This is a genomic window from Rhizobium sp. RU20A, from assembly GCF_900155885.1.
Taxonomy (GTDB): domain Bacteria; phylum Pseudomonadota; class Alphaproteobacteria; order Rhizobiales; family Rhizobiaceae; genus RU20A.
In genome coordinates, this window is record NZ_FTMB01000014.1 from 1 (window position 1) to 56,323 (window position 56,323).

The 56,323-nt window shown below is 63.6% G+C and carries 53 protein-coding genes (1 of these 53 cut by a window edge); 38 read left to right on the forward strand and 15 right to left on the reverse strand.

All coding sequences use genetic code 11. From position 1 onward, the window contains the following. Window positions 1-149 precede the first annotated feature (149 nt). Window positions 150-1,214 (reverse strand): LacI family DNA-binding transcriptional regulator, encoded by a 1,065-nt coding sequence (locus F3H41_RS20160; RefSeq protein ID WP_149740507.1) that lies wholly within the window; start codon window positions 1,212-1,214, stop codon window positions 150-152. A gap of 239 nt (window positions 1,215-1,453) precedes the next feature. On the opposite strand from F3H41_RS20160, the gene F3H41_RS20165 reads away from it, so the two are divergent. The 7 genes from F3H41_RS20165 to F3H41_RS20195 all read left to right on the forward strand — a co-directional run bounded on the left by F3H41_RS20165 (window position 1,454) and on the right by F3H41_RS20195 (window position 8,574). Then, window positions 1,454-2,434, forward strand: a complete 981-nt coding sequence (locus F3H41_RS20165; RefSeq protein ID WP_149740508.1) for a substrate-binding domain-containing protein — start codon at window positions 1,454-1,456, stop codon at window positions 2,432-2,434. Window positions 2,435-2,552: 118 nt separating this feature from the next. Continuing rightward, window positions 2,553-4,043, forward strand: coding sequence for a sugar ABC transporter ATP-binding protein (locus F3H41_RS20170; RefSeq protein WP_149740510.1), 1,491 nt, complete (start codon window positions 2,553-2,555; stop codon window positions 4,041-4,043). After that, a complete protein-coding gene (locus F3H41_RS20175) occupies window positions 4,036-5,049 on the forward strand; it encodes an ABC transporter permease (RefSeq protein ID WP_149740511.1) in 1,014 nt (337 codons plus the stop codon). The genes F3H41_RS20170 and F3H41_RS20175 overlap by 8 nt, the downstream gene beginning before the upstream one ends. Further along, the gene (locus tag F3H41_RS20180; protein WP_149740512.1) at window positions 5,049-6,044 is read left to right on the forward strand and encodes an ABC transporter permease; all 996 of its coding nucleotides are present in this window, start codon (window positions 5,049-5,051) and stop codon (window positions 6,042-6,044) included. Before F3H41_RS20175 ends, F3H41_RS20180 begins: the two co-directional genes overlap by 1 nt. Window position 6,045: 1 nt before the next feature. Beyond that, entirely contained in the window at window positions 6,046-6,894 is an 849-nt protein-coding gene (locus F3H41_RS20185) for a sugar phosphate isomerase/epimerase (protein ID WP_149740513.1), read from the forward strand. A 49-nt stretch (window positions 6,895-6,943) separates the two neighbouring features. Further along, the gene (locus F3H41_RS20190; RefSeq protein WP_149740515.1) at window positions 6,944-7,606 is read left to right on the forward strand and encodes a nucleoside/nucleotide kinase family protein; all 663 of its coding nucleotides are present in this window, start codon (window positions 6,944-6,946) and stop codon (window positions 7,604-7,606) included. 98 nt (window positions 7,607-7,704) lie between these two features. Beyond that, a complete protein-coding gene (locus tag F3H41_RS20195; protein ID WP_149740516.1) occupies window positions 7,705-8,574 on the forward strand; it encodes a sugar phosphate isomerase/epimerase family protein in 870 nt (289 codons plus the stop codon). 387 nt (window positions 8,575-8,961) lie between these two features. Here the strand turns inward: F3H41_RS20195 and F3H41_RS20200 are convergent, their stop codons facing one another. After that, window positions 8,962-10,272, reverse strand: coding sequence for an MFS transporter (locus F3H41_RS20200; RefSeq protein WP_244616298.1), 1,311 nt, complete (start codon window positions 10,270-10,272; stop codon window positions 8,962-8,964). Window positions 10,273-10,494: 222 nt separating this feature from the next. Here F3H41_RS20200 and cyoA point away from each other — a divergent pair, with 222 nt between their 5' ends. From cyoA to greA, 6 genes are all read left to right on the forward strand, one after another. After that, window positions 10,495-11,712: a ubiquinol oxidase subunit II gene (gene cyoA, locus F3H41_RS20205; RefSeq protein ID WP_149740519.1), complete on the forward strand. Its 1,218-nt coding sequence runs from the start codon at window positions 10,495-10,497 to the stop codon at window positions 11,710-11,712. A gap of 12 nt (window positions 11,713-11,724) precedes the next feature. Further along, complete coding sequence (cyoB, locus tag F3H41_RS20210; RefSeq protein ID WP_149740521.1) at window positions 11,725-13,728, forward strand: cytochrome o ubiquinol oxidase subunit I; 2,004 nt, start codon at window positions 11,725-11,727, stop codon at window positions 13,726-13,728. A 5-nt stretch (window positions 13,729-13,733) separates the two neighbouring features. Beyond that, window positions 13,734-14,357: a cytochrome o ubiquinol oxidase subunit III gene (gene cyoC / locus F3H41_RS20215; protein WP_149740523.1), complete on the forward strand. Its 624-nt coding sequence runs from the start codon at window positions 13,734-13,736 to the stop codon at window positions 14,355-14,357. After that, the gene (gene cyoD, locus F3H41_RS20220; RefSeq protein ID WP_149740525.1) at window positions 14,357-14,752 is read left to right on the forward strand and encodes a cytochrome o ubiquinol oxidase subunit IV; all 396 of its coding nucleotides are present in this window, start codon (window positions 14,357-14,359) and stop codon (window positions 14,750-14,752) included. The genes cyoC and cyoD overlap by 1 nt, the downstream gene beginning before the upstream one ends. Further along, on the forward strand, window positions 14,752-15,465 hold the full coding sequence (locus F3H41_RS20225; protein ID WP_149740527.1) for an SURF1 family protein: 714 nt from the start codon (window positions 14,752-14,754) through the stop codon (window positions 15,463-15,465). Before cyoD ends, F3H41_RS20225 begins: the two co-directional genes overlap by 1 nt. A gap of 90 nt (window positions 15,466-15,555) precedes the next feature. Then, a complete protein-coding gene (gene greA / locus F3H41_RS20230) occupies window positions 15,556-16,038 on the forward strand; it encodes a transcription elongation factor GreA (RefSeq protein WP_149740528.1) in 483 nt (160 codons plus the stop codon). Between the two features lie 122 nt (window positions 16,039-16,160). Here greA and F3H41_RS20235 read toward each other — a convergent pair whose 3' ends face one another. The 3 genes from F3H41_RS20235 to F3H41_RS20245 form a co-directional block, all read right to left on the reverse strand. Continuing rightward, window positions 16,161-17,009 (reverse strand): carbohydrate ABC transporter permease, encoded by an 849-nt coding sequence (locus F3H41_RS20235; protein ID WP_149740530.1) that lies wholly within the window; start codon window positions 17,007-17,009, stop codon window positions 16,161-16,163. Between the two features lie 4 nt (window positions 17,010-17,013). Beyond that, a complete protein-coding gene (locus F3H41_RS20240; protein ID WP_149740610.1) occupies window positions 17,014-17,952 on the reverse strand; it encodes a sugar ABC transporter permease in 939 nt (312 codons plus the stop codon). Window positions 17,953-18,081: 129 nt separating this feature from the next. Next, window positions 18,082-19,329, reverse strand: coding sequence for a sugar ABC transporter substrate-binding protein (locus F3H41_RS20245; protein ID WP_149740531.1), 1,248 nt, complete (start codon window positions 19,327-19,329; stop codon window positions 18,082-18,084). 552 nt (window positions 19,330-19,881) lie between these two features. On the opposite strand from F3H41_RS20245, the gene F3H41_RS20250 reads away from it, so the two are divergent. Continuing rightward, window positions 19,882-20,913 carry a LacI family DNA-binding transcriptional regulator gene (locus F3H41_RS20250; protein WP_149740532.1) on the forward strand — a complete coding sequence of 344 codons (1,032 nt, stop codon included), beginning with the start codon at window positions 19,882-19,884 and terminating at the stop codon, window positions 20,911-20,913. Window positions 20,914-20,923: 10 nt separating this feature from the next. On the opposite strand, the gene F3H41_RS20255 is transcribed toward F3H41_RS20250, so the two are convergent. After that, complete coding sequence (locus F3H41_RS20255; RefSeq protein ID WP_149740533.1) at window positions 20,924-21,871, reverse strand: alpha/beta hydrolase; 948 nt, start codon at window positions 21,869-21,871, stop codon at window positions 20,924-20,926. After that, a complete protein-coding gene (locus F3H41_RS20260; RefSeq protein ID WP_149740535.1) occupies window positions 21,868-23,016 on the reverse strand; it encodes a Gfo/Idh/MocA family oxidoreductase in 1,149 nt (382 codons plus the stop codon). The genes F3H41_RS20255 and F3H41_RS20260 overlap by 4 nt, the downstream gene beginning before the upstream one ends. Before the next feature lie 224 nt (window positions 23,017-23,240). Here F3H41_RS20260 and F3H41_RS20265 point away from each other — a divergent pair, with 224 nt between their 5' ends. After that, on the forward strand, window positions 23,241-24,059 hold the full coding sequence (locus F3H41_RS20265) for a sugar phosphate isomerase/epimerase (RefSeq protein WP_149740536.1): 819 nt from the start codon (window positions 23,241-23,243) through the stop codon (window positions 24,057-24,059). A gap of 19 nt (window positions 24,060-24,078) precedes the next feature. Here F3H41_RS20265 and F3H41_RS20270 read toward each other — a convergent pair whose 3' ends face one another. Further along, window positions 24,079-24,840: a DeoR/GlpR family DNA-binding transcription regulator gene (locus tag F3H41_RS20270; protein ID WP_149740538.1), complete on the reverse strand. Its 762-nt coding sequence runs from the start codon at window positions 24,838-24,840 to the stop codon at window positions 24,079-24,081. Between the two features lie 218 nt (window positions 24,841-25,058). Between F3H41_RS20270 and F3H41_RS20275 the strand changes: the two genes are divergently transcribed. The 9 genes from F3H41_RS20275 (at window position 25,059) to F3H41_RS20315 (ending at window position 33,120) form a co-directional block, all read left to right on the forward strand. Further along, window positions 25,059-25,859 (forward strand): class I fructose-bisphosphate aldolase, encoded by an 801-nt coding sequence (locus F3H41_RS20275; protein WP_149740539.1) that lies wholly within the window; start codon window positions 25,059-25,061, stop codon window positions 25,857-25,859. A 7-nt stretch (window positions 25,860-25,866) separates the two neighbouring features. Further along, on the forward strand, window positions 25,867-26,802 hold the full coding sequence (locus F3H41_RS20280) for a PfkB family carbohydrate kinase (RefSeq protein ID WP_149740541.1): 936 nt from the start codon (window positions 25,867-25,869) through the stop codon (window positions 26,800-26,802). A gap of 291 nt (window positions 26,803-27,093) precedes the next feature. After that, window positions 27,094-28,239, forward strand: a complete 1,146-nt coding sequence (gene ugpC / locus F3H41_RS20285) for a sn-glycerol-3-phosphate ABC transporter ATP-binding protein UgpC (RefSeq protein ID WP_149740542.1) — start codon at window positions 27,094-27,096, stop codon at window positions 28,237-28,239. 37 nt (window positions 28,240-28,276) lie between these two features. Next, on the forward strand, window positions 28,277-29,353 hold the full coding sequence (locus F3H41_RS20290; protein ID WP_149740544.1) for a Gfo/Idh/MocA family oxidoreductase: 1,077 nt from the start codon (window positions 28,277-28,279) through the stop codon (window positions 29,351-29,353). Beyond that, window positions 29,353-30,186, forward strand: a complete 834-nt coding sequence (locus F3H41_RS20295) for a sugar phosphate isomerase/epimerase family protein (RefSeq protein ID WP_149740545.1) — start codon at window positions 29,353-29,355, stop codon at window positions 30,184-30,186. The genes F3H41_RS20290 and F3H41_RS20295 overlap by 1 nt, the downstream gene beginning before the upstream one ends. After that, on the forward strand, window positions 30,183-30,989 hold the full coding sequence (locus F3H41_RS20300) for an alpha/beta hydrolase (RefSeq protein ID WP_149740546.1): 807 nt from the start codon (window positions 30,183-30,185) through the stop codon (window positions 30,987-30,989). The genes F3H41_RS20295 and F3H41_RS20300 overlap by 4 nt, the downstream gene beginning before the upstream one ends. A 3-nt stretch (window positions 30,990-30,992) precedes the next feature. Next, complete coding sequence (locus F3H41_RS20305) at window positions 30,993-31,694, forward strand: ribulose-phosphate 3-epimerase (RefSeq protein WP_149740548.1); 702 nt, start codon at window positions 30,993-30,995, stop codon at window positions 31,692-31,694. Window positions 31,695-31,707: 13 nt separating this feature from the next. Next, window positions 31,708-32,652, forward strand: a complete 945-nt coding sequence (locus tag F3H41_RS20310) for an ROK family protein (RefSeq protein WP_149740550.1) — start codon at window positions 31,708-31,710, stop codon at window positions 32,650-32,652. A gap of 45 nt (window positions 32,653-32,697) precedes the next feature. Then, window positions 32,698-33,120 (forward strand): heme-binding protein, encoded by a 423-nt coding sequence (locus tag F3H41_RS20315; RefSeq protein ID WP_149740551.1) that lies wholly within the window; start codon window positions 32,698-32,700, stop codon window positions 33,118-33,120. Window positions 33,121-33,129: 9 nt separating this feature from the next. Here the strand turns inward: F3H41_RS20315 and F3H41_RS20320 are convergent, their stop codons facing one another. The 3 genes from F3H41_RS20320 to F3H41_RS20330 all read right to left on the reverse strand — a co-directional run bounded on the left by F3H41_RS20320 (window position 33,130) and on the right by F3H41_RS20330 (window position 35,280). Next, window positions 33,130-34,131: a 4-hydroxyproline epimerase gene (locus F3H41_RS20320; RefSeq protein WP_149740552.1), complete on the reverse strand. Its 1,002-nt coding sequence runs from the start codon at window positions 34,129-34,131 to the stop codon at window positions 33,130-33,132. A 73-nt stretch (window positions 34,132-34,204) separates the two neighbouring features. Next, the gene (locus tag F3H41_RS20325) at window positions 34,205-34,885 is read right to left on the reverse strand and encodes a permease (protein WP_149740553.1); all 681 of its coding nucleotides are present in this window, start codon (window positions 34,883-34,885) and stop codon (window positions 34,205-34,207) included. Between the two features lie 143 nt (window positions 34,886-35,028). Then, a complete protein-coding gene (locus F3H41_RS20330; RefSeq protein ID WP_149740555.1) occupies window positions 35,029-35,280 on the reverse strand; it encodes a hypothetical protein in 252 nt (83 codons plus the stop codon). Window positions 35,281-35,528: 248 nt separating this feature from the next. Here F3H41_RS20330 and glgX point away from each other — a divergent pair, with 248 nt between their 5' ends. Together glgX and F3H41_RS20340 are read left to right on the forward strand one after the other, a co-directional pair. Then, on the forward strand, window positions 35,529-37,622 hold the full coding sequence (glgX, locus tag F3H41_RS20335; RefSeq protein ID WP_149740556.1) for a glycogen debranching protein GlgX: 2,094 nt from the start codon (window positions 35,529-35,531) through the stop codon (window positions 37,620-37,622). 38 nt (window positions 37,623-37,660) lie between these two features. Then, on the forward strand, window positions 37,661-38,671 hold the full coding sequence (locus F3H41_RS20340; protein WP_149740557.1) for a DNA topoisomerase IB: 1,011 nt from the start codon (window positions 37,661-37,663) through the stop codon (window positions 38,669-38,671). A 22-nt stretch (window positions 38,672-38,693) separates the two neighbouring features. On the opposite strand, the gene F3H41_RS20345 is transcribed toward F3H41_RS20340, so the two are convergent. After that, window positions 38,694-39,473, reverse strand: a complete 780-nt coding sequence (locus F3H41_RS20345) for an SDR family NAD(P)-dependent oxidoreductase (protein WP_149740559.1) — start codon at window positions 39,471-39,473, stop codon at window positions 38,694-38,696. Window positions 39,474-39,803: 330 nt separating this feature from the next. On the opposite strand from F3H41_RS20345, the gene F3H41_RS20350 reads away from it, so the two are divergent. Then, the gene (locus F3H41_RS20350) at window positions 39,804-40,049 is read left to right on the forward strand and encodes a DUF2934 domain-containing protein (protein ID WP_149740560.1); all 246 of its coding nucleotides are present in this window, start codon (window positions 39,804-39,806) and stop codon (window positions 40,047-40,049) included. A gap of 87 nt (window positions 40,050-40,136) precedes the next feature. Here the strand turns inward: F3H41_RS20350 and glgA are convergent, their stop codons facing one another. The 3 genes from glgA to F3H41_RS20365 all read right to left on the reverse strand — a co-directional run bounded on the left by glgA (window position 40,137) and on the right by F3H41_RS20365 (window position 44,262). After that, a complete protein-coding gene (gene glgA, locus F3H41_RS20355; RefSeq protein WP_149740562.1) occupies window positions 40,137-41,624 on the reverse strand; it encodes a glycogen synthase GlgA in 1,488 nt (495 codons plus the stop codon). Window positions 41,625-41,713: 89 nt separating this feature from the next. Continuing rightward, window positions 41,714-43,204 carry an FGGY-family carbohydrate kinase gene (locus F3H41_RS20360; RefSeq protein WP_149740563.1) on the reverse strand — a complete coding sequence of 497 codons (1,491 nt, stop codon included), beginning with the start codon at window positions 43,202-43,204 and terminating at the stop codon, window positions 41,714-41,716. A 71-nt stretch (window positions 43,205-43,275) separates the two neighbouring features. Then, window positions 43,276-44,262, reverse strand: coding sequence for a sugar-binding transcriptional regulator (locus F3H41_RS20365; RefSeq protein WP_149740564.1), 987 nt, complete (start codon window positions 44,260-44,262; stop codon window positions 43,276-43,278). A 115-nt stretch (window positions 44,263-44,377) separates the two neighbouring features. Between F3H41_RS20365 and F3H41_RS20370 the strand changes: the two genes are divergently transcribed. The 11 genes from F3H41_RS20370 to F3H41_RS20420 form a co-directional block, all read left to right on the forward strand. Next, window positions 44,378-45,733, forward strand: a complete 1,356-nt coding sequence (locus tag F3H41_RS20370; RefSeq protein ID WP_149740566.1) for a sn-glycerol-1-phosphate dehydrogenase — start codon at window positions 44,378-44,380, stop codon at window positions 45,731-45,733. A gap of 4 nt (window positions 45,734-45,737) precedes the next feature. Continuing rightward, window positions 45,738-46,559 carry an HAD-IIB family hydrolase gene (locus tag F3H41_RS20375; RefSeq protein ID WP_149740567.1) on the forward strand — a complete coding sequence of 274 codons (822 nt, stop codon included), beginning with the start codon at window positions 45,738-45,740 and terminating at the stop codon, window positions 46,557-46,559. Window positions 46,560-46,703: 144 nt separating this feature from the next. Further along, entirely contained in the window at window positions 46,704-47,591 is an 888-nt protein-coding gene (locus F3H41_RS20380; RefSeq protein WP_149740568.1) for a sugar ABC transporter permease, read from the forward strand. A 2-nt stretch (window positions 47,592-47,593) separates the two neighbouring features. Then, window positions 47,594-48,475 (forward strand): carbohydrate ABC transporter permease, encoded by an 882-nt coding sequence (locus F3H41_RS20385; RefSeq protein ID WP_149740570.1) that lies wholly within the window; start codon window positions 47,594-47,596, stop codon window positions 48,473-48,475. A gap of 87 nt (window positions 48,476-48,562) precedes the next feature. Further along, window positions 48,563-50,059, forward strand: coding sequence for an extracellular solute-binding protein (locus F3H41_RS20390; RefSeq protein WP_149740572.1), 1,497 nt, complete (start codon window positions 48,563-48,565; stop codon window positions 50,057-50,059). A 73-nt stretch (window positions 50,060-50,132) separates the two neighbouring features. After that, entirely contained in the window at window positions 50,133-50,858 is a 726-nt protein-coding gene (locus F3H41_RS20395) for an SDR family oxidoreductase (RefSeq protein WP_149740573.1), read from the forward strand. Window positions 50,859-50,915: 57 nt separating this feature from the next. Next, complete coding sequence (gene ugpC, locus F3H41_RS20400) at window positions 50,916-51,980, forward strand: sn-glycerol-3-phosphate ABC transporter ATP-binding protein UgpC (RefSeq protein WP_149740574.1); 1,065 nt, start codon at window positions 50,916-50,918, stop codon at window positions 51,978-51,980. A 15-nt stretch (window positions 51,981-51,995) separates the two neighbouring features. Continuing rightward, window positions 51,996-52,190: a hypothetical protein gene (locus F3H41_RS20405; protein ID WP_149740576.1), complete on the forward strand. Its 195-nt coding sequence runs from the start codon at window positions 51,996-51,998 to the stop codon at window positions 52,188-52,190. 34 nt (window positions 52,191-52,224) lie between these two features. After that, the gene (locus F3H41_RS20410) at window positions 52,225-54,273 is read left to right on the forward strand and encodes a bifunctional aldolase/short-chain dehydrogenase (RefSeq protein WP_149740577.1); all 2,049 of its coding nucleotides are present in this window, start codon (window positions 52,225-52,227) and stop codon (window positions 54,271-54,273) included. A 130-nt stretch (window positions 54,274-54,403) separates the two neighbouring features. Then, window positions 54,404-55,429, forward strand: coding sequence for a glycerol-3-phosphate dehydrogenase (locus F3H41_RS20415; protein WP_149740579.1), 1,026 nt, complete (start codon window positions 54,404-54,406; stop codon window positions 55,427-55,429). Between the two features lie 72 nt (window positions 55,430-55,501). After that, window positions 55,502-56,323, forward strand: the 5' portion of a protein-coding gene (locus F3H41_RS20420) for an AMP-binding protein (RefSeq protein WP_149740580.1). 810 nt of this gene lie beyond the right edge of the window; the window shows 822 of its 1,632 coding nt (coding positions 1-822); it begins with the start codon at window positions 55,502-55,504; its stop codon lies off the right edge, out of view.

Sequence of the window (56,323 nt, forward strand, 5' to 3'; positions counted from 1 at the left end):
GCAATGAAAATGGCTATGGAAAAGCAGGCCGCATGAGGCCAGATTGAAAACCCAAGACTCTCCCGAAAACTGGAGGGAAGTCGGGTCTCAGGTCAAAAGGAAAGTCTCGGGTCGAATGATCGACGAGACGCGCAGCGGCTCCCAAGAGATCAGCGCGCGTCCTTATCGCGGAGTTCGTCGAGCGGGCCTTTGAGCGCCGTGCGCGGTGGTACCAGTTGGGGTTCGATGGTGATGAGGTGTGGCGTAGCGTTCTCGTGATCGAGGAGGTCGAAGCCCCGTTCCAGCATCTTCGTGATGTCGGGTCTGATCATGTATACCGGGAAGGGAAGGAAGGATCCGAAGGGATCGTAATCGAAACAGCCGACGACGATGTCCGCAAAGGTCTGCTCGTCATGCCCGCCCATGAAGCGCAGCAGTCCCTCGAAGTTGATCGAGGAATTGATGAAGAAGCAGCGTGGCAGGCGGCCGTGGCGCGCATAGAACCGCTCGAAGGCCAAGGCCGTCATGCTGGGCGAATAGCCGGTGTTTTCGGTGTCGCCGCCGGAAGCCGTGCCAAAGATTTCCGTCTTGGCGGCATGAAAGCCGATGACGCGCTCGCGGCTTGCATGGTCGTCGCGCCCGCCGAACATATAGACATCGTCCGGGCTCAGCGGTCCGCCTTGCCTCGCATGGTCGATGATGGCCTTGGTCAGGGCTCTGGCGCCTTGCCGGTTGTCGGAGATGACCGAACTGGCGAGTTCGCCGGGCAGGTCGATATTGACATGCGGTATGCCCGCCGCAGCGCAGACGCGGTGCACACCATCAGGGTCCGTTGCGCCGGCGATGAAGAGTGAATCGATGGAATAGGCGACGAGCGACTCGACCACGCGCCGCTCCTCTTCCGGATCACGCCGTCCGGAGACCACGACGGGCAAAAGGCTCCGCTGGCGCGCCTGTGCTTCGAAAGTCTGGGCCATCGAGGAGAAGAAGCGCGTGTCGTAGACCGGCAAAAGCAGGCCGGCCAGCCCCGAGCGCGAACTGCGCAGGGCGCGTGCCTGCTGGTTGGCCGTATATTTCAGCTCTTCGGCCAAAGCCGTGATCCTGCGTGCCGTCTCGGCGGAGATGCGGCGCTTCTGCCAAGTGCCGTTCAGTACCGCGCTCACCGTCGAGGCGGAGGCGCCTGATTTCATCGACAGATCGTAGATCGTAGCCTTCCTGTGCTCGTTCTCACTCATTCCGACCTCGATTCGCTGTCTGAATTTTCTAGCCGAGCCTCCCACTTGACGAAAGGCCGCTTCATGATAATGTGGTTGCACCATCGATTGTGCAAGCGAGAAATAACGATTGTGCGAGATGGATCGCAAGAGGAGCGACGAGGGAGGAGTCCGGATTGGACTTTTGACTGCCGGCCGCCGGGCAAGAGCCCGGGGCCTGCCTTTCCGCGTCCTGGGAGAATTCAGAGGAGGAGTTCCGCATGAGAAAGATTATCGCAGTAGCCCTTAGCGTTTCGCTGGCGCTGATGGCATCCACGGCATCCTTCGCCGCCGACACCAAGATCGGTGTCGTCGTGAAGATCGGCGGCATTCCATGGTTCAATGCCATGGAGGCGGGTATCAAGGAGCAGAGCGCCAAGCTGGGCGTTGACGGCTTCATGGTCGGCCCGACCAGCGCCGATCCCGCCCTTCAGGTGCGGGCCATCGAAGACCTGATCGCGCAGAAAGTCGATTTTATCGGTGTTGTGCCGAATGATGCCAAGGTGCTCGAGCCCGTCCTGAAGAAGGCACAGGCCGCCGGCATCAAGGTCATCACGCATGAATCGCCCGATCAGGCGGGCGCCGACTGGGACTTCGAGCTTGCTTCTGCCAAGGGCTTTGGTGAAGCGCACGGCAAGCTTCTGGCCGAGAAAATGGGCGGCAAGGGTGCCTATGCCGTTTTCGTGGGATCGCTGACCGTTCCGCTTCACAATGCCTGGGCGGACGCGGCCATTGCCTACATCAAGGCCAACTACCCGGACATGAAGCTGGTCGGTGATCGCTACGGCGTTGCCGAAGATCTCGACAAGAGCCGCTCCACGGCCCTCGATCTCATGTCGGCCAACCCCGATCTCGCCGGCTTCCTGGCCTTCGGCTCGCAGGGCCCGATCGGCGCCGGTCGCGCCGTTGAAGAGCGCCGCAAGGACGGCAAGGTCTTCGTCATCGGTCCGTTCTCGCCGGGGCAGGGCGCCAAGCTGATCAAGAGCGGCGCCCTGACGGGCGGCTTCATGTGGAATCCGAAGCAGGCCGGCGAAGTCTTCGTTACGCTTGCCGACCGGATTGCCAAGGGTGAGTCCGTCAAGGCCGGGGACACGATCGAGGGTCTCGGTACCATCAATCCCGAGGGCAACACCATTGTTGTCGATCAACTCCTGAAGATCGACAAGGAAAGCATCGACACGCTGGTTTCCATGGGTCTCTGAGGCGCCAGCCAAACATAAGTCAAACATGGGGTCGCGCTTGCGCGCAGGCGCGACCCGTCACGCTCAAGAATGCAAGACATGATCGCGGCCCCGCGCGGCCGGATGGGGGCACGCCGTCATGGGCACCGAACCTCTTCTTTCTCTCAGCAATATCAAGGTGACCTTTGGCGGGGTTCGCGCCCTCAAGGGCGTTTCGTTCGAGGTCATGCCGGGTGAGGTCCACTGCCTGGCCGGTGAAAACGGTTGCGGCAAAAGCACGCTGATCAAGGTCATCACCGGTGTCTATAAACCGGAAGATGGCGCCGAACTGCGTTTCGATGGCAAGGTGATCCCGGCGATGACGCCGACCCTTGCCCAGTCACTCGGAATCCAGGTGATCTGGCAGGATCTGGCGCTGTTCGGTGAAATGTCGGTTGCCGAAAACATCGGCTTCCAATTGGCCGTCAATGGCAAGTTCGGTCTCGTCGATAAAAAGGCGATTGATGCGGCTGCGCTCAAGGCTCTGGCGCGTCTTGGCGTCAGTCTCGACATTCACCGCCCCTTGCGCGAACTGCCGATCGCCCAGCGCCAGATCGTCGCCATTGCCCGCGCGCTCGTCGGCGAGGCGCGGCTGGTGTTCATGGACGAGCCCACGGCCTCCCTGACGCAGTCCGAAGCCGACTATCTGATCGAGATCGTCCGCACTCTCTCCGCCTCCGGCGTTGCCGTCGTTTTCGTGTCACACCGTCTGGCGGAGGTGCTGGAGATTTCCGATCGTATCACCGTGCTGCGGGATGGCGCCCTGGTCGGTGTCTACCCTGTGGACGGCATGACGCAGTCGCGGGTGACCGAACTGATGACCGGCCGCAACTTCGACAGTGCCGTCATTGCCGCCGACCATGACGCCGCGCCCGTGGTCCTTTCCGTCCGCAACCTTGCGCGCACCGGCGAATTCACCGACATCTCCTTTGATCTGCGCCGCGGCGAAACGCTTGGCATCACCGGCTTGCTTGGCGCGGGGCGCACGGAACTGGCTCTCACCCTTTTCGGCATGCGCCAGCCCCATGGCGGGGAGATCCTGATCGAGGGCAAGCGGATGGAATTCGGATCCAACCGCGACGCGATCCGCGCCGGCGTCGCCTATCTGTCGGAAGACAGGCTTTCGCTCGGCCTCAACCAGCCGCAATCGATTGCCGACAATCTCGTCATGGCCTCGCTCGACCATATTCTCTCGAACGGCCTGATTTCACCGACGAAGAAGGCGAACGTCGTTTCGCACTGGATCTCGGCGCTCGGCGTCAAGATCGGAACCCCGGACGATCCGATCCGCACGCTTTCGGGCGGCAACCAGCAGCGCGTGGCCATCGCCAAATGGCTCGCCATCGGCCCGAAGATCCTCATCCTTGACGCGCCGACGGTCGGCGTCGATGTCGGCGCGCGGGCGGGCATCTTCGACATTGTGCGCAAGCTCGCTGCCGAGGGCCTGTCGATCATCATCATCTCCGACGAGCCGCCCGAGGTCTATTTCAACGCCGATCGCGTCATCCACATGGCAGATGGCCAGTTCCACGCCAGCTATGACCCGCGCACCATTTCCCTGACCGCATTGGAGGCCGCCATCTATGCGTAGGCTCATCCTTGGACATACGACCGAAGTGACGCTTCTTGCCGTCATGATCTTTCTCTCCATCGGTCTTTCCTTCGGCACGGACCGCTTTTTGACGGTCTCCAATGCCTTCGACGTGCTGAACGTCTCGGCCGTCAACATCATCTTCGCCGTCGGCCTTCTGGTGGTGCTGATTTCCGGGGGCATCGACATCTCCTTCGCGGTCGCCGCTTCCGTCGTGCAGTATGTCACCGTGCTGGTGATCACGGCGCTTGGTGGCGGCAACTGGGCGCTGGGCTTCGTCATCGCCGGCGGCGTCGGCATCAGCCTTGGCCTCGTCAACGCATTCCTCGTGCACCAACTGCGGATCATCTCGATCGTCGCAACCATCTCGACGTTCAACATCTTCTTCGGCCTCCTGATGTTCTTCACCAAGGGCGTGTCGATCTACAACCTGCCGGACTGGCTTTCGAACCGCGTCGTACTGTTCGAACATGAGATGCCGGACGGTTCGTGGGTGGAACTCACCCTGCCGGTGGTGGTGATGGTGCTGTGTTGCTTCGCGACCTGGTTCCTGATGTCGCGCACCACGATTGGTCGCAAGCTCTATGCCTTTGGCGACAATCCGGAAGGTGCCCGCCGCTTCGGCATCAACATCGGCGCCATGCATGCCATCGCCTTCGGCTGGCTGGGGCTGATGGCAGGGATCGCCGGGCTGATGCAGGCGCATTACGCCCAGGAAGTCGTCCCCAATGCCCTTTACGGCCGGGAGCTCGATGTTCTCGCCGCCACGGTTCTCGGCGGCGCCCGGCTCGGCGGCGGCAAGGGGTCAGTGCTTGGCTGCGTACTCGGCGTGCTGATGGTTTCGATCACCCAGAACGGGCTCAACCTGCTTGGCGTCTCGCCCTTTGCTTTCAAGATGATCGTCGGCGCCATCATTCTCGTCGCCATCAGCCTGTCGTCCGCGCGGTTCGACAAGCTTCTGCCGCAGGCGCTGAAACGCGCGCCAGCCAAAGGGAAACAGCCCTGATGAAAGCCTTTCTCCAGAAATTCAGCAGCACGTTTGGTGCCGATATGGGCGGGCCGCTGATCGCCTTCGTTGCGGTGATGGCGATTTTCAGCCTTGCGGCCGATAACTTCCTGTCGCTGGCCACTTTCGGCTCGGTCGCCTTTCAACTGCCGGAGCTCGGGCTGCTGACGCTGGCGATGCTGCTGCCACTTCTGACGGGCGGCATCAACCTGTCCGTCACCTTCGCAGCCAATCTTTCCGGCCTTGCCGCTGCCTGGGTGCTGCAGGCAAATGGCGGCGTGGATGCAGCCGGCGGCGTCTTCGTCCTCGCCTGCCTTGCGGCGCTCGCCACCGGCGCGGCGGCCGGTGCGTTGACGGGCGTTGCCATTGCCTATACCCGCGCCCATCCGATCCTCGTGACGCTCTCGATGATGATTTTCCTGCGCGGGCTTGGTGAATTCCTCACCCGAGGCGGCGATGTCTCGGGCTTTCCCGACTATGTTGCGCCGATCGGCCACGGATCGCTGTTCGGCCTGCCGATCCCGCTGCTGATCTTCATTCTCTGCGTTGGCGTCTGGCATGTGCTCCTGACGCGCAGCAAGCTTGGCTTCGGCCTGCTGATGATCGGCTCCAACATGGAGGCGGCCGAATATTCGGGTCTCAACACCCGCCGCATTGTCGTGCTCGTCTACACGCTGTCGGGCCTCATGTGCGCGGTGGCCGGCATCATCATGATGGCGCGATTCAATTCGGTGCGCGTCGGACATGGCGAGTCCTATCTGCTCATCACGGTTCTCGCGGCCTTCCTGGGTGGCATCAATCCCTTCGGCGGTTTCGGCCGTGTGCTGCCGGTTTTCGTGGCGTTGATCGTTCTGCAACTCCTGTCGTCGGGCCTCAATCTCATGGGGGCCAACCAGCATCTCGCCACCGCGCTCTGGGGCGTGCTGATGATCGTCGTGATGGCGGCGCGCACGCTCGCATCGCACACGCGCATCTTCAGCAGAAAGAAGGCCTGACGTGCAGGGACTTGGCATTCACGCAATGATGTGGACTACCGTGTGGGACCATGCCGGCGCCGAACGGGCGATCGTCGGCGCTGCGCACCACGGGCAGGATCTGATCGAAATTCCATTGATGGATCTCTCCTCTGTCGACGCCATGCACAGCCGCTCTCTCCTCGAAGGCCATGGTCTTCGTGCCGTCTGCTCGCTGGTTCTCGACGAGCCGGTCTGGGCCTCGCGCCGTCCGGATGCGGCCGCCGCCCACCTGATCGCGGCCCTCGACAAGGCGGCCGAGATGGGCGCCGAGGCGCTGACCGGTGTCACCTATGGCGGCACCCACGAGCGCACCGGCTTTCCGCCCACCGAGGCCGAGTATGACAACCTGACCCGGGCGCTCGGCGCCGCCGCTCGGCATGCCGGATCGCTCGGCCTTCAGCTCGGCATCGAGGCGGTCAACCGCTATGAAAGCCATCTGGTCAATTCCGCCGAACAGGCCGTGGCGCTGGTCGAGCGCATCGGGCGCGACAATGTCTTCGTGCATCTCGACACATTCCACATGACGATGGAGGAAAAGGGTATCGCCAACGGCATCATCGCCGCGCGCGAGCACCTGAAATACATGCACATGTCCGAGAGCGATCGCGGCACGCCCGGCTATGGCAACGTGGCATGGGACGCGGTCTTCGCTGCGCTGGCCGCCATCGGCTTCAAGGGGGCGCTGACCCTCGAGAGCTTCGCCAAGATGCCCGTCTCGATGGCCGGTGCCATTTCCACCTGGCGGCCAACGGCACGCGATGGCGACGACGTCATCGGCGATGGCGTTTCCTTCCTGCGCAACAAGGCGGTTCAATATGGACTTGCCTGATGCCATGGGGATGGAAACCGGCGGAAGAGACGCCTTAACGGGAGAAGAGATGACCGCGGCATCGGCGACGGCACGGTATATTGCGCAGGCTGTGGCCGAGCGCTCTCGAGTGCTGGGCAACCGGCGCATTCTGGTGGCGATTGCGGGTGCGCCGGGATCCGGCAAGTCCACGCTCGCCGAACAGGCCGTTGCTGAATTGGCCGCCGAGCACGGGCTCAGCGCCGCGCTGTTTCCCATGGATGGATATCATTATGACGATGCCGTGCTCGAGGCCATGGGGCGGCGGCCCTACAAGGGCGCCATCGATACCTTCGACGCCCATGGCCTTCGCCATATGCTGCTGCGCCTGAAGGCGAACGAAGACGATGTGATCGCCGTGCCGGTCTTCGACCGATCAATCGAAATCGCCCGCGCTGGCGGCCTGTTGATCCCGCGATCGATCAAGGTCATTGTCTGCGAAGGCAATTATCTCTTGGCCCGTCAGGCGCCCTGGAACCGGCTGAAATCGATTTTCGACCTGACCATCTTCGTGGATGTCGGCGTCGATGAGTTGCGCCGCCGTCTTCTGGCGCGCTGGGCCGGATATGGGCTTGATGAACAGGAGATCACCCGGAAAGTGGAAGCCAATGACCTCCCGAACGGTCTCTTCATCATCTCCGACAGTGCGGAGCCCGACCTTCGCATCGACAATACCGGACCGGCGCAGACCTGACGGCACGACACCGAGCCAAGCAACGGCGGGTCGCGTGGTGTGATGCCATGACGGCCCGGACAGACAATGCAGATACTGGAAACATGAGAGGAGCACGCATGAAACACGGAATCTACTACTCCTACTGGGAGCAGGAATGGAGCGCAAAGTTCGGGCCCTATATCGAGAAGGTCGCCAAGCTCGGCTTCGACATCGTCGAGGTCGCCGCCCATCACATCAACGACTATAGCGACGCCGAGCTTGCCGAGATCCGCCAGAGGGCGATCGACAACAACATCATCCTGACGGCCGGGATCGGTCCGTCGAAGGCCAAGAACCTCGCCTCTCCGGATGCTTCGGTGCGGGCGGCCGGCAAGGCCTTTTTCGAAAAGACGCTGGCCAACGTCGCCAAGCTCGACATCCGCACCATCGGCGGTGCGCTGCACTCCTATTGGCCCATCGATTATTCGCAGCCGGTCGACAAGGAGGGCGATCGCGCCCGCGGCGTCGAAGGCATTCACGGCGTTGCCGACTTTGCCAATAATCTTGGCATCAACCTGTGCATCGAGGTGCTGAACCGCTTCGAAAACCACGTGCTGAATACGGCTGCCGAAGGCGTCGCCTTCGTCAAGGACGTCGGCAAGCCGAACGTGAAGGTCATGCTCGACACGTTCCACATGAACATCGAGGAAGATAGCTTCGGCGATGCCATCCGCACCGCCGGGCCGCTGCTCGGACACTTCCACACGGGTGAAAGCAACCGCCGCGTTCCCGGCAAGGGCCGGATGCCCTGGCATGAGATCGGAGCTGCGCTGCGCGAGATCAACTATCAGGGCGCCGTGGTGATGGAACCCTTCGTGAAGACCGGCGGCACCGTCGGCTCCGACATCCGCGTCTGGCGCGACCTGTCGGAAGGGGCCAGTGACGAGAAGATGGACGAAGACGCCCGCAACGCGCTCGCCTTTTCCCGCTTCGTGCTCGGGGGCTGACCTCGCCAGACGGGATCCGCAGTTGCTCTCCTCGTGGGCCGCTGCGGATCGCGCCGCTGACGCAACGGCAATTTTGAGATCATCCCGACGAGGGAGCTGAACAGGCGGTCAATACAGGGCTGACGGTGACGCAGACGGCGTTGAGGCTCGGCACGGTATGTCTGTCACGATACCGCGCCGCGGATCGTGCAGCTTTTCTGGCTGGCTTTGGGAATGGGTCAACCCGAGTGCCTCGGTGTCGATCCATGATGACAGGGAGATTGTTGACATCGCGCTTGCCACCTGGCGGCGGCGTGGTGGGCGAGCCCGCCGATGACCACGCCCGGCCGTCAGAATGACGACCAGGCCTAAGGACGCGTTTTCGCGAAGAATGCCGGCGCGGCCTTTCTATTCCTTCGGGTGAAGGGCGACCTGGCGGGCAACCCGCAGCGACAGAAGCGTGCAGATCGCACCGGAGAGCAGGTAGGCGCCGGAGGCGGCAAGGCCGAAGGTGCTCGACAGCAGGAGGGCGGTGACCGGCGCGAAGCCGGCGCCGAACATCCACGACAGCGCGGAGACGAAGGCCGAGCCGGTGTAGCGGTTGCGCTGGCCGAACAGAGAGGCCACGGCGCCCGATGACTGGGCGAAGCTGAAACCGAGGATCGCGAAGCCGATCAGCACGTAGGCGGTTTCGCCGGCTTCCCCTCCGCTCAGCAGCATCGGTGCGATGAGGGCGAAGGCCCCGATGGCCCAGGCGCCCCAAAGCAGGATCTTTTGACGGCCGATACGATCCGACAGCCAGCCCGAGAATAGCATGGTCACCGTGCCGACGGCGGCGCCAAGGGCCTCGATGAGCAGGAAGTAGGTCGGGGTCTGGTCGGTGTAGAGATTGACCCAAGACAGTGGGAAAACCGTGACCATGTGGAACATGGCAAAGCTTGCGAGCGGAACGAAGATGCCGAGGAGAACCGTGCGGCCGTCTTCCTTGATCGTGCGGCCGATGCCGCTCGGCACCAGTTCCGTCGATTCGAAAAGGGCCCGGAATTCCGGCGTCGCGATGATGCGCAGGCGGGCAAAGAGCGCCACCACGTTGATGGCGAAGGCCACGAAGAAAGGATAGCGCCAGCCCCAGCTCAGGAAATCCTCGCGCGGCAGGGTCGCGACGAGATAAGCGAAGAGCACGGTCGCGACGGCAAGGCCGATCGGCGCGCCGAGCTGCGGCACCATGGCGTAGAAGCCGCGGCGGTGCTTGGCGGCGGTGATCGCCAGCAGCGGTGCCAGACCATCCCAGGCGCCGCCAAGCGCCAGACCCTGGCCGATGCGCAGCAGAGCGAGAATGAGGATCGCCCACCAGCCGACCGTGTCATAGGCGGGCACGAGGCCCATCGCCACGGTCGAGGTTCCCAGCAGGAAGAGGGCGATGGTCAGTTTCGTCGTGCGGCCATAGCGACGGTCGAGCGACATGAAGATGGCCGAGCCGATCGGACGCGCGACGAAGGCCAGTGCTACCAGCACGAAGGACCAGAGCGTTCCCGTGACCGGATCGACAAACGGAAAGATGCGGGCCGGGAAGACCAGAACGGACGCGATGGCGAACACAAAGAAGTCGAAGAATTCGGAAGCGCGACCGATGACCACCCCGACAGCGATGTCGGACGGGGACACGTGATGTTCGTGCACCTCGTCGGCGGGACTGGGATTTTTCCCCGGGCGGGACATTTCGACGCTGCTTGCCATGAATTCTCATACTCCGCGCGACACGGCCAATGAAGGGGGACGTCCTGCCAAATGCGTGATTTGCGGGCTTTGTCCCTGCGATGCAATCTGCATGCACCAGCGGCCCCGAATTTGACAGGCGACAAATTGTCGTATGTTGCAATTGCTCAGTTCAAATTAGGTGCTGGGACGAAAAGAAAGTCCGAACGACCGTCTTCCAGGTCGATGACGAGGTTAGATATGCGCCCAAACGGCCTGTTGAAGTCTTGCATCCTATTGCTTCCATTGCTTTTTCTCTCCGCGTGCAAGGCGGAGGTGCTGGCGCCCACGGGCGATGTTGCGGCGCAGCAGCGTGATCTGCTCGTGATCTCCACGCTCCTGATGCTGATCATCATCATCCCGGTGATGGCGCTCACCGTTCTTTTTGCCTGGCGTTATCGGGAATCGAACCGTGCGGCGGTCTATCGGCCGAACTGGGATCACTCGACCAAGCTGGAATTGATCATCTGGGCCGTGCCGCTGCTGATCGTCGTGTCGCTCGGCGCCATTACGTGGGTCGGCACCCATCTTCTCGATCCCTATCGCCCGCTCGCCCGCATTGCCCCCGGCAAGGAGGTCGGCCAGGAGGAACCGCTGCAGGTCCAGGTCGTGGCGCTCGACTGGAAGTGGCTGTTCATCTACCCGCAGTATGGCGTTGCCGCCGTCAACGAGCTCGCCGTTCCCGTCGATCGCCCCGTTCAGTTCACGCTGACCTCGTCCTCGGTCATGAACGCCTTCTACATTCCGGCCATGGCCGGCATGATCTATGCGATGCCCGGCATGCAGACGACGCTGCACGGCGTCTTCAACAAGGAAGGCACCTATCAGGGCCTTGCCTCGCACTATTCCGGTGCCGGTTTCTCCGGCATGCGCTTCAAGGCGAAGGCAACCGATGCGGCCGGCTTCGACGGCTGGATCGCCGAGGCCCGAACTGCTTCGAAGACGCTCGATCGCCCTGCCTATCTCCAGCTGGAGCAGCCGAGCGAGAACGTGAAGCCTGAGCTTTTCGCCACCGTCGATCCCGAACTCTTCCCGCGCATCGTCAACCTCTGCGTCGAGCCCGGCAAGATCTGCATGGCCGAGATGATGGCCATCGACAAGCAGGGCGGCGCCGGTCTTGCCGGCACGATCAACGTCTCGCAGCTCACCTATGACAAATATGCCCGTCGCGGTACGCGTGCGCCCATCCTCGGATGGGATCCTTTCCAGGTGACGGGCTTCTGCTCCACCGAAGAACTGGAGCGCATGCTGACGGCGCAGCCGGCTTCGGCCAATGTCGCCCCGGTCGACCAGACTCCGCTGCGCGGCCATGGTCTCACGCAGCCCGGCAGCCTCTTCGGTCGCAGTGCCGATCCGGCTTTGACCCTCGCCCTGCCGCCCGTGGGCGCCGCGACGAAACTCTGACAGGACACGGCCATGGCCACTATCGATCACTCAACGACCTTTCTTCTCGGACGCCTGAACTGGAGCGCCGTTCCGACCGATCCGATCGTGCTTGTCACCTTCGTCGTCGTCGCTATCGGCGGTGCGGCGGCGCTCGGGGCTCTCACCTACTACCGCCTCTGGGGCTATCTCTGGAAAGAGTGGTTCACCTCCGTCGATCACAAGAAGATCGGCATCATGTACATCATCCTGGCGATCATCATGCTCGTGCGTGGCTTTGCCGACGCGGTGATGATGCGTATCCAGCAGGTCTGGGCCTTCAATGGCTCCGAAGGGTATCTTAATGCCCATCATTACGACCAGATCTTCACGGCCCACGGCGTGATCATGATCTTCTTCGTGGCGATGCCCTTCGTCACAGGCCTCATGAACTACGTGGTGCCGCTGCAGATCGGCGCGCGAGACGTGTCCTTCCCCTTCCTCAACAATTTCTCGTTCTGGATGACGGTCGGTGGCGCGGTACTTGTCATGGCCTCGCTCTTCGTCGGCGAGTTTGCGCAGACCGGCTGGCTTGCCTTTCCGCCGCTGTCGGGTCTCGGCTACAGCCCGTGGGTAGGGGTCGATTATTATATCTGGGGCCTGCAGGTGGCCGGTGTCGGCACGACGCTGTCCGGCATCAACCTGCTCGTGACCATCATCAAGATGCGCGCGCCGGGCATGACGCTGATGCGCATGCCGGTCTTCACCTGGACCTCGCTGTGCACCAACATTCTCATCGTCGCCTCCTTCCCGGTGCTGACGATGACGCTCATCCTGCTGACCCTTGACCGCTACGTGGGGACCAACTTCTTCACGAGCGAGCTTGGCGGCAACTCGATGATGTACATCAACCTCATCTGGATCTGGGGCCACCCGGAAGTGTACATCCTCATCCTGCCGCTGTTCGGCGTGTTCTCGGAAGTGACCTCCACCTTCTGCGGCAAGCGCCTGTTCGGCTATTCCTCGATGGTCTATGCGACCGTCTGCATCACCGTTCTCAGCTACATCGTCTGGTTGCACCACTTCTTCACCATGGGCTCGGGCGCCTCGGTCAACGCCTTCTTCGGCATCACGACGATGATCATCTCGGTGCCGACAGGCGCGAAGATCTTCAACTGGCTCTTCACCATGTATCAGGGCCGGGTGCGCTACGACCTGCCGATGATGTGGACGGTCGCCTTCATGCTGACCTTCACGGTCGGCGGCATGACCGGCGTTCTGCTCGCTGTTCCGCCGGCCGACTTCGTGCTGCACAACTCGCTGTTCCTGATCGCCCACTTCCACAATGTGATCATCGGCGGTGTGCTGTTTGGCTGTTTTGCCGCCATCGCCTACTGGTGGCCGAAGGCTTTCGGCTTCAAGCTCAACGTCTTCTGGGGCAAGGTTTCGTTCTGGTGCTGGGTCGTGGGCTTCTGGGCCGCCTTCATGCCGCTCTACGTACTTGGCCTGATGGGCGTCACCCGCCGCATGCGCGTCTTCGACGATCCGGACCTGCGCATCTGGTTCATCATCGCGGCACTCGGCGCGGCACTGATCGCCATGGGTATCGCTGCCTTCTTCATCCAGATTGGCGTGTCGATCTGGAAGCGGAAGGAAAATCCAGACCTTTCGGGCGACCCGTGGGATGGCCGCACGCTGGAGTGGGCGACCTCTTCCCCGCCGCCGGCCTACAACTTCGCCTTCACCCCCGTCGTCCATGGTCTGGACGCCTGGGCGGAGATGAAGCAGGAAGGCCAGAAGCGTCCGAAGGCCGCCTTCATGCCGATCCACATGCCGCGCTACACCGGCACGGGCGTCATTCTCGCCGGCCTCTCGACGGTCTGCGGCTTCGCGCTCGTCTGGTACATCTGGTGGCTGGCGGCGCTGTCCTTCCTCGGCATCATCGTCGTGGCGATCGCGCATACCTTCAACTATGACCGCGACTATTACGTCCCGGTCGAAGAGGTCTCGGCCGTCGAAGGCGAACGCGACCTGCAACTTGCCAAGCTCGGAGCCTGATCGACATGAGCACCACCGCCCATCCTTCGGCTGCCGCCACATCCTACTGGGAAACCGAGCCGCATCATCATCCGGAAGGCGCCTCCACGAGCCTCGGCTTCTGGGTCTACCTGATGAGCGACTGCCTGATGTTCGCCGTTCTCTTCGCCGTTTTCGGCGTGCTCGGGCAGAGCTATGCGGCCGGTCCCGGCCCCAAGGTGCTGTTCGACCTGACGCTGGTGGCCATCAACACGGCCTTCCTGCTGGTGTCGTCGATCACCTTCGGCTTTGCGATGCTCGCCATGTATGAGGGACGCCAGTCCCGCATGCAGGTCTGGCTCGCCATCACGCTCTTCTTCGGCCTCGCCTTCCTGGCGGTCGAACTCTACGAGTTCCACCACCTGATCGAGGTCGGCGCCGGTCCGCAGCGCTCGGCCTTCCTGTCATCCTTCTTCGCGCTGGTCGGCACGCACGGCCTTCACGTCACCTTCGGTTCGATCTGGCTGGTGACGATGATGGTCCAGATCCACCGCAAGGGTCTCATTCCCGCCAATCAGCGGCGCATGAACTGCCTCAGCATGTTCTGGCACTTTCTGGACGTGATCTGGATCGGTGTCTTCACCTTCGTCTATCTTCTGGGGATGATCTGATGTCGACACATTCCATCGAGCCGCACAGCCACCACGAAGGTGCCTCCCATGACGGCCATGACCATGGCAGCTACAAGTCCTATATCACGGGCTTCGTGCTGTCCGTCATCCTGACGGCCATCCCCTTCGCCCTCGTCATGACGGGCGGGCTCGAGAGCCGCGCGCTGACGGCGGTGATCGTGATCGCCTTTGCGGTCGTGCAGATCCTCGTTCACATGGTCTACTTCCTGCACATGAACAGCCGCTCCGACGAGGGCTGGACGATGATGTCGATGATCTTCACCGTCGTCGTCGTGGTCATCATGCTCGCAGGCTCGCTGTGGGTCATGTACCACCTCAACACCAACATGATGCCGCAGATGGACCATAACCAGATGCAGGGCTTCGGTTCCTGATGACGGGTACGGGCGGCAGGGCGCGGCGAAAGGGTCTGCTTTTCGGTGTCGGGTCGCTCGTGGTCCTCATGCTGTTCGGGCTCGGCGTCTGGCAGGTCCAGCGCCTCGCCTGGAAAAACGCGCTGATCGCGCGCGTCGAAGCGGGGCTGTCAGCGGCCCCGGTTCCCGCCCCCGGTCCGGCGGCCTGGCCGGCGCTGTCCTTCGATACGGACGAATATCGCCGTGTCACGGCCACGGGGCGCTATCTGCCGGTTCCCGATATCCTCGTTCAGGCCGTGACGGTTCGCGGATCCGGTTTCTGGGTTCTCGCACCCTTCGAGACGGATGACGGCTTCCGGCTTTTCGTCAATCGCGGCTTCGTTCCCTCCGACCGGCGTGCGCCGGCGGATCGGCCCCTGCCGGAGGGGGAGCAGACGGTCAGAGGCCTTCTGCGCCTGACGCAGCCGAACGGCGCATTCCTTCGCTCCAACGATCCCGCCGATCGGCGCTGGTTTTCTCGCGATACGGCTGCAATGGGTGCAGCGCTCGGCATCGGTGCCGTCGCGCCTTACTTCATCGACGCGGACAAGGCGGTCGACGGTGGCCAGTTGCCAATCGGCGGCCTGACGGTCGTTTCCTTCCCAAACAATCACCTCGGCTATGCCATCACCTGGTTCGCTCTTTCCGGTGGCCTTGCCTTTCTGCTCTTGCGCGTGCGTCGGCAGCTGGATTGATCTTCGTCGCGAGGGGATTGGCTTAACGGACAAGGCCGCCCTAGATTGGTGTCTTGATTTGCCCGTCGCGGGCCAGACAGGAGCCATGCCGTGAGTGTTGCCTTCGTGAAGGAAGAAAGTGCCGAGGCCGCCTCGGAGACCCTGCTTCCCGACCGCCCGATTTCGCCCCATGCCAACCTCGTGACCGAAGCCGGCCTGAAAATGCTGGAGGCGGCGCTCAATGAGGCGCGGACGGCGGCCGAGGCGGCGACGGCCATCGAGGATATCAACGAGCGTCGCCGGCAGTCCGCCAATCCCTTGCGAGATCTGCGCTATTTCACCGAGCGCGTCCGTACCGCCGAGGTGGTGCCTGCGCCGGAGACGGCCGACAAGGTCGCCTTCGGCAGCCATGTAACCTTCGAGCGCGAGGATGGCCGCGTTCAGGCCTACCGCATTGTCGGCGAGGACGAGGCGGACCCGAAAGCGGGGACGTTGTCCTACGTTTCACCGGTTGCGCGTCTCTTGCTCGGCAAGGCGGTCGGCGATGTGGTGACGCTGAACGGGCAGGAGATCGAGATCACCGCGATCGCCTGACGGTTCTGCCGGCCCGACAAAAAGAGAGGACCGGATGGGAGGTGCATCCGGTCCTCAAGTTTGAGCGACGCTTCAGGATCAAAACCGGTGTGGTCGGCTTCTGATCCTCGTTGGCTCTTGCGTCAGCTCTTCACGGATCCCGCCGTCATGCCGGCGAGGAAATAGCGCTGCGCGACGAGGTAGAGCACCAGGAGCGGCAGCGAGCCCAGCACGCTCATCGCCATCATCTCGTTCCATTCGAAGGCATGTTGGCCCATCAGCAACTGGATACCGATCGGCACGGTGCGCAGATCCATCGACTTCGTCAGCGTCAGCGCGAAGAGGAATTCGTTCCAGGCGAGCAGGAAGGTGTAGACCGCCGTTGCCACGATGCCGGGGATGGAAACCGGCACGATGACGCGCCACAGCGCTGTCCAGCTGGAGCCGCCATCGACCAGCACCGCCTCGTCCAGTTCCTTCGGCAGCGTGTTGAGATAGCCGGTCATCAGCAGCACTGCATAGGGCAGGGTGAAGACCATGTAGGTGAGGATCAGCGCCAGATAGGTGTCGAAGATCCTGAAGGCGACGACCATGCCGAAATAGGGGATGAGCAGGGTAATGGGCGGCACGGTCTGGGTGGAGATGATGAAGATGTTGAGGACGTTCTTGAAGCGGAAATTGTAACGGCTGAAACCGTAGGCCGTGAGGATGGCGATGACGAGCGTCAGGGCGGTGACGACACCGGCGACGAAATAGCTGTTGAGGAAGAAGCGGACCTTGGTCGGATCGTTGAAGATCGTCACATAGGCCTGCAGCGTGAAGACCTCCGGCAGGAGGCGCGGCGGCAGGGCGAAGATCTCCGTGTTGGATTTCAGCGAGGAGAACACCATCCACAGGATGGGAAAGCCCGCGAAGACGAGGCCGACGGCGAGGCCGAGATAGGTCAGCAGCGTCGGCAGCGCGTGGGACTTGAAGGAGCGTTTGCGGGCCATGGTCTCACCTCGCCTGCTGGTGCTTGATGTAGAAGTAGGTGACGCTCATCGACAGGATGAGGATGATGATGGCGCTCGCGGACGCCAGCGAGAATTCGTACTGCGCGAAGGCCAGCTTGTAGGTGAAGGTCGAGAGCATTTCCGTCGAATAGATCGGCCCGCCGCCGGTGGTCATCCACACGAGCGGGAAGACCTGCATGGTCCAGATGAAATCGAGCAGCGCGATGGAGATGATGATCGGCATCAGCTGCGGGATGGTGATGTACCAGAACTTCTGGATCTCGTTGGCGCCATCGATGCCGGCGGCCTCGTAGAGTTCCTTCGAAATGCCCTGGAGACCCGCGAGCAGGCTGACCATGAAGAGCGGATAGCCCGCCCAGATATTGGCAAAGGTCAGCGCGTGGATCGCGGTCTTGGTGGAGGAGAACCATTCGACCTTGAAATCAATGATGTGCAGCGCCATCAGCACGCTGTTGACGACGCCGTTCGGGTCGAGAAGCAGGCGCCAGATGATGGCGATGATGACGGCGGTGAAGAGCCAGGGCAGGATGAACAGCACGCGCAGGATGCTGCGCAGCAGAGGATCGATGCGGTTGCTGTTCAGAAGGATCGCGAAGGCGAGGCCGATGATGAGGTGGAAGACCACGCTCATCACGGTGAAATAGAGCGTCTGCCACAGCGACTGCCAGAAGACCGGGTTTTCGAAGATGGTGATGTAGTTGGAAAGCCCCGCAAAGGCGGCGTCCCTCTTCATGATGGCGCCGTCCATCAGGGAGTAGCGCACCACCATGATCATCGGAAACAGCATGAGCAACACGAGAAGGGCGGTTGCCGGGGACACGTAAAGATAGGGCGTGAGCTTGCGCAGCAGCTTGGTGCCGGCACTCGCCTTGCGGCGCGTGCGGATCGGCGCGGCGGCGATGGCTGGAGCGGAGCGGGTCATGAGCATCAGTCTTTCCGATAGGGCAGGCCGGCGACCCGATGGCATCGTGCCGTCAGGTGGGTGGGGCGGAAACGGAAGGGGCCGACGGCGTGTCATCCGCCGCCGGCCGTCTTGGTAGTTCCGGCGTGATCAGAACTTCGCGTTCCAGGCCTTTTCGGCGTTGGCGGCCGCTTCCTTGGCGGACTGGGCCCCGTCGAACATCTTCTGCACTTCGACGTTCAGGTCGCGCATCAGTTCCTCGGCGACTGGCAGGCCGACGAATTCGTTGGCCGGGTAGCCGCTCTGGTAGATCTTGAAGGCTTCGGCAAAGATCGGGTCGGCGGCCACGAAGTCCGGCTTGGCGTTGACGTTGCCGGGGAAGGCGTTGGCGATCGAGACGAGCTTGCCGTTGATCTCGGGGCTCATCAGGAATTCGACGAGCTTCCAGGCTTCTTCCTTGTGGGCGCTGCCTTCGCTGACACCGATGCCCCAGGAGGCGTAGGGCATGCCGCGCTTGCCCTCATAGCCATCCTTGGCGGGCAGGGCGGAAAGGCCGAAGTTGAGGTTCGGGTTGCGCTCGCGGATGAGGTTCACGTGGGCGAGCGTATCGACCATCATGCCGACGCGGCCGTTGACGAATTCCTCGACCTTGTCCTGCTCCTTCTTGGCAAAGATGCCGGGCGAGATGACGCCGTCCTTGTTGAGCTTCTGGATATATTCCAGCGTGCCGACGACATCGTCATTTTCCAGATCCGGCTTGCCGTCCTTCAGCATCGTGCCGCCAGAGGCCCAGACCCAGGACATGACGTCGTTCTGGATGCCGCTCGGGGACTGCAGCGACAGCGGCAGAACCCAGCCATACTGGTTCTTCGAAGCATCCGTCATCTTCTTGGCGGCTTCTTCGAATTCCGTGCGGTTGGAGGGCATCTTGTCGACGCCGGCCGCCTTGGCGAGATCGAGATTGACGAAGACCGGATAGACGAAGGACGCGACCGGGAACATGTAGCTCTTGCCGTCGACCTTCACGATGTCGGCGATCTGGCTCTTGTCGTAATTGGCATTGGTCATGAGCTCGTCGAGCGAGGCAATCGCCCCCTGCTTGGCGAGACCGTTGACCCAGGCGCCGTCAAGGCCGACGACGTCGCTCAGCGTGCCCGAGGCGGCGCCGACGACGATCTGGTCGCGGGTCGTCGCATAGGGACCGCTGACCAGCTTGACCTTGATGCCGGGGTTCTTTGCCTCGAACTCGTCGACGATTCCGCGTAGAGCGCCGGCCGGCATTTCCGGCTCCCACCACTGGATGAATTCGATGGTCGTGTCGGCCAGCGCCGATGTGGCGCACAGCGCCCAGACGGCTGCCGCGGCCTTCATCGTCCTGCTGAATGATTTGAAATTCATGATCGCCTCCCGTTGAAACTTTTGTTTCGATCCTCCCAGATCGCCGGGAAAGTAGGGTCCCGCATCGGGCACGATGTCAACGGCCGTGCGATCAACTGTTTTCGTTCATATGGCGAAAAAACACGAATTTCCTGAATAAGCATCTGAAATAAAATATGTAATTTTTTTTACGCGCGAAACATTTTTGAAAAGGCCGGATATTGCCTGCGCGGCATTTTTTCTTTACATTCGTAAACAAATGAAAGTTTGCCCAAGCAAACGAAATGTCAGAAACCCCGTTGCAAGGGTGTCGGCGGGAGGTGGTGGGGCCGTCAGGCGGTCGATCGTGCGGTTTTGCCGTTGGCCTCGCTGGCGAAGACAGCGTCGTGTTTCGCTTTTCGTAAGCTGCGCACCGGCACCGATGTGGTTGATGGCAGCGGGCGGCGGAGCAGAAGGCTGCGGATGAAGGGGCGTGTGCTCTTGCTAATTTGACCCGGTCGTTGGAATCCTCAGCCGTGTGCGAGGCCATGACCTCGCATCAGGATGCCCGCGGGCGCGCCGTCAGGACAGGGAATGGCCAAGAAGACCTATCGATCCATGGACGATTTCGCTGCCGCCAGCGGCGTTTCCCGGCCCACCCTGTCGAAATATTTCGACGATCCGGGCCAGGTGAAGGAGGTCACGCGCAAGCGGATCGAGGCGGCGCTGAAGAAATCCAACTTCGAGCCGAACCTCTTCGCGCGGCACCTCAACCGCAAGCGGACCAAGAATATCGGCATTCTCGTGCCGACCATGTCGGACCCTTTCTACGTGCAGGTCGTCTCGCTGATCGAGCTGGAACTGAGGGCACGGGGTTACTGGCCGGTGCAGCTTTCCTCGCACCAGCGTCCGGAACTCGAGGAGGAGGCGGTACGCACGTTGCTGTCGCTGAAGGTGGCCGGTGCCGTCGTCGCGCCGCTCGGAGCCCATTCGCGGCGCTCGGCGCTGGAGCGGCTGCGCGATGCCATTCCCGTCGTCTGCTTCGATGGCCCGGCGATCTACGACCTGCCCTTCGTCGGCAACGACAACCAGCAAAGCGTTGCCGCGATCGTCACCTATCTCTGCCGCTCCGGAGAGCCGCCCGTCTTCCTCGACATTCCCCATCTCGTTGAAAATGCCGGCGAGCGGCCGGAGAGCTATCGGGCGACGATGATCGCGGAGGGGCACTCCCCTCTGGTCATCGATTGCGAGGCGCCGCCCTCCTGGGAGTTCGAGCGCCTCGGCTATGAGCAGATGCAGCGCTTGTTGAAACGTGGCGGTCTGCCGGGCAAGACGCTGCTGTGCGCCAACGACCGCTTTGCTTTCGGCGCCATGGCGGCCGCCTTTTCAGCGGGCCTGAAGATCGGCCGCACTGAGGGCTGTGACATCCGCATCGCCGGACATGACGATCATCCGCTCAGCCGCTACGCCTGCCCCTCGCTGACCACCATGGCGCAGAATGCACCGGAGATGGCCGCAAAGTCCGTCGAACTGCTGCTCGCCCGACTGGACGAGGAGAGCGAGGCCGCGCCCGAGGCCGGCAAGGTGATCCTCGAGGCGACGCTTGTCATGCGCGACTCGGCCTGATCGGCCCCGATCAGGTGGCCTGCGGAGCGGAAAGGCGTGCATCCATGCCGCGCCATGCCTCGACAATGGCCGCGAGCGCCTCGGCCGCTTCAGGAATGATGCCGCCATGGGAGACGAAGCCGTGGATCTGACCCGGCCAGATCTTCGTCGTGCAGCGCGCTTCCGCCTCCAGTCGCCGCGCATAGGCGAGGCCTTCGGAATAGAGTACGTCCGCGCCGGCGAGGATGACGATGGCGGGTGCCACGCCCGCCAGACCCTCCGCCTTCAGCGGCGAGGCGCGCCAGTCGTCCCATTCCGCCCTTGAGGTGAGATAGTGATCACGGAACCAGCGCATGCCGGCGGCGGTGAGGCCGTAGCCCTCGGCGCAGGTGGTGTAGCTTTCGCCCGTCTGGCTCTGGTCGGTGACGGGATAGATCAGGATCTGGCCGACAACAGGCGGAACGGTGCCGTTGCGGGCCATCAGTGCCAGGACGGCGGCCAGATTGCCGCCGGCGCTGTCGCCGCCGACCACGATGCGGCCAGCATCGATGCCGAGGTCGCCAGCGTGCTCCACCATGAAGGCGAGCGCGGTCGCGCAGTCCTCGATGGCGGCAGGAAAGCGATGCTCCGGGGCTAGGCGATAGTCGGACGAGACGACGACGGCGCCGACCGCGTTGGCAAGGATGCGGCAGATGTCCTCGTGGGTTTCCGGTGCGCCGATCACCCAGCCGCCGCCATGCAGATAGAGAAGTGCCGGGGCGCCCGCAGCCGGAGCGCCGTGGCCGCGCCAGATTTTCAGGCGAAGGCCGCCTACGCTGCGCTCCTCGCAATGCGCGACGTCATCGAGCGGCTTCTGTACGGCGGCAAAGCCATCCAGGTACTGTTGCCGGGCAGCCGCGGGCGTCAGGTGCTCGACGGGTGTCTGCGGTTCGTCGGCGGCGGTGAGGGCATGGCGGGCGGAGGCATCAAGGTCGATCATGCGAGCAGGCTTTCGGCTTCGTTTTCCTTCAGTTCCGCCGGCTGGGTGACGGCGGTGGTGATGGTCTGGGCCACGCCCGTTTCGCCAGCCTTCAGGATGGCTTCCATCACCTCGAGCACATGCAGTGCCAGCAGGCCGGAGGCGCGTGCAGGGCGCCCTTCGACCAGCGAGCGAGCGAGATCGGCAAGGCCCACCATGCGGTAATTGGCACGGTCGGGATTGACCACGGGCCAATTGATGGCGCCGTAGAGGTCGTTGGCGGTGTTCATCTCTTCCCACTCCGCGCCGCGGCGGGAGAGCCCGATGACGCCGCCGAAGGTGTCGGGATCGGGCAGGCGCAGCGAGCCTTCCGTGCCGTGCAGTTCAATCGGATGGTTGGAGTGGCGGAACACATCCCAGGAAGCGCCGAAGGTAACGGTCGCGCCGCAGGCAAATTCGAGCAGCGAGAGCACGCTGGTCGGCGTTCCCACCTTGAAGGTCGTGCCCTTCTTCGGGCCATCGGCGGTGATGAGGCGATCTTCCTGACCGCTGGTCGCGACCGCCTGCACGCGGCGGATGGGGCCGAGCAGGTTGACCATCATGGTGAGGTAGTAGGGGCCCATGTCGAGGACCGGACCGGCGCCGGGCTGGTAATAGAAGCTCGGATCCGGGTGCCAGTGCTCCATGCCCCGGCCCATCATGAAGGCGGTGCCGGTGACGGGCTTGCCGATGATGCCGGCTTCCATGAGGCGGCGGGCGCGGCGGCCGGCGGCGCCGAGGAAAGTGTCGGGCGCCGAGCCGATGGCCAGGCCCTTTGCCGTCGCGGCCTCGACCAGCGCCCGGCCTTCGGCGGCGTTCACGCCAAGCGGCTTTTCGGTAAAGACGTGCTTGCCTTCCGCCAGCGCGCGGCTGGAAATATCGTAGTGCGCCGCGGGGATGGTGAGGTTGAGGATGAGGTCGATCTCGGGATCGGAGATGAGCGCATCGACATCGCTGACGCGGAGGCCAAATTCCGCGCCGCGGCGCTCGGCAGCCTCCCGGTGCAGGTCGGCGCAGGCGGTGATCGCCACATCGCGGAAAAGCGGCGCATTGCGCATGTAGGCGAGCGAAATACTGCCGCAACCGATGACGCCGATGCGGAGCTTGGATGAGGGGGATTTGGTCATGGCGTGTTTCCGGGTGGTGGCCGTTGGCAAGGCCTGACGGCGCGGTGAGCGTTCTTATGATGTGACGCGTGATAGAAATTAAGTTGACGCACGGTAACATTCCATCTTACGACAAGGCAAGACGTTTGGAGGCGTCGTTTTCGCATGGCCTTTGTCCGCCCTTGGCACCCCTGATGCAGGGCCGGGCGGGGCGGCGGAAACTTGAGGAACCGGAGGAAGACACAATGACGGATGCGGTGCTGAAGATCGGTTGCCAGACCTTCACCTGGGAAATGCTGGGCAGCGGCTGGACCGGTGGCCCCCACGATCTCCTGAAGGCGATTTCGGCCGGCGAATACGCCGGGATCGAGATTACCGACACCATGATTGGGCACTACGCCGACAAGCCGCAGGCTTTCGCGACGGCGCTTGCCGACCATGGGCTGACGCTGGTGTCCTTCGCCTTCGGCTCGAAGAGCGGCTTCACCGAACCCTCCCTCCTTGCCGAGGATCTGGATACGGCGCGGCGCTGGGCTGCGTTCGTGGCGCATTTCCCGGGCGCGCTGATCTCGATGGGATCGGCCACCGTGATGTCCGAGGGCGCGCGGGAGGACAAGTTCACCGTCGCCGCCGAAGTTTACAACAGGGCGGCCGAGATCGGACGCGCGGCGGGCGTTGCCTTTGCCGTGCACCCGTCCTCGCACCACAACACGCTGCTCTTCACCCGCGCCGACTACGATGCGCTGTTTGCGCAGCTGGAGCCGATCGTCGGCTGGGTGCCGGATACGGGCCATATCCTGCGCGGCGGACAGGATATCGACGATACGCTCGCGACCTACCGCAGCCGCATCCGCTATGTGCATCTGAAGGATGTCGACGCGGCCGGCGACTGGGCGATGCTCGGCGCCGGCGTCTGCGACGTGCCAGCCGTCATCGCGTCGGTCAAACAGGGCCCGCAGTTCAACGGCTGGATCGTGGTTGAGGAAGAATCGGAAGAGGCCGGGCGCGATCCGGCCGCTGCGGTTGCCCGCAACCGCGAGACCATGCGCCGGATGGGTTTCTGACCCGCCGCGCCTTTTCCCGTCAGGCATAGCGCACCTCGACACCGAGCTTTTCCAGCCGGCTGCGAATGCTCAGTGGCATGTTGCTGTCGGTGATGATGAGGTCGACGCGCGAGAGCGAAAAGGCCTTGGACGAGGCGCCGATATCGAACTTGCTGCTGTCGGCGACGAGCACCACGCGCCTGGCCATGCGCACCAGATTGCGCTTGGTGCGGGCAATGTCCTCGGACACATCCACGACATCGAAGGACTGATCGATGGCGTGAGCACTGACAAAGGCCTGGTGGGCGACGAGCCCGCCCAGCACCTTGTCGCTGTCGGAAATCATCGTGCTGACGGTGCTCGGGAAAACACGGCCGCCGATCATGTGCACGTCGAGGCCGGGGCGATACATAAGGTGCTGGGCGATGTTCATGGCCGTCGTCGCCACCACGACATTGTTGACCGGCGGCATCTGCATGGCGACCTGCAGCAGCGTCGAGCCACTGTCGAAAACGATCGACTGATTGTCGATGATCTGCCTGGCTGCGATCTGTGCAATGCGGCGCTTGGCTTCGAAATTCTTCTGCATCCGCTCTTCGAAGGCGGCCGCCGGCGAATCCGCGGGTAGCGCGATCGCGCCGCCATGGGTTTTGATCAGCTGTTTCTTCGCATCCATGATGTCGAGGTCGGAGCGGATCGTGACCTCCGAGACGCCGAAAGTGTCGGCGAGCTGTTTGGTGCGGGCCTGACCCACCCTTTGCAGTTCCAGCAGGATCTGATGGCGTCGCTGTTCGGCAAGCATGGCGGTCTTTCAGGTGGGGCCATCGACTTTTGAAAATCGAAAGTCGATGCGTGGTTTCGTCGGTCGTTAGGCCTCTATTAGCTGAAAATTGATGCATTCGCATCTGCAAAATCGATCAGAAAACGCAATTCGAAAGAAATCGGAAGATTGAGTATTGTTTTATTTTCGAGTTAGGGTCCCTCATCACAGCGTGACCAACCTTGAAAGGACATGTCGTCATGGGTCTCGGAGCCAAAATCCGCCTTTCCCGCATCTTCTCCAATCCGTCGGGAAATCTGTTCGGCGGTGCCGTCGATCACTTCGTCGGCTACGGCAATGTCCGTGAGGGCGGGCTTGCCGATCTGCCGGGCGCGCTGAAGCGCGTGATGGAGGGCGGGCCGGACTATGTCAGCATCCAGCCGGGTGCGGCGCGTCATCTGTGGTCGGACTATGCCGGCAAGGCAGCGCTGGTTATCCAGGCCGGCTGCTTCACGGCCGATGATAGGATCCGCCAGCTGATTGCGACGCCGGAAGATGCCGTGCGCTACGGCGCCGATGCGCTCGCCGTCGCCATTCCCGTGCGCGGCAATACGGAAGGCGAATACATCCGCTGGCTGACCGATACGGTCAACGCCGCCGCCCGCTACGAAATGCCTGTTATCGCCCATGTCTATCCGCGTGATTTCACCCAGGGCGGCAAGATCGTCTTCACGCCGGATGAAATCGCCTATGCGGTACGCATCGGTTACGAAACGGGCGTCGATGTGGTGAAGGTCGGCTATACCGGCGACTTCGCCTCCTTCAAGGACACGGTCGCGACCTGCCCGATCCCGGTCGTCATCGCCGGCGGCCCGAAGACCGATACACTGCTCGGCGCGCTCCAGCAGACCTCGGATGCGCTGCGGGCCGGTGCGCGCGGCGCGGTTGTCGGCCGCAATCTCTGGGGGCATGGCGATACGACGAAGGCGGCGCTCGCCTTCAAGCACGTCATCCATGGCGGCAAGACGCCGGAAGAGGCGCTGGCCGCCTCGGGCGCCTGATCCGGCCATGGCCCGCACCTTCGACATTCTCGGCTTCGGTGCTCTTGCCATCGACGACATTCTCTATGTCGATGCACCGCTCGGTGCCGAGAAGGGCAAGGTGATCAAGCGGGCCATGGATCACGGCGGCAATGTCGCCACGGCACTGGTGGCGGCCCGCCGTCTGGGTGGGCGCGCTGCCTTCATTGGTTGGCTTCCGGAGGACCCGGAGGCCGATATCGGCGGGCGGGAACTGGCGCGCGAAGGCGTCGACGTCTCGCTCGCGCCGCGCCATGCCGAGGCGCTGCCGATCCGCTCCGTCATCACCGTTGGCAGCAACGGCGATCGCTTCATTGCCTACGATGACGAGATCAAGCACGGCACATCCGATGGCCTGCCGGATGAGGTGTTCCATACGGCGCCGGTCCTTCTGATCGATGGCTATGCCATCCATACACTGCCGGCCGTGCAGCAGGCGCGGCGGCTCGGGCTTTCAGTCGTTGCCGATATCGAATGGAGCAAGGGTGCCGCGACGGATGCGCTGCTGGCACTCGCCGATCACCTCGTCCTGCCGATCGCCTTCGGACGGACGGCGACTGGATGTACTGAGCCCGCCGATATCCTCGATGCGTTTTGGACCGAGGGGCGCTCCGCCGTCGTTCTGACAGATGGGGCAAAGGGCTCTTTCCTGTGCCAGGCGGGCGATGCGAGGCTTTGGCACCTGCCGTCCTACCCCGTCACGGCCGTAGATACGACGGGAGCAGGCGACTGCTACCACGGCGCCTATGCGCTGGCGCTTGCCGAGGGAAAGGCGCCGCTCGATTGCGTGCGCTTTGCGACCGCCGCCGCCGCGATTTCCGTGACCGCCCATGGGGGACGGCGCGGCCTGCCGGGGCGCCAGGACTGCCTTGCGCTCATGGCCTCCGAGACAGCGCCGAGCCCGCTGGCTTTGTCGCGCGGGTAGCTTGGCGACCGGGTCGCGTTGACGCCTGCCCTGTCCCTCTGTCGTCTATTCCCGCCTAGAAAATTACGCGCGTAAAAAAATAATATCTCATGAAATAGTGATTTTCTGCAAAGGAATTGACAATTATTTCAATAATTTGATCTCTATTCCCTTTCCGAACGTCGCCTGTTTCGGAAAAATTTTCTGTTGACTTTAGGCGCGTGGGCGGGCGTCATCAGGACAAGAGATTGGGCAGGTGTCCGGCCGCGAGGAGGCGGCGCGTGTGCTGGCCGGCAATCGGGAGGAAGAAACGTGGCCGTCGTCGTACTCGACAAGATCTGCAAGACCTATGGAAACAATTACCACGCCATCAAGGATCTCAACCTGACGATCAATGACGGCGAGTTCCTGATCCTCGTCGGCCCGTCCGGCTGCGGCAAGTCCACGGCGCTGCGAATGATCGCAGGGCTCGAAGAGATCACCAGCGGCACGCTGACCATCGGCGGGCAGGACGTGGTGGATTTGCCGCCGAAGGATCGCGACATCGCCATGGTGTTCCAGAGCTACGCGCTCTATCCGCACATGACGGTCTTCGACAACATCGCCTTTTCCATGAAGCTTGCCGGCAAGAGCAAGGCCGAGCGCACCAAGCGGGTGCATGAGATCGCCAAGATCCTGCAGCTTGAAACGCTGCTCGAGAACAAGCCGGCGCAGCTTTCCGGTGGCCAGCGTCAGCGCGTTGCCATGGGCCGCGCCATGGTGCGCGAGCCGGCCGCCTTCCTGATGGACGAGCCGCTGTCGAACCTCGATGCGAAGCTGCGCGTGCAGATGCGCGCCGAAATTGCCAGCCTGCAACGCCAGCTCGGCGTCACCACCATCTACGTCACCCACGACCAGACGGAAGCGCTGACCATGGGCGACCGGGTGGCGGTGCTGAAGGGGGGCGTGCTGCAGCAGGTGGATACGCCGAAGGTGCTGTATCACCACCCGGTCAATGCCTTCGTGGCCGGCTTTATCGGCTCGCCTTCCATGAACCTGTTTGAGGGACGGGTGGACGGTGGCGCGCTCACGGCGCCGGGCTTTTCCATCCCGCTCCCGGAGAGCGTGTTGCAGCGCGTGCCGGGCCTTGCTGCCTATGCCGGCAAGCCGGTCGTCTTCGGCATCCGCCCTGAGGACCTCTATGACAGCCGCCTGCCGTCCGGTCAGTCGCTGCCGACCATTCCAGCGGAAATCAAGTCGATCGAGGAACTGGGCTCCGAACTCATCGTGCATCTGAAGCTCGACGCCATGAGGGTCGACTCCGGGGATCCCGATGCGGTCGAGGATCTCAGCGGTGCGGCCAACACCGTCGCCCGCTTCGAGGCGACCAGCACGGTCAAGGCGGGCGAAACCATTCAGCTCGCCATCGATCCCGCCAAGCTGCATTTCTTCGATACTCAAACCCATCGGGCGATCTGACCGCCCCCATCTTTCCGCTTAGCAGAGGTTTCCTGACATGCCCGTCAAACAAGAAAAGCGGCTTCGCGTCGGCGTTCTCGGCGCCGGACAGATTGCCCAGGCCGCCCATTTCGAAAGCTGCACCAAGGCTGTCAACGCCGACCTCCATGCGATCTGCGATGTCGCAGATGATCTGCGCGAGCGCATGGTGATTACCCATGGCGCGGCCAAGGGCTACAATGACTACGACCGCATGCTGGCCGACCCCGAAATCGACGCCGTGATCATCGCGACGGCCGATGCCTTCCATGTGCCGGCAACGATCCGGGCGCTGGAAGCGGGCAAGCATGTGCTGTGCGAAAAGCCGATGGGCCTGACGGTGGAGGAATGCGAGACGCTGAAGGCGGCGGTGGCGGCTTCCGGCAAGGTCTTCCAGGTCGGCCATATGAAGCGGTTCGATGCGGGTCTTCAGGCCGCCAAGACCTTCATCGATCAGGAGATGGGCGAGATCGTCGCGCTCAAAGCCTGGTATTGCGACAGCACGCATCGCTATCCGATGACCGATGCCGTGCAGCCGCTGATCGTCACCAGCGCGAATGCCCGCAAGCCATCGGCCAATCCTAAGGCGGATCTGCGTCGCTACTACATGCTGGCGCATGGCTGCCACCTCATCGACACCGCCCGCTATTTCGCCGGCGATATCGTCGCGGTCACGGCGCGGCTGTCGGAGCGGGCCGGCATCTGGTGCTGGTTCGTGGATGTGGAATTCGCCTCCGGCACGCTCGGTCATCTCGACCTCACGGTGCAGGTGCGCATGGACTGGCACGAAGGCTTCCAGATCTACGGCCAGAACGGCAGCGTGATCGGGAAGACCTATAATCCCTGGTACTACAAGACCAGCGAAGTCGATATTTTCCGGGAGGCCGATGGCGCCACGCATCGCGTGCTTGGCGCCGACGGGCATTTCTATCGCCGGCAGCTGGAAGGCTTTGCCCGCACCATTCTTGAGGGAACGCCGATGGAAGGCGCCGATATCGATGACGGTCTCGCCTCGGTCCGCGCCATGGTGGCCATTGCGCGCTCGGCCGAAAGCGGCGAGCGCGTCGCGCTCGCCGATGTCTCCGGGGGCGTGTGATGAAGCTCGGCATCTTCGCCAAGACCTTCGAGGGAACCGACCCCGCAACCGTGCTGAACGCCGTTGCCGCGGCGGGCTATGGGGCGGCGCAGTACAACATGGCTTGTTCCGGCCTGCCGTCGATGCCGGATGCGATTTCCGATGCCGAGGCACAGGCGGTGGCCGACGCGGCCGACGCGACCGGGGTGGAGATCGTCGCGGTTTCCGGCACCTATAACATGATCCATCCGGACAGGGCCGTGCGCGAAGCGGGCCATCGTCGGCTGGAGGTCTTGGCGGCGCAGGCCCGGCGCATGGGCACGGACCTCATCACGCTCTGTACCGGCACGCGCGATGCAAAGGACCAGTGGAAGGAGCATCCGGACAATGACACGCCGGAGGCGTGGCAGGATCTTCTGGAGGCGATGCGGATTGCCATCACCATTGCCGACCGGCATGACGTCACCCTCGGTATCGAGCCGGAGCTCGCCAACGTCATCAACTCCGCCGAAAAGGCGGCGCGGCTGATCGCCGAGATGGGAAGTGAGCGCATCCGCATCGTGCTCGACCCGGCCAATCTCTTCGAGGTGGCTCCGGTAGAGGAGCAACGCCGCATCGTCTCGGGAGCAGTCGATCTCATGGCGGATCGCATCAGCATGGCGCATGCCAAGGATCGCACGCCGGAGGGCGGCTTTACCACGGCTGGCAAAGGCGTTCTGGATTACGCCCATTATCTCGGCTGCCTGAAAGCCATCGGCTTTCAGGGCAGTCTCGTCACGCACGGCCTGTCTGCCGGCGAAGCGGCCGGTGTCGCGACGTTCCTCACCGGTGCGCTGGCCGAGGGGGTGCGATGAGCGCCGACAGCTTCGTCACGGCCGATGGTGTGCGGCTCCATGTGGATGCAGCGGGTGGCGGGCCTGATGTGGTCTTTCAGCACGGGCTGTGCGGTGACTGCGGCCAGACGGGCGAAGCCTTTCCGCCGGATGCGGGATTTCGGCGGCTGACCGTCGAGGCGCGCGGGCATGGGCGATCGGAGGCCGGCGATCCGGCGCGCTTTTCGATCGCACGTTTTGCGGCCGATGTCGCTGAGGTGATAGAGCAGCGGATCGGCAAGCCGGTGATTGTCGGCGGTATCTCCATGGGCGCGGCGATGGCTCTCCATCTTGCCGTCCATCGCCCCGATCTCGTGCGCGGGCTTGTTCTGGCACGCCCGGCCTGGGTGACGGCGGCGGGGCCGGAGAACATGGCGCCGAATGCCGAGGTGGGCAGGCTGCTGCAGCGCCTTGCGCCCGAGGCGGCGAAGGCCGAATTTCTCGCTGGTCCGACCGGGCGCCGGCTTGCCGAGGAGGCGCCCGACAATCTTGCCTCCCTCACCGGTTTCTTCTCGCGCCAGCCAATCGCGGTGACGGCGGCACTGCTGACCGCGATTTCCGCTGACGGTCCGGGTGTCACTGAAACGGATCTTGCCGCCATCGGCGTGCCGACTCTCGTCATCGGCCATGGCCGCGATGTCATCCATCCGCTTGGCCATGCCGAGACGCTCGCGGCGCGCATTCCCGGCGCCCGACTGGTCGAGATCACGCCGAAGGCCGTGAGCCGCACGCAGTACGTTGCCGATTTTCATTCCGCTTTGTCCGCTTTCCTCAGGGAGTTCTGACCGATGCCTGCACCTTCCAAGACCTGGCTTGATGATCTGCCGCGCGACCGGCTGATTGCCGAGTTTTCCACATGGTCCGCCAATCTCATGGGTCTCGCCGAGGATCTCGGGCGGGTCGAACGCCACGTCGATGTGCTGCATGTCGATGTCGCCGACGGCCACTTCGCGCCGGCCATGCTGTTCTTCCCCGATCTCGTTGCCGGTATCCGCAAGGTGTCATCCAGGCCCATCCATGTTCATCTGATGGTCGCCGATGCCGTGCTGCTTTCGCAGATCGAGCAGTTCGCCGATGCGGGCGCCGATCTCATCAGCCTGCATGTCGAAAATGAGAGCGTCGCGAATGCCGCCCTCGATCTCCTTGAACAGCGCGGCGTTGCCGCCGGCATGGTGCTGCGGGTCGAAACGCCGGTCGAGCGCATCCGCCCCTACGTGAAGCGCCTCAGTTTCGTGACGCTTCTCGGCACCGCCATTGGCGTGAAAGGGCAGGGGCTCGACGAAAATGCCGGCGACCGGCTGAAGGAAGCGGCTGCCATCATCGCCGGGAGCGGCGCGACGCATCGTATCGTGCTGGCCGCAGACGGCGGCATTCGCGAACATACCGTGCCGCTGCTGCGCGGCGCCGGTGCCGAGACCGTCGTTCTCGGTTCGCTCGCCTTCAACGCGCCCTCGCTCGATGAGCGCATGGCGTGGCTTCACGCCCTCTGAGCCGGTCGCCACTATGTCACGCCTCGCCATCGGTGTCGATCTCGGCGGAACGCAGGTTCGCGCTGCCCTCGTGGATGGGGGCGGAGCGATCATTGCGCGCGCGGAGGCGGATACCGATGCGATGGCGGGCCCGCAGGCCGTGCTCGCACAGATCGAGGCGCTTGCCCGCGGGCTTGTGGAGACGGTCGATCCGGCCCGCATCGTCGGCGTTGGTGTCTCGACACCCGGGCCGGTGGATACGCTCACCGGCGTCGCATCCGATATTCCGACGCTGGCCGGCTTTGCGGGATTTCCGCTGCTTGCGGAACTGCGCCAGCGGTTCACGCAGCCCGTCAGCCTCGAAAACGACGGCATTGCGGCGGCGATCGGCGAATGGCAGTTCGGGGCCGGGCAGTCGCTGGATCATATGGTCTACGTGACCGTCAGCACCGGCATTGGCGGCGGCGTCATTTCGGACGGCCGCGTGGTGCGCGGGCGAAAGGGCATGGCCGGGCATATCGGACATATGGTGCTGGTGCCCGGCGGGGCTGGGTGTCCCTGCGGCGGTCTTGGGTGCTTCGAGGCTTACGCTTCCGGCACGGCGCTCGCCCTTCGCGGCCGTGCGGCGGCTGCGGCCCATCCGGGAAGTTTTGAAGGGGTGTCCGGCGGTGCGGTCGGCGGCCGCGCCATTTTCGCAGCGGACCGGACGGGCGATCCGGTGGCGAGGCGACTGGTCGATGAGGAGGCCGAGTGGCTCGGCCGTGGTTTCGTCAACCTGCTGCATGTCTATAGTCCCGAGGCCATCGTCATGGGCGGCGGCATTGCGCAGGAGTTCGATCGGCTGCATCCGGGTATAGCGGCCTATATCCGCCAGTTCGCCATGCCGGCCTTTCGGGATGTGCCGGTTCTGCGGGCGGCGCTCGGCACGAATTCCGGCCTTGTGGGCTCGGCCGCACTCGCCTTCCTCGCGCAATCTTAATGGTAAGTCATTGCGCACATATTTGCGCAGCAAAAGGAGACGATCATGCTCACCATCCAGCGCCTCAGCCTTGCCGATGCACGGATCATTCTGGCCGGTGCCAGTGCCAGGGCCGAGGGAATCGGGGTTCCCATGTGCATTGCGGTGACGGATGAATCCGGTCAACTGATCGCCTTCGAGCGCATGGATGGTGGCAAGGTCACGAGCACCATCATCGCGCAGGACAAGGCTTACACGGCGGCCGGCGCCAAGCGCACGACGGAAAGCTATGGCGATGTCAGCCAGCCGGGAAAGCCGGCCTACGGCATCAACAGCGCCATTGGCGGCCGGCTCATGGTCGTCGGCGGTGGCATTCCCGTTGTCGTCGGAGGTCAGGTGGTGGGCGCCGTCGGCGTCAGCTCGGGCACCCCCGCGCAGGACAGCGACTGCGCGCAGGCCGGCATCGACGCCTTCCTCGCCACACTCTGAAATCCCGGTCTAACGGACCTGAAAACCGTGGCGCAGCGGGTCGGCATCATCCACGAAGATGGTGTTGTGGCCGATGATCCGCGCCCAGCCGGCGACGCTGGGGCGGATGCCGTCATGGTCGCCGATGCGGGCCGTCGCTTCCGGGCGGCAGTCGAACAGCGTGCCGATGATGCTCTCATGCACGAAGGTCTCGCCGATTCCGAGCTGACCGCGCGCGACGAGCTGCGCCATGCGGGCGGAGGACCCCGTGCCGCAGGGTGAGCGGTCGATGGCCTTGTCGCCGTAGAAGACGGCGTTGCGGGCGCTGGCCCGCGGATCGCGCGGCCTGTCGCACCACATGACATGGCTGACGCCGGATATGCGGCTGTCTTCCGGGTGGACGGGCGCGAGCTTGTCCTGCGCTGCCTTGCGGACCAACGGGCTCAGCCGCTGGATGTCGGAGGCCGGCATGCCCTCGAGGCCCTTCCAGTTTTCCTGCGGTTCGATGATGGCGTAGTAGTTGCCGCCGTAGCTGAGATCGAGGGTGATAGGGCCGAGGGTCGGCACGTCGATCTCGACATTGCGGGCGTGGAGGTAGCTGGCAACGTTGAAGAGACGGACCTCGCGCACCCGCTCACCGTCCATGCTGTATTCGATATCGACCTTGCCGGCGGGGGCTTCGATGGAAAGGCGTCCGGCTTCTCGCGGCGTGACCAGCCCTTCCTCGATCGCCACCGTCACCGTGCCGATGGTGCCGTGGCCGCACATGGGCAGGCAGCCACTGACCTCGATGAAGAGTACACCGATATCGCAATCCTCCCGCGTTGCCGGGTAGAGGATGGAGCCGGACATGACATCGTGGCCGCGCGGCTCGAACATCAGCGCGCGACGCACCCAGTCATGGTCGCGCTGAAAGATCTGGCGCTTTTCCGCCATGGGGACCGGCGGCAGGACGGGCCCGCCACCGGCGACGACCCGGACGGGATTGCCGCAGGTGTGGGCGTCTATGCAGAAGAAGGATTTGCGGGTCATGCCTGTTCCGGGGTGGTTTGGCTGGATGGAGACCTGCAAGGTACCGACCCCTCAATGACAAGGGCAAGCGGATTTAAGACGACCACACGCGGGCCTCGGTGACGATGGCGATGGACGCCAGTATGACGGCGGTGCCAGCGATGGCGAAGGCGAGGGAGACGAGAAGGAAGGCACGCACCCAGCCAACGCTCATGTCGCGCCGGAACCAGCCGATTTGCACGGCACCGTACCACACGAGCGCAAGGAGCGTTAGAATCCAGCCGGCGGGCGTTGCCCAATCGCCGCCAAACCTCAGCAGGTTGAGGCCCGTGCTGAAACCGAGGGCGAAGGGCGCCGCGACGTAGCCCTGGCTGTAGAAGGGCGAGCGCAGGGTTTCCCGGTTCAGCCGCGTTCCGCGCGCCACGATCAGGGTCACCGCCATGGAGAGGGGAAAGATGCTGAAGAGGAGAGCGCGCAGGACGAGCAGGTTCGAGTCGGAGTCGAGAAGATGGGGAAGCTCGCTTCGCCCCGCCCGCTGCAGCAGGCCGAGCTCAATCCCGTGGGAAATCAGCAGCGTGATCAGAAGGAAGAGCGGTGGGCTCAGCATATCCGCAAAGCGGTCCTCCAGCCGGTCTTCGAGCTCGGCATCCGCATAATGCATCATGCGGAAAGGCCGCGTTGTCGCCCGCCACAGGGTCAGCGGATAAAAGACCAGCCAGGAGGTTATTTCATAGAGAAGCTCTTCGAAGGATTTCAGAAGACGCATGAAATCCATGATCGGCACGCTCCGTTCTCTGACGCTGACGGAGTTGTGCGTCAATTGGCTCGAGCGGGCAAGCTATAACGGAAAAGCCGGCCTGCGGGGGCAGGCCGGTAAATTGGCTGAACACGTAAAAGACAATGAACCTCAGGTTCCGATCAGTTTCCGCCGATGGCCTGGGTCATCTCACGGGCCTCGGCGTTTCGCTCTGCGCTACGTTGGGCATATCCCCAATTGCGCTCTGCAAAGCGGTAGGCAAGCTGTTGCGCCTCATCGGGCGTTGCGATACCGCGCAGCACTTTGCTGCGGGCGCCGCATTGCAGGAGGGCAGTCCGGCTCGCAGCGTCATATTGCACGTTCAGGTGATGTTGCGGCATATTCATGATGGCCTCCCTCGCATCCTCGATCATACGTACGAACGTGCCGCAATAGGAAAGGTTCCGACCGATTTGAGGAATTTTCGACGACGAACGGCCGTTCGTTTTTTGGTTTCGACGTCAGTCATGTTGCAGCGCGGAACCTTCACGCAAGTGCTGCGTTGTAAGTCTTGAAGGTTTCCGGGGTTCCGTCACAAATCGTTTTTTCACGCGATGCGCAGGCTGTTGCCCCGGCTGCCATCCTGCTGAACCCCTATGCTTGTTTAAACGGTGGACCCCAAATGACATTTTCCTTCTCGACCCTCGATTTCGTGAAGCCCGAGCTCGGCGCCGAATTCACCGGCGACGGCGTGCATTTCGCGGTCTTTTCGGCCCATGCGGAGCAGATCGATCTCTGCCTCTTTTCGCCTGACGGGCAGGAGGAAATCGCCCGCATGCCGCTGCCGCATCGCGAAGGTGACATCTGGTCGGGCTATGTTCCGGGCCTGAAGCCCGGCCAGCTCTATGGCTACCGCGTGCATGGCCCCTACGACCCGCAGAACGGCCATCGCTTCAATCCCAACAAGCTGCTGCTCGACCCCTATGCCAAGCAGATCGCCGGCGAAGTGAAGTGGGACAACGCGCTTTACGGCTACACGATCGGCGACGAGGCCGAGGACCTGTCCTTCGACGAGCGCGACAGCGCGCCCTTCATGGTCAAGGGCGTGGTGCAGGACCCCGCCTTCGACTGGGATGGCGACCAGGCCATCCGCCGCCCGTGGAACGACACGATCATTTACGAGGCACATGTGCGCGGCATGACCATGACGCATCCGCACGTGCCGGACGAACTGCGCGGCACCTTCCTCGGCATGTGCAGCGATCCGATCATCGAGCATCTGACCAAGCTCGGCATCACCGCTGTCGAGGTCCTGCCGGTGCAGTACTTCGTCGATGACCGCTACCTGATCGAAAAAGATCTCAGCAACTACTGGGGCTACCAGTCGCTCGGCTTCTTCGCGCCGCAGCCGCGTTTCCTGTCCGGCAACAAGATCACCGAGTTCAAGACGATGGTGAAGCGCTTCCATGCCGCCGGCATCGAAGTGATCCTCGACGTGGTCTACAACCACACGGCCGAAGGCTCCGAGCGCGGCCCGACGCTTTCCTTCCGTGGCCTCGACAACCTCAGCTACTACCGTCTTTCGCCCGATGACCCGCGCCATGCCTATGATACGACGGGCACCGGCAACACTCTCAACGTCTCCAATCCCTTCGTTCTGCGCATGGTGCTCGACAGCCTGCGCTACTGGGTCGGCGTCATGCATGTGGATGGCTTCCGCTTCGACCTCGCGAGCACGCTCGGCCGGACGCGCCACATCGAATTCGACCGCGACGGCGCCTTCTTCGACGCGATCCGGCAGGATCCGATCCTCGCCGGCGTCAAGCTGATTGCTGAGCCGTGGGATGTCGGTGACGGCGGCTATCAGGTCGGCGGTTTCCCGCATCCGTTCCGCGAGTGGAACGACAAGTACCGCGACGACGTGCGCCGCTACTGGAAGGCCGATGGCGGCCTGGTGCCGAGCCTTGCCGAACGCCTGACGGGCTCGGCCCGCCAGTTCAACCATTCCGACCGCGGCGCTTCGACGTCGGTTAACCTCCTCAGCGCCCATGACGGCTTCACGCTGATGGACACCGTGTCCTTCAACGACAAGCACAATGATGCGAATGGCGAGGAGAACCGCGACGGGCACTCCGACAATCATTCCGACAATATGGGTGCGGAAGGCGCGACCGAGGATGCCGGCATCAATGCGGCCCGCGAACGCCGCCGGCGCAACATGATGGCAACGCTGCTGCTCAGCCAGGGCGTGCCGATGATCCTCGGTGGTGACGAGCTCGGTAACAGCCAGGGCGGCAACAACAACGCCTATTGCCAGGACAACGAGATCGGATGGACCGACTGGAGCGGTCTCGGTACGCCCTTTTATGATTTCTGCTGCAAGATGGTGGAATTCCGCAAGGCGCACGAGGCCTTGAGGCCGGTCCGCTTCCTCAATGGCGATGCGCAGGATGGTCCGGTGCAGATCGCCTGGTATCGCGAGGATGGCGAGGCGATGGGCGAGGCGGAGTGGAACGATCCCGAGCGCAGGTCGCTGATGGTCTATCTCGCCCGTCCGGCCGATCCGGCGCTCGGCGAGGAAGGTCTGCTCGATCAGCTTCTGCTCGTCTTCAATGCCGGCGACCAGCGCGACTACGCCTTGCCGCAACCAAACGGCGTTTCTGCATGGAGGCGGGTGCTCGATGTCGGCGGCGATGAGCCGTTCGAGGTGGCGGATGCCACCGGACCGATCGTCGTGCCGGGTGCCAGCGTGATGGCCTTCGTCCCGGCCGCATAAGCTCTCGGGCCTCAAGACAGGAAAAGGCAGGTTTCAGCATGCAGGCGGTGATGGTGGATGGTCTGGTTTATGTCAGCGACACCGAACCCGGCATTCGCCGTCATCGCCGCGGAACCGGCTTTTCCTACCGCATGCCCGATGGCAAGGCCGTCAGCGATGCCACGATCCGCAAGCGGATCGCCGCACTCGGCCTTCCGCCGGCCTATGAGAAGGTCTGGATCTGTCTTGACGAACGCGGCCATTTGCAGGCCACCGGCTACGACCAGCGCGGGCGCAAGCAGTACCGCTATCACCGGGACTGGCAGGCGGCGCGCAGCCTCGACAAATTCGGGCAGCTGGTCGCCTTCGGCGAGGTGCTGCCCGGCCTTCGCCGGCGCGTGCGCAAGCTGCTCGATGGAGAGCCCGGTCAGATCGAGACGACGCTTGCCGCGCTGTTGACGCTGCTCGACGAAGAGCACCTGCGGGTCGGCAATGCCGCCTATGCCGCCGAGAACCGGACCTATGGCGCGACCACTCTTTTGAAAAAGCACTTGCGGCTGGGCGACGGCTTCGTCGGCCTGAGCTTCGTCGCCAAGGGCGGCAAACGGGTGCGGCGCATCCTCAAGAATCCACGCCTGCATCGTCTGCTGGAGGCGACCGCCGATCTGCCGGGCCGTCACCTCTTTGCCTGGCGGGATGAGGCGGGCTTCGTGCATCCCGTCGATTCCGGACGGCTGAATGCCTTTCTTGCCGAGCAGACCGGGCTCGGCATCTCGGCCAAGACGTTTCGGACGTGGGGCGGCAGCGTCGCCGCTTTTTCCGAAGCGCGGCGGATCATTGCTGCGGGCGACCGACCGAGTGTGAAAGCGATCAGCGAGGCGGCGGCCGAGGTGCTGCATAATACGCCGGCCATCAGCCGCAGCAGCTATATCCATCCGGGCATCCTGTCGCTCGCCGATCGTGCCGTCTTCAATGATGCGCTGGCCGAACAGGTGCTGAAGGCCAACGTGCGCGGTGATCTTCGCGCCGACGAGGGCCGGATGCTCGACTTCCTCGCCCGCTCCGGCTGATTACCCGCCTGCTCTCGTTCCCTTAGCGCAACAGGCTCTGGCCGCCGTCGATCCACAGCGGCGTGCCGGTGATGTGGCGGGCTGCGTCGGAGAGAAGGAAGGCGATGGCGTCAGCAACGTCCTCGCTGCGGCCGGGCTCGTCGCCGGTAATCGGGATCTGCCCCTCGGGCCAGATCGACGGAACCTCCGTCTTTTCCGCATGGCGGATCTGGGTGTTGTCGTCGATGGCGGTCTCGATCGCGCCGGGGCAGACGGCGTTGATGCGGATCCGGTGCCGGCCAAGTTCCGGCGCGAGCTGCTGGACGAGCGCAAGCTGGCCGGCCTTGGTGACGGCATAGGCCGAGGCGCCGGGCGAGGTAAAGGTGCGAGTCCCGTTGATAGAGGAAACGACGACGATCGAACCTCCTTCTGCCTTCAGATGCGGAATGGCGAGATGGAGGGTGAGGTAGGTGCCGCGCAGGTTGATGCGCATGGTGTGGTCCCATTCCTCGGGGGTGAGATCATCGATGGGTGCCCAGACGCCGTTGACGCCGGCATTGGCGACGACAGCATCGAGGCGGCCATAGGTCTTGATGAGCGTTTCGAGGCTGGCGCGCATCACCGCTTCGTCGGCCACATCGGCGGTGAGGGCGATGGCTTCGCCGCCGGCCTGGCGAATGTGTTTGGCCACGGCTTCGACCTCATCACTGGTGCGTGCCAGCGCTGCGACTGCATAGCCTGCGCGCGACAGCGTGCGGGCGGTGGCAGCGCCGATGCCGGAGCCGGCGCCTGTCACGAGAACTGTCTTCATCGAACGCTCCATCGATCGTAATCGGTGCCATCGTTCCCACCCAAAGTTCGGGTCTGGCTCTCGCAAACACGGGGAACGGCGAGAGGTTCCGCGCCGACGATCTTTCCGTCCTATCCTCGCCCTGTACCGCCTTCGCCGCAAACCGAATATTTTCACAAAGCGGTGGAACCCGACGCGCAACGGCGCGTTGTACCGGCTGGGTAAGGGCGGTTTCCCGCCATCGGCTCCCGCGTGGCTCCCATGATGACGTTTTCACCGGGCGGTCGCGCCGGATTATTGGATGAAGTGTCGCTGGACAGTTCCGCGTCAAACCGGGCGACAGGGCACGGGAAGGAGACGACCATGGACGACATTTACGATCTCGTCAGCCAGCGCGCTTATCACCTGTGGGAGGCCGAGGGACGGCCGCATGGGCAGGACCAGCGCCACTGGGATCAGGCATGGCGCGAAATCGAAGCCGAGCGGCTGGAAGCCGAAGCCGAGGCCGCCAGGCAGGCCGAGCGCCCGGCGCTGCGCCGCGTGGTTCTTCGGGCCCGTTATTCTCCCGCCAACCGGGACGTCCGCGCCCAGCGCCGCGCGGCGATTTGATACCACCTCACTGAAACGCGAGCCGCTTATCCGCTGGGTAGGCGGCTTTTTGCTGTCCGGTCGCAGGTTATGGCGTCCGGCGGGCTCTCAGATGGCGCGCCTTGAATGGGATGGTGTGTCTGAAGCGTTGATCCGTGTGTGGTGCTCGTGGAGAGCTTCGAAGAGCTGCGCATATTGCGCTGCGCTGCGGGACCAGGAGAAGTCGGCCGTCATGGCCTGCCGCTGCAGGCGCTGCCAAGTCTGTCCGTCGCGAAAGACCTCGCTGACCATGAAGATGGCGTGTCGAAGGCTTTCCGCATTCACCGGATAGAACTGGAAGCCCGTTGCAACATCGCGGGCGAGCGCTGCATCATTGGCATCAATGATGGTCTCCGAAAGGCCGCCGGTGCGGGCGGCCAGCGGGATTGTGCCATAGCGCATCGCATAGAGTTGCGTGAGGCCGCAGGGCTCGAAACGGGATGGTTGCAGCAGGACATCGGCGCCGCCCATGATCAGGTGCGCCATGGTCTCGTTGTAGCCGACCACGACGGCGACCTTGTCCGGATGGCGGGCAGCGAGCGCCTGCAAGCCCTTTTCAATGAGCGGATCGCCCTCGCCGCAGACGATGATCTGCCCGCCGGCCGCGAAGATTTCCTCGGCCACGGGTTCGATGAGGTCCGACCCTTTCTGCCAGGCAAGGCGCGTCAAGACGGCAAAGAGCGGGCCACCGAGGTCGGGCAAGCCGACACGGGCGAGGAGCGCCGCCCGGTTCTCGCCACGCCGGTCGAGTTGGTCAACGCCGTAGGGGGCAGGCAGGAGAGGGTCCTGCTCGGGAGACCAGGTCTCAAGATCGATGCCGTTGACGATGCCGTAGAGATCGTTGCGCCGCTTCTGCAGCACGCCCTCCAGCCCCATGCCGAGCGGCCTTGCGAGGATTTCGCGGGCATAGGTCGGGCTGACAGTGGTGATGGCATCGGCCGTCAGGATGCCGCCCTTGAGGTAGCCGATATCGCCGTAATATTCGAGGCAGTCGATGCTGAAGGCCGCTGGCGGCAGGCCGAGCTGCGGCATGATGCCGAAGGCGTATTGGCCTTGGAAGGCGATGTTGTGCAGCGTCAGCACGGTCGGCATGACATGGCGCAGGCGATAGCGCAGATAGACCGGGGCAAGAGCCGTCTGCCAGTCGTGCACATGGAGAAGTTCCGGCTGGATGCCAGGAATTTCCCCTGCAGCGATGCGCGCGCCGGCCAGCGAGAAGACGGCAAAGCGCTCCCAGTTGTCCGCAAAGGGCGCGCCGGTTGCGTCCTGATAGGGGCTGCCATCGCGGTCAAAGAGGGCGGGGATATCAACGATCAGCAGGTCGAGACCGCCGGCCTTGCATAGATGGATCCGCGCGTCGTGGCCAAGCAGATCGCGCAGCATCGCAATCTCGGTACGCTCGGGCGTGGCCGCCAGCACCTTGCGGTAGCCGGGTATGACAGTCAACGACTGGATGTCGAATTCCGCCAATGCTGCCGGGAGAGCGCCGGCCACGTCCGCCAGCCCTCCCGTCTTGATCAACGGGTAGACTTCGGACACAACGGAAAGGACATTCATGGGGCGAGCTCGGCTAACGGAAGAAGGCGTGACGTCAATTAACCACCGAAAAGCCGAAAAGTTCCCATAAAATTACTGCGTTGCAATATTCATGATCGTGTAGCCGCAACGGCCGGATGAATCCGCGATTGCCGCTCCGAAAGCGCCTGCCAATCGGCAAAGGCGTCCGCATCGGGTTTGACCTCCTCCGCAAGACGGCTCATTGCCTGCACGGCTTCCCGGAAACCGGGGTGCCATCGCGCCCCTACGGCGGCAGCCATGCCGGCACCGAGCGCCGAGGCTTCGTTGGACAGGCTGCGGATGACCGTCAGGCCGCTGGCGTCAGCCACCATCTTCAGCCAGAGGGGGCTGCCGGCGCCGCCGCCAATGACGAAAATGCGATCGACCATGGCACCGCTGGCGCGCATTTCCGCGAGCGAGCGGACAAATTCCAGCGTGATGGCCTCCATGGAGGCGCGGTAGAGGTGGCCCATGCCGGCCTCTGGTCCGAGCCCGACGAAGGCGGCGCGGGCGTGTTCATCCCAATGCGGATCCATGCAGCCGATGAGATAGGTGGAGGCCATGACGCCGCCCGAGCCGACCGGAAGGGCGCGGGCTTCCGCCTCCAGCCGCTCGAAGATGCGGGCATCGCTGCGCCCGCCCGCAAAAGTGTCGAGCAGCCAGTTGATGAAGTAGGCGCCGGCGCGCTGGCAGCTTTCCAGGAGGTAGCCTTCGCCGCTCGGCGAGGTCAGGGTGCGCCAGTAGCGACTGAGCTCTGGCGTCGGCGACCAGGCGCCCCCGACGACGGCGGTGCCGAGGTTGAGATAGGCGAGGCCGGGGCCGATGGCGCCGACGCCGAGGCTCGCGCATTGGCCGTCGCCGCCACCGGCATAGACTGGCGTGCCGACTTTCAGGCCGGTGACATCGGCGGCCTCCTGCGTGATGCGGCCGATCAGCGTGCCGGGCCTGTGCACCGGCGGCAGCTTGTCAGCGGCAATGCCGAGCGGATCAAGGATCTCCCGCGACCAGGCCTTCTTTTCGATGTCGAAAATGCCGAAGGGATCGGCGCTGGTCCAGCTCGCGGCGGCATCGCCCGTCAGCTTCTGCACGAGGAAATCGTGCACGCTGAGAATCTGCGCGGCCCTGTCCAGAAGCGAAGGGTCGGTCTCGCGCAGATATTTGAGCCGATAGACGCAGGGGATCACATCGATCGGCTTGCCGGAAATGGCATGCATGCGCTCGCGGCCGATCTCCTCGGCAAAGGGATGAACGACGTCCTGCGCGCGCCGGTCCAGCCAGAGCGTGGCCGGGGCCAGCGGCCGCCGCTCGGCGTCGAGGAGCACCATGGTCTCGCGCTGGTTGGAGATGGCGATGCCGTCAATCTTGTCCGCATCGATCTTGCCGGTCAGCGTCTTCAGGGCGCTGGCTGCGGCCTCCCACCAGTCTTCGGCGTTCTGTTCCGCCTTGAGCGGATGGGGCGTGCTGATGACATGGGGCGCGCGGCCCTCGGCGCGTGGTGTTCCATCCATCGTCCAGGCGACGGCCTTCATCGATTGCGTCGATGAATCCATGCCGATGACGTAGCGTTCCTCGGTCTGCATGCACACTCCTCCCAAATTCCCGTCCCGGGCGCCTCTTCCGCCCGGTCCTGTCACAGCACGGCCATCGCCTCCTACCGCGACAGCAGCGCTTCCGCCGTCTTCATGTCGGTCACGAAATGCGTGGCGTAGCCTGCTTTCAGCGTGGCGGTGATGGCGGCGATCTTCGTCGTTCCGCCGGCTACGCACAGACGGCTCGGCACGGCCAGGAGCTCCTCCAGCGTAATGCCCACCATGCGCTCGTCATGATCGCCGCCGACCGGCTTGCCCTCGGCATCGATGAAGCGGCCGATGATGACCGCGACCGCGCCGCGCCCCACGTAGTCGTCGAGCTCTTCGTTGCTGGCGATGCAGGCGACGCGGACCGTGGCGCGCGGGCCGATGTCACCGACCCCGAACAGAATACGGTTGGCGGAATGGACGAGCTCCATCTGCTTTTGCAGGATCGGTTCGGCCAGGAGTGCAGCCTTCAGCGCGCGGGTCGAGAGAACGGCGGGGGCAAGAAGGTTCACGCAGCGTGCATGAATGCGGTTCGACAGGAGCGAGGTGCAGAGTTCGGGCGAAAATTCCGGCTCGCCGGTGGAGCTGCCGGAGACCTGGACAACGGTGAGATTGCGCAGGGGCCTGGCGAGGGCGATGCGATCGGCAGCCGCCAGAACGGTGCGCCCCCAGGCAACGCCGATCGTGTCGCCATCGGCAATCTGGTCGGCCAGCACGCGCGCGCCGGCATCCCCCAGGCGCTCGGCCAGGCTCGCATCATCTGTGCTTGGAATGACGAAGGCGCCTTCGAGCCCGAAGCGCTCCATCAGGGCGCGGGCAATGCTGGTGCGGCTGCCAGCGGCCGGGCTGATGTTGACCGAGACGATGCCGCGTTCGCGGGCTTCCTGCAGATAGTTGACGATGGTGGCGCGCGAGACCTTCAGCGTTTTGGCGATCTCGCTCTGGGTCATCTGGTCGGCATAGTAGAGCCAGGCCGCCCACATGATGGCGTCGTCAAATTCCGTCGGCACCTGCGCGCCGGCTTCCTCACTGTTTTTGTTGATCGTCTTTTGCTCTGTCATGGCGATATCTGGACCCGACCCGTGTCCTTTGTCAACGCGCCCTGTCATGTGTATTGACATTTGACACGAGCTGTTGTCATTTGTGTTCAACAAACAGAAAACGGAACCGGGAACCATGGAAACGGCAAGGAAAACGGCGCTCGACCAGAATGCGCCGGCAGGTGGCTGGACAGCGTTGATCGATGACGTGGTGGAAGGGCGCTGGGTCAATCCGGAAACCGGCAAGACCGCCACGGTTCCCTATGAGCGCATCGTCATCGAGGAAAGCCTTGCGGGCGCCGAAGCCGACCTCGTGGCGTCCCTGAAGCTGGGGGAGCGCTTCACCGTCGTTGCCGACCACGCCACGTTCGATGCGATGGGCGCGCGCGTTGCCAAGGCGCTGACTTCGCTTGGCCCGGTGGAGACGGTGATCCTCGATCATCCCCATGCGGACATGGCTGCGGTTGCCGATCTCACGGAAAAACTCGCCGGTGCCGAGGCGGTGATCGCCGTAGGGTCCGGCACCATCAACGATCTCTGCAAATTCGTCACCGGCAAGACCAATCGCCGTTACGCCGTCTTCGGCACGGCCGCATCGATGAACGGCTACACGTCGACGACCGCCTCGATCACGCTGGAAAACGGGCTGAAGGTGTCGTTGCCCTCGCATGCGCCCTCCGGCTTTTTCATCGATCTCGGCGTGACTGCCGCGGCGCCGCGCCATCTCTCGGCCTCCGGCTTTGCCGACTGCTTGGTGCGCTCCGTCGCGCAGGTCGACTGGTGGATGTCGCACCGCCTGCTCGGTAGTGTCTATTCGACCGTACCTTACGTGCTGCAGCAGAAGGACGAGGACGAGCTGAACGCGCGCGCCGCAGGCCTTGCGGCCGGCGATATCGCCGCCAACGGCTATCTGCACCGCGTGCTGACGCTCTGCGGCCTCGGTGTCTCCTTCACGGGCATGTCCAACCACGGCTCGATGGGCGAGCACCAGATTTCCCATTACATCGACTGCTTTGCCGGCGATCGGCACCCTGGCACGCTGCATGGGCAGCAAGTGGGTGTGGCGACGCTGACCATGGCGCGCATCCAGCGGCATTACCTCGAGAGCGAGAAGCCGCCGGTGATCCGCCCGACGGTCATCGACCCCGCCGACATGGCGCGGCGCATGGGCGACGAGATCGCGGCGCAGTGCTTTGCCGAGATCCAGCCGAAGATCTTCGACGCGAAAGGCGCGGCAGAAATCAACGAAAAGCTCGCGGCGATGTGGCCGACGCTGCGCAAGGAATTGCAGGCCTTTGCCCTTCCGGTCGAGGAAATGGAGCAGATGCTGCGCGATGCCGGCGGACCAATGACGGCGGCCGATCTTGGCCTGCCCGTCGATTTCTACCGTGAGGCCGTCATCCACAGCCGCGAGATGCGCAACCGTTATTCCTTCATCGACATTGCCGCCGACGAAGGCCTGCTTGCCGATTTCGCAGCCCGGGAGCAGTGAGCCGATGCGTCCCGTTTCCACCATGCCGCTCGATGTCGCTGCCGGAATTTCGGTGCTGTTTTGCGATATCGACGACACACTGACCAACGAGGGGCGTCTGCCGGCCGTGGCCTATGACGCGCTGGAGCGGCTTAGCGAAAGCGGCATCGCGGTCGCGCCGATCACCGGGCGTCCGGCCGGCTGGTGCGACATGATCGCCCGCATGTGGCCGGTGGCCGGTGTCGTCGGTGAAAACGGGGCTTTTTACTTTTCCTACGACGAAAAAGCGCGCCGCATGCGCCGCGTCTTCGCAGTTGCCGAGGCGCAGCGCGCCGCCGATCGCCAGAAGCTGATCACCGTTCGCGCGCGGGTTCTGGCGGAAGTGCCGGGCGCTGCGATTTCTGCCGACCAGCTCTATCGCGAGGCTGATCTCGCGGTCGATTTCTGCGAAGATGTGCCGGCGCTTCCCGTTGCGTCGGTCGATCGCATCAAGGCGATCTTCGAGGAGGAGGGCGCGGTCGCCAAGGTCTCGTCCATCCACGTCAACGGCTGGTACGGCGACTACGACAAGCTGACCACCTCGCGGCGCTTCGCGGCCGAGGTGCTCGCCTTCGATATCGATGCCGACAAGGAGAAGGTAGTCTTCGTGGGCGACAGCCCGAATGACGCGCCGATGTTCGGCTTCTTCCCGCATGCCTGCGGCGTCGCGAACGTGCTGGCCTTCCGTGGCCGCATGGATGCGGAGCCGGCCTATGTGGCGGCGAAGGAAGGCGGTCATGGCTTCGTGGAGGTTGCCGACCGCATTCTTGCCGCACGCGCGGCATCCGGCGTTCGCGCCGCGGAATAAGGGGCCGCAGTCCCGCTGGAGACGGGGCTGACGGTCTGGAAGAGACGGGGTTCGCGACGCCTTCGCGTTTGATCCCCGTGAGAAGAGGAGGGAGTGTGGCGACGCCCGGAAAGGGTGCGCGACGCTCGTGGAGGAAAACGCGCCATGTCCGTTGCCCAGGTCAAACGCATCGCGATCTCGGATTCGCCGTGGCCGTGGCTCGCGCCGCTGATCGCGCTTCTGATCGTCTTCACGATCTATCCGCTGATCTACAATGTCTGGCTGAGCTTCCACGAATTCGTGCCGCGCAAACGCACGCTCGCCTTTGTCGGTTTCGACAACTGGGTGCAACTGTGGAATGACACCCGCTTCTGGGGCGCGCTTGGCGTCACCTTCCTCTATTTCGTGATTGCGCTGACCGTCGAGCTGGTGCTCGGCATGGCGGTGGCGCTGCTGCTTGACGCCGAATTGCCGGGCTTCGGGGCGCTGCGTGCGATCCTGTCCATGACGTTGGTCATTCCTCCCGCGATCGCCGGCATGATGTTCCTGCTGATGCAGGACCCGCAATTCGGCGTCCTTTCTTATTTCCTCAACCAGTTGGGTATCCTCGACAAATCGACGCCCATCCTTGCGACGTCCTCGCTGGCGCTGATCGGTGTTCTCCTGGCTGAAATCTGGCAGTGGACGCCCTTCATGGTGCTGATCTTCATGGCCGGCCTGCGTTCGCTGCCGACCGAGCCGTATGAAGCGGCGATGATCGACGGTGCCTCGTCGTTCCAGATGTTCCGTCGCCTGACGCTGCCGATGATGTCGAAGGTGATTGCGGTCGCCATCCTGCTGCGCGGCATCGATCTCTTCCGCGTCTTCGACTACGTCTTCGTGATGACCTCCGGCGGGCCGGGAACGTCCACCTACACGCTCAGCCTCTACGCCTGGCAGCAGACCTTCTCCTTTCTGAAATGGGGATATGGCGCGACGCTCAGCCTGACGAGCCTCGTCATCATCATGGTCCTTGCCAATCTCTTCATCCGCGTCGCCAAGGTACGGTGGTAATCATGCACCAGAGCCGCTTCACTCGCACGCTTCGCACCATCGCCGGCTGGCTCGTCGTCGGGGCGTTCTTCTTCCCGATCTATTTCTGGACGTCCGTCGCCTTCCGCGACGCGAAGGAAATCTTCAACTGGCCGCCGATCATCTTCGATTTCCATCCGACGGTGCGCAATTTCGAGCAGGTCTTCGGCATCTCGCTGGGGTTTTCCTTCGGCAACCAGGAAGCCGTGACGCCCGGCGGCGGCAATTTCTACATGGGACCGCGCCTGTGGGATTCGATCGTCGTCGCCTCGCTCTCGACGGTGCTGGCGATCGTGGTGGCGACGCTTGCCTCCTATGCGCTGTCGCGCATGAATTTCCGGGGACGGCATGAGTTCGTGAACTGGGTGCTCTCCACCCGCATGATGCCGCCGGTCGCGGTCGCCATTCCGATGTTCTTCATTTTCAAGCAGTTCAGCCTGCTCGATACCTATCTCGGCGTCATCCTGATCCATGGCCTGATGAACCTGCCGCTTGCCGTGCTGCTCCTCAAGAGCTTTTTCGACGACATTCCGGCCGAGATCGACGAGAGCGCGCTGCTGGACGGCGCATCGCGCTGGACGATCTTCCGCCGCATCGTGCTGCCGATGGCCAAGGGCGGGATCGCGGCAACGGCGGTGCTCTGCTTCATCTTTTCATGGACGGAATTCCTGTTCGTGCTGACGCTGACGCAGACCGGCCTCAAGACCGTGCCCGTCGTCTCGTCCACGTTCGTGACCTCGATCGGCACGGCCTGGGGCAACATGGCGGCGCTGGGTGCTGCCGCCATCGTGCCCGCTTTCATCACGATCCTTCTGGTGCAGCGCCATCTGGTGCGCGGCCTGACGATGGGATCGTTGAAACAGTAATTCGGCGGGCGGCTTGGGAAGAGGGCCGCCCTTCGGACAGTGGAGATCAGGTGCCAAACCCGGCACCGGATAGAGGAGGAGAAACACATGAAAGAGAAAGACAGAAAATTCTATCTCGCCAACATCACGGACCGCTTCGTGCGTGGCCAGATGGACCGCCGTTCGTTCCTCGGCGCTGCCGGCAAGCTTGGCCTTGGCGCCACCGCGCTCGGCATGGGCATGGGCAGCCGTCCCTTCGTGATGAACAAGGCGCTCGCGCAAGAGCAGATGCAGCCCTCGGCCGAGGTCATTTCCTGGCTGAAGGAAGTCGGCAAGCCGTTTGCCGGCACCACGCTGAAGCTCGCGACGGAATCGACGCCGCCGTCGAACGCGATCAATTCGCAGCTCAAGAAGTATTTCGAGGAAGCGACCGGCATCAAGGTCGAGATCGAGGTACTGCCGCTCGAGCAGGTTCTGCAGAAGCTGACGCTCGACGTCGCCTCCTCGCTCGGCACCTACGACCTCTACTACATCGACCAGAGCTGGGCGGCATCCTTCAGCCAGGACGTCTTCGATCCGCGCGAGCAGATCGAGGCCAAGCCTGACCTCGCCATGCCGAACTACAATATCGACGACTTCATGCCGGCACTGGTGGACGGTATCTCGAAGTATGAAGACCGGTGGGTCGGCGTTCCCTACGACATCCCGATCTTCATCATGATCTACCGCAAGGACATCTACGAGAAGCTGGGTCTCAAGGCGCCGACGACCTTCGAGGAGCTCTACACCAACTCCGCGACCATCTCGAAGGAGATGGGCCCGAACATGTTCGGTTATGCCGGCCAGATGAAGTCCGGTCACTACGCGCTGGAATGCGAGTGGACGTCGATGCTGTGGGGCCACGGAGGCTCCATCTTCAACGCCGACAAGCAGTTCTCGGGCAATGACGAGCAGGGTCTTGCCGCCCTCGACTACTACACGAAGCTCAAGGCCATCATGCCGCCGGGCGTCGATCAGTGGACGTGGGACGGTCAGGGCCAGGCGATCGCACAGGGTGTTGCCGCCTCCATGCTTTCCTGGGGCGAGTTCTTCCCCTATTTCGACGATCCGACCCAGACCAAGGTCTCGGGCCTGTGCGAAGCCGTCATCCCGCCGCAGCCGATTTCGCTGCGCATGCCCGACCAGTGCGGCTATGGCGAAATTCCCGGCGTCGGCCACCAGGGCGGTTCCTCGCTCGCCGTGTCCAAGTACTCCAAGGCGCCGGACGCCGCCTGGATCTTCATGCAGTGGGCCACCTGCGCCGATACGCAGGCCCTCATCACCACGCTCGGCGGCGGCACGGGCCCGACCCGTACGTCGGTCTATGACGACCCGCGCGTCAAGGCCAATGCCCGCGTCGGTGCCGGCACCACCCGCCACCTGCCGGTCGTTCGCGAGACGATCGACAAGTACATGGGCTCCGAGCCGGATCTGCCGGAATGGGCACAGATCTCCTCCGACACGATCCCCGTTGCGCTTGGCAAGTATTTCGCCGGCAGCGGCGGTTCGGCCAAGGAGACCATGGACGGCATCGCCCAGCAGGTCGGCGAAATCCTGAAGGGCTGATCCCAACGCAAACTGCATGGTCGCGGCTTTTGCTGCGGCCATGCCTTGAAGGTGGAAGATGAGGGAGGAATTGATGTCCGACAAACCGTTGATCGCCGTCACCGGCGCCAGCTCCGGCATCGGCGAAGCCGTGGCGCGTGCCTTTTCCAAGGCCGGCCATCCCGTTCTGCTCATGGCGCGCCGGCTTGATCGCCTCGAGGCGCTCGGCCTGCCGAATGCGGTGCTGAGGGCCGTCGATGTGCGCGACCGCGCGGGGATCGCGGCGGCGGTCGCGGATGCGGAGGCTCAGTTCGGTCCCGTCGACATGATGTTCGCCAATGCCGGCATCGCGCGGCTCGGCGACATCTCCCGGCAGCCGCCGGAAGAATGGGACGAGATGATCGACATCAACACCAAGGGCGTGATGAACAGCGTCCATGCCGTGATGAACGGCATGATCGACCGCAAGCACGGCACGCTGGTGATGATGAGCTCGATTGCCGGCAGGAAGGTCTATCCGGATCACACCGTCTATTGCGGCACGAAGTTCTTCGTGCATGCCGTTTCCGAAAGCCTGCGTGAATATCTGGCGCCGCACGATGTGCGCGTGATCGTCGTGTCGCCCGGCATCATCGATACCGAAGTGCTCGACCATGTGAAGGACGAGACGACGCTCGCGAACTACCGCGCCAACAAGGCGGCGATCGGCGGCGGCATTTCGGCCGATGTGGTCGCGCAGCTCATCCTCGACGCCTACCAGCTGCCGCAGCGTGCGATCGTCCAGGAAATCGTCATTACGCCGACCCGGCAGAAATACTGATCCCGTCGCGCCGCCGGCAACAGCGGGCCGACCGAGAAAGAGTGGAGTGAGAGTCCCATGGCCACCGTGGAATATCAGCGCATCGGCAAGTCCTTCGGTGCCCTCAACATCATGCGCGACATTTCCTTCAAGATCGAGGACCACGAATTCGTCGTGCTGCTCGGTCCCTCCGGCTGCGGCAAGACGACCCTGCTGCGCATGACGGCGGGTTTGGAGACGGTCAGCGAAGGCGACCTGCTGATCGACGGCAAGCGCGTCAACGACGTGCATCCGCGTGATCGCTCCATCGCCATGGTGTTCCAGAACTATGCGCTCTATCCGACGATGAAGGTCTACGACAACATCGCCTTCAGCCTCGAGGTCGCGAAGGTCGCACCCGCCGAGATCAAGAAGCGGGTGGAGTGGGCGGCAGCGACGCTGAACCTGACCCCCTATCTCGATCGCTACCCGAAGGAGCTGTCTGGCGGCCAGCGTCAGCGCGTTGCGATGGGCCGAGCCATGGTGCGCGAGGCGGCTGTCTTCCTCTTCGACGAGCCGCTGTCAAACCTCGATGCGAAGCTGCGCGCCCATATGCGCACGGAAATCCGTCAGCTCCATAACCGGCTGAAGACGACGACCATCTACGTCACGCACGACCAGATCGAGGCCATGACCATGGCCGACAAGATCGTCGTCATGCGGGCCGGCAAGATCGAGCAGATCGGCACGCCTGACGATGTCTATGATCGCCCCGCCAGCAAATATGTCGCCGACTTCATCGGCGCATCCGCGATCAATTTCCTGCAGGGCACGGTGGTGGCCGCTGATGGTGCGCCGGCCGTCGAGACCGCCACGGGACGGGTGATGATCGAGGATGGCAGTCGGGCGAAGGTCGGCCAGAAGGTCGTCGTCGGTGTGCGGCCAAGCGACCTCGTGGTGGACGATGCCGGAACGCTCGCTGCAACGGCCGTTCTACAGGAGCGGCTCGGCCATGATGCGCAGCTTTTCTGCGACGGGCCGGATGGACGCTTCATTGCCGTGGTGGACAAGGCGGCGCGCTATCCTGAAGGCAGCACGGTGCGCTTTGCCATCGCGCCCTCCAAGGTTCACGTCTTCGACGCTCAGACGGAGGTCCGCATCTGAGGACGCAGGCTGGAGATGACGACGACCGCCCCGCAAACCTTTCCGTCGTCATGGTCGGGCTTGACCCGACCATCCATCGGCGACCACCGGGGTTGCGGCGTGGATCCTCGGGTCAAGCACGAGGATGACGGAGGGGAAGGCCATCGGCAGGAAAACGACCGCGCGCATCCCGATGTGCACGCAGGCCATATCGAGAATTTGACGATCTGAGCGCCCATGCGCGCGATGCAGGAAAGGAAATGCCATGAAGTCCCGCTGGTCCGACCAGGAGTTCAAATCCGTCGTCGATGCCTATGTCGCCAAGGGCGTCAACCGCGATCTCGCGATCCGAACCTACACGACCCGCCTGCTGGGCGTCGATCCGGAACTGGTGCTGCACGGCGGCGGCAACACCTCGGTCAAGACGACCTTCGACGAGATGGACGGCTCGCGCGTCGACGTGCTCTGCGTCAAGGGCAGCGGCTGGGACATGGGCACGATCGAGCCGCCGGGCCTGCCGGCCGTGCGCCTCGATCCGCTGAAGGCGATGGTGAATTTCGAGACGCTGTCGGATGACGACATGGTCATGCTTCAGCGTCGCCTGCTGATCGATCCGGCCGCACCGAACCCGTCGGTCGAAGCGATCCTGCATGCGCTGCTGCCCTTCAAGCACATTGACCACACCCATGCGAATGCCATCGTCTCGCTGACCAACCAGCCGCATGGCGAGGAGATCGTCCGCGAACTCTTCCCTGACGCGATCATCGTGCCCTATGTCATGCCCGGCTTCGATCTCGCCAAGGCCTGCGACAAGGCCTTCAAGGCCAACCCCAAGGCCGACGGCATGATCCTTCTCAAGCACGGCATCTTCACCTGGTCGGAGGATGCGCGCACCTCCTACGAGGACATGATTGCGAAAATCGACAAGGCGGAAAAGCGCATTGCGCAGGGCAATCCCAAGCCCTTCAAGAGCATTGCCGTTCCAGCCAAGCTTGCTTCCGCCGCCGAGATCGCGCCAGTCATCCGCGGCGCAATCGCCATCGATACGGGCGTCGAGGGCCAGCCGAAGCGCTTCGTGCTGGAGCATCGCACGGGCGAGAAGATCCTCGATTTCTGCAACGCGGAGAATCTGAACAGCCTGGTGCGTCGCGGCAATGCAACGCCGGAGCACGTCATCCACATCAAGCGTTTCGGCGTGGCGCTGCCGGTGCCGGTGGCCGGTGAACTCGACCAGTGGGCGGAGACGGTGCGCAAGGCGGTCGCGGACTACAAGGCGGAATACACCGCCTATTTCGAACGCAACAATGCCCGCGTCGGCGGCATCAAGACGATGCTCGATCCGATGCCGCGCGCCTTCTATGTGGCCGGCGTCGGCATCTTCTCGGCCGGTGCGGCGCGCAAGAATGCGCTTGTCGGTGCCGACGTGATCGAGGCGACCATCAATGTCATCACCAATGCCGAAGGGATCGACGCCTTTGAGGCGCTGTCGGAAGAGGATCTCTTCGATCTCGAATACTGGTCGCTGGAACAGGTGAAGCTGACCAAGGTGCAGGAAAAGCCCCTGACGCGTCAGGTCGCCATCGTCACGGGCGGGGCGAGCGGCCTTGGCCTTGCGGTCGCTGAAGCGCTCAAGGCGGAGGGCGCGGAGATCGCGCTGGTCGATATTTCCGAGGAGGCCCTGACGCGGGAGGCAAAGCGGCTCGGTGCGCTTCCGGTCGTCTGCGACGTCACCAAGCCCGAAGCGGTCGATGCGGCGGTCGCCAAGGTCGCCGGCCATTTCGGCGGCGTCGATATCCTCATCTCGAATGCGGGCGCCGCCTTCCAGGGCAAGCTGGTGTCGGTGGACGAGGAGACGTTCCGTAGGGCTTTCGACCTCAACTTCTGGAGCCACCACTACATGGCACGCGCCGTGGTGAAGGTGATGGAGACGCAGAAGACCGGCGGCGCCATCGTCTTCAACGTCTCGAAGCAAGCGGTCAATCCCGGTGCCGATTTCGGCCCCTATGGCACGTCGAAGGCGGCGCTGATGGCCCTGATGCGGCAATATGCGATCGAGCATGGCGCTTCCGGCATCACGTCGAATGCCGTCAATGCCGACCGGATCCGCACGGGCCTGATGACCGACCAGATGGTGGCCGATCGCTCCAAGGCGCGCGGCATCTCGGCCGAGGAATACATGCGTGGCAATCTGGTGCGGCGCGAAGTGACCGGTGCCGACGTGGCGGCCGCCTTCGTGCACCTCGCCAAGGCCCGCACCTCGACGGGCGCCGTCGTCACCGTCGATGGCGGCAATGTCGCAGCGATGATGCGGTAACGCTGGGCGCGGCATGCCGGGGATGGCTTTCCGGCATGCGTCCTTTCGGCTAGCGGGGCGCGACCCGCAAGGTTTTGGGATTTGGCAAGAGCGGGCAGCGATGCGATGCCCCGGAAGGTGAGTGAGGCGCATGGCAAGGATCCTGATCCTCGGTGCGGGTGTGATGGGCACGGCGCTGGCGGTGCCGGCAGCGGATAACGGGCATGCGGTGACGGTCGTCGGTACGCCGCTGGATGGCGCGGTCATCGAACGTCTGAAGACGCCGGGTGGCGTGCATCCGAAGCTTGATCATCCGCTGGCGCCAAGTGTCACGGCGCTTGCCGACGGCGAACTCAGGCCGGAGCACATGGCGGCCGCCGATCTCGTCATCATCGGCGTCAGCAGCCCCGGCATCCCCTGGGCCATCCAGCGGCTCAACGAAACGCTGCTTGCGCCGAAGCCCGTTGCCTTCGTCACCAAGGGGCTCGACCGGCAGGATGGCAGCATCGTTTCCTATGCCGAGACCATTCCGGGACAGGTGAAAACGATCTCCGCCTTCATCGGCATTGGCGGCCCGTGCATTGCGCGCGAACTTGCCAACCGCTACCCGACAACCAGCGTCTATTCCTGCCGTGATCGGAAGGCTGCCGAAATTGCGCGCTCGCTGATGCGGACGCCCTATTACCGGCTGGATGTCACCGACGACGCCACAGGCGTCGAGTGCTGTGCGGCGCTGAAGAACTTCTTCGCGATCGGCGTCAGCGCCATGCAGACGCGCTATCCGGATCATGGTCGCCCGGATGGCCAGTCGAAGAACCCGACGGCGGCCGCTTTCACGCAAGCCGCTTGCGAAATGGCGCGGCTATGCGAGATGATCGGCGGGCGGCGGGAGACGGCTTACGATCTCGCTGGCATCGGCGACCTGCATGTCACGGTTGGCGGCGGCCGCAACAGCCGGCTCGGCCATGGGCTCGGGGAGGATCGCAGCGTCGATGACGTCATGTCCGGCGCGCTGGCGGGCGAGACCGTCGAGGGCATCGACACGGCCCGCGTGCTGGTCGATCTCTTGAAGACGCTTCCTGAGACGCGGCGCGAATTCCCGCTGGCCTGGGCAATCGTGGATGCGGTGCTCGGTGGCGGCAAGCTGGATTTCGACTTCCGGCGCCTGTTTGCCTGAGCGCCTTGCGCTGCAACGCAATTGTCACCGTCTCAGGCGAGTGGTAGGTGCAGTGCAGCAAAGGGAATTGCGATGCTGCCCGTCATCGATCACTACGACACGCTCATGGCTCGTTTCGAATGGGTCATTCCTCAGAGCTTCAACATCGGCGCTGCCGTTTCGGACGCCTGGGCGGCGCATGAACCGGAGCGGGTCTGCCTCGAACATTTCTCCCCGGATGGACAGCATCAACGGCTGAGCTACGGTCAGTTTGCCGACCAGTCCTCGCGCTTTGCGGCGGCGCTTGCGGCCTGTGGTGTGGTGGCCGGTGACCGGGTCGCCATCCTCTTGCCGCAGGGCTTCGAAGCCGCGATCGCCCATGTCGGGATCTACAAGCTCGGCGCCATCGCCCTGCCGCTGGCGCTGCTTTTCGGCGTCGAGGCGCTCGCCTACCGGCTGAAAGATGCGGGCGCGGTGGCGGTCGTGACGAACGGTTTCGGCGCGGAGCGCATCGCTGCCATCCGGTCGGCACTGCCGGATCTGCGTGTCCTCATATCCACGGATACCATGGACGGCGTGCCGTCCTTCGCGGCACTCGTCGCGGCACACCCGCCAATTGCAGCCATTGCCGATACGGGGCCGGACGACCCCGCCATGATGATCTACACCTCCGGCACGACGGGGCCGCCGAAGGGTGCGCTGCATGGCCATCGCGTTCTGCTCGGCCATGTGCCAGGTTTCCAGTTCCACCATGATTTCCTGCCGCAGCCGGGCGACCGCATGTGGACGCCGGCCGACTGGGCCTGGGCGGGCGGGCTGCTGAATGCGCTGCTGCCCTCGCTGCTGCTCGGCGTTCCCGTGGTTTCGTCGCCGGCGCAGAAATTCGATCCGCACATGGCCTTCAGCATTCTGGCG

Excerpts from the sequence above, each read along its gene's own strand:
- F3H41_RS20415 (WP_149740579.1), top strand. The coding sequence starts at position 54,404 with ATGGCAAGGATCCTGATCCTCGGTGCGGGTGTGATGGGCACGGCGCTG.
- F3H41_RS20385 (WP_149740570.1), top strand. The coding sequence starts at position 47,594 with ATGCACCAGAGCCGCTTCACTCGCACGCTTCGCACCATCGCCGGCTGG.
- F3H41_RS20235 (WP_149740530.1), bottom strand. The coding sequence starts at position 17,009 with ATGGCCCGCAAACGCTCCTTCAAGTCCCACGCGCTGCCGACGCTGCTG.
- F3H41_RS20365 (WP_149740564.1), bottom strand. The coding sequence starts at position 44,262 with ATGACAGAGCAAAAGACGATCAACAAAAACAGTGAGGAAGCCGGCGCG.
- F3H41_RS20390 (WP_149740572.1), top strand. The coding sequence starts at position 48,563 with ATGAAAGAGAAAGACAGAAAATTCTATCTCGCCAACATCACGGACCGC.
- F3H41_RS20295 (WP_149740545.1), top strand. The coding sequence starts at position 29,353 with ATGAAGCTCGGCATCTTCGCCAAGACCTTCGAGGGAACCGACCCCGCA.
- F3H41_RS20265 (WP_149740536.1), top strand. The coding sequence starts at position 23,241 with ATGACGGATGCGGTGCTGAAGATCGGTTGCCAGACCTTCACCTGGGAA.
- F3H41_RS20405 (WP_149740576.1), top strand. The coding sequence starts at position 51,996 with ATGACGACGACCGCCCCGCAAACCTTTCCGTCGTCATGGTCGGGCTTG.
- F3H41_RS20195 (WP_149740516.1), top strand. The coding sequence starts at position 7,705 with ATGAAACACGGAATCTACTACTCCTACTGGGAGCAGGAATGGAGCGCA.
- F3H41_RS20160 (WP_149740507.1), bottom strand. The coding sequence starts at position 1,214 with ATGAGTGAGAACGAGCACAGGAAGGCTACGATCTACGATCTGTCGATG.
- F3H41_RS20315 (WP_149740551.1), top strand. The coding sequence starts at position 32,698 with ATGCTCACCATCCAGCGCCTCAGCCTTGCCGATGCACGGATCATTCTG.
- glgX (WP_149740556.1), top strand. The coding sequence starts at position 35,529 with ATGACATTTTCCTTCTCGACCCTCGATTTCGTGAAGCCCGAGCTCGGC.
- F3H41_RS20260 (WP_149740535.1), bottom strand. The coding sequence starts at position 23,016 with ATGACCAAATCCCCCTCATCCAAGCTCCGCATCGGCGTCATCGGTTGC.
- cyoA (WP_149740519.1), top strand. The coding sequence starts at position 10,495 with ATGACGAGGTTAGATATGCGCCCAAACGGCCTGTTGAAGTCTTGCATC.
- F3H41_RS20280 (WP_149740541.1), top strand. The coding sequence starts at position 25,867 with ATGGCCCGCACCTTCGACATTCTCGGCTTCGGTGCTCTTGCCATCGAC.
- glgA (WP_149740562.1), bottom strand. The coding sequence starts at position 41,624 with ATGAATGTCCTTTCCGTTGTGTCCGAAGTCTACCCGTTGATCAAGACG.
- F3H41_RS20325 (WP_149740553.1), bottom strand. The coding sequence starts at position 34,885 with ATGGATTTCATGCGTCTTCTGAAATCCTTCGAAGAGCTTCTCTATGAA.
- F3H41_RS20250 (WP_149740532.1), top strand. The coding sequence starts at position 19,882 with ATGGCCAAGAAGACCTATCGATCCATGGACGATTTCGCTGCCGCCAGC.
- F3H41_RS20180 (WP_149740512.1), top strand. The coding sequence starts at position 5,049 with ATGAAAGCCTTTCTCCAGAAATTCAGCAGCACGTTTGGTGCCGATATG.
- F3H41_RS20200 (WP_244616298.1), bottom strand. The coding sequence starts at position 10,272 with ATGTCCCGCCCGGGGAAAAATCCCAGTCCCGCCGACGAGGTGCACGAA.
- F3H41_RS20170 (WP_149740510.1), top strand. The coding sequence starts at position 2,553 with ATGGGCACCGAACCTCTTCTTTCTCTCAGCAATATCAAGGTGACCTTT.
- F3H41_RS20240 (WP_149740610.1), bottom strand. The coding sequence starts at position 17,952 with ATGACCCGCTCCGCTCCAGCCATCGCCGCCGCGCCGATCCGCACGCGC.
- F3H41_RS20410 (WP_149740577.1), top strand. The coding sequence starts at position 52,225 with ATGAAGTCCCGCTGGTCCGACCAGGAGTTCAAATCCGTCGTCGATGCC.
- F3H41_RS20255 (WP_149740533.1), bottom strand. The coding sequence starts at position 21,871 with ATGATCGACCTTGATGCCTCCGCCCGCCATGCCCTCACCGCCGCCGAC.
- F3H41_RS20340 (WP_149740557.1), top strand. The coding sequence starts at position 37,661 with ATGCAGGCGGTGATGGTGGATGGTCTGGTTTATGTCAGCGACACCGAA.
- F3H41_RS20175 (WP_149740511.1), top strand. The coding sequence starts at position 4,036 with ATGCGTAGGCTCATCCTTGGACATACGACCGAAGTGACGCTTCTTGCC.
- F3H41_RS20310 (WP_149740550.1), top strand. The coding sequence starts at position 31,708 with ATGTCACGCCTCGCCATCGGTGTCGATCTCGGCGGAACGCAGGTTCGC.
- cyoB (WP_149740521.1), top strand. The coding sequence starts at position 11,725 with ATGGCCACTATCGATCACTCAACGACCTTTCTTCTCGGACGCCTGAAC.
- cyoD (WP_149740525.1), top strand. The coding sequence starts at position 14,357 with ATGTCGACACATTCCATCGAGCCGCACAGCCACCACGAAGGTGCCTCC.
- F3H41_RS20330 (WP_149740555.1), bottom strand. The coding sequence starts at position 35,280 with ATGATCGAGGATGCGAGGGAGGCCATCATGAATATGCCGCAACATCAC.
- F3H41_RS20225 (WP_149740527.1), top strand. The coding sequence starts at position 14,752 with ATGACGGGTACGGGCGGCAGGGCGCGGCGAAAGGGTCTGCTTTTCGGT.
- F3H41_RS20350 (WP_149740560.1), top strand. The coding sequence starts at position 39,804 with ATGGACGACATTTACGATCTCGTCAGCCAGCGCGCTTATCACCTGTGG.
- F3H41_RS20360 (WP_149740563.1), bottom strand. The coding sequence starts at position 43,204 with ATGCAGACCGAGGAACGCTACGTCATCGGCATGGATTCATCGACGCAA.
- F3H41_RS20245 (WP_149740531.1), bottom strand. The coding sequence starts at position 19,329 with ATGAATTTCAAATCATTCAGCAGGACGATGAAGGCCGCGGCAGCCGTC.
- F3H41_RS20305 (WP_149740548.1), top strand. The coding sequence starts at position 30,993 with ATGCCTGCACCTTCCAAGACCTGGCTTGATGATCTGCCGCGCGACCGG.
- F3H41_RS20290 (WP_149740544.1), top strand. The coding sequence starts at position 28,277 with ATGCCCGTCAAACAAGAAAAGCGGCTTCGCGTCGGCGTTCTCGGCGCC.
- F3H41_RS20380 (WP_149740568.1), top strand. The coding sequence starts at position 46,704 with ATGTCCGTTGCCCAGGTCAAACGCATCGCGATCTCGGATTCGCCGTGG.
- F3H41_RS20395 (WP_149740573.1), top strand. The coding sequence starts at position 50,133 with ATGTCCGACAAACCGTTGATCGCCGTCACCGGCGCCAGCTCCGGCATC.
- F3H41_RS20370 (WP_149740566.1), top strand. The coding sequence starts at position 44,378 with ATGGAAACGGCAAGGAAAACGGCGCTCGACCAGAATGCGCCGGCAGGT.
- F3H41_RS20320 (WP_149740552.1), bottom strand. The coding sequence starts at position 34,131 with ATGACCCGCAAATCCTTCTTCTGCATAGACGCCCACACCTGCGGCAAT.
- F3H41_RS20375 (WP_149740567.1), top strand. The coding sequence starts at position 45,738 with ATGCGTCCCGTTTCCACCATGCCGCTCGATGTCGCTGCCGGAATTTCG.
- F3H41_RS20345 (WP_149740559.1), bottom strand. The coding sequence starts at position 39,473 with ATGGAGCGTTCGATGAAGACAGTTCTCGTGACAGGCGCCGGCTCCGGC.
- F3H41_RS20275 (WP_149740539.1), top strand. The coding sequence starts at position 25,059 with ATGGGTCTCGGAGCCAAAATCCGCCTTTCCCGCATCTTCTCCAATCCG.
- F3H41_RS20190 (WP_149740515.1), top strand. The coding sequence starts at position 6,944 with ATGACCGCGGCATCGGCGACGGCACGGTATATTGCGCAGGCTGTGGCC.
- F3H41_RS20165 (WP_149740508.1), top strand. The coding sequence starts at position 1,454 with ATGAGAAAGATTATCGCAGTAGCCCTTAGCGTTTCGCTGGCGCTGATG.
- F3H41_RS20270 (WP_149740538.1), bottom strand. The coding sequence starts at position 24,840 with ATGCTTGCCGAACAGCGACGCCATCAGATCCTGCTGGAACTGCAAAGG.
- ugpC (WP_149740574.1), top strand. The coding sequence starts at position 50,916 with ATGGCCACCGTGGAATATCAGCGCATCGGCAAGTCCTTCGGTGCCCTC.
- F3H41_RS20300 (WP_149740546.1), top strand. The coding sequence starts at position 30,183 with ATGAGCGCCGACAGCTTCGTCACGGCCGATGGTGTGCGGCTCCATGTG.
- cyoC (WP_149740523.1), top strand. The coding sequence starts at position 13,734 with ATGAGCACCACCGCCCATCCTTCGGCTGCCGCCACATCCTACTGGGAA.